Here is a 57671-nt window from a genome sequence, read left to right as displayed (position 1 = left end):
ATGGCCGAGGTGCCGTCCATCGCCCTGATGGCCGACAAGGTGGCTCAGGTGGCCGACTTCGTCTCCATCGGCACCAACGACCTGACCCAGTACACGCTTGCGGCCGACCGTACGCTCGGATCGGTCGCCAACTACCAGACCGCATGGCACCCGGCGGTGCTGCGGGCCATCAAGCTCATCGCCGACGCCGGCAACAAGTACGGCATGCCGGTCGGCGTATGCGGCGAGGCCGCCGCCGACCCCGATCTGGCCGTGGTGCTCGCCGGCCTCGGCGTCAACTCGCTGTCGATGACCCCCGTCGCCCTCGACGACGTCCGCGCCGAACTCGCCGAATGGACGCTCGAGGACGCGCGCGAGAAGGCCGACAAGGCCCTTGACGGCGATTTCTACCATCTCGACTGGGAGGACTGATCGGGTCACGGTGAGCAGTTGATCGAGCGGGCGATCGTCGGAAACGACCGATCGCCCGCTTTGGTTTGCTGCAATGACCGGATCATGGCGAATACGCGAAACGGTTCGTTCATCCGAATGCATGGTCGGGTGCTCTATGCTGGGTCTATGAAGATTTCAGCCGATTTCACCGTGATTCCCGATGTGTTCGCCAAGGCCGCCGATCCCGAGTACATCGCCGCCGGCGTTCCCGTCGTCTCCTTCCCCTTCTACGTCGACGACGTGAATCCCGAAGCCCGGTACCTGCACTGGACGTTCACCGACCCCGACTCCATCCCCGTCTGCGGATTCGAATGGATCCACTGGACGGTCGCCAATCTGCCGATCGACGCGCTGATGTACGACTTCAACGATTCCCACGCACTGCAGATTCCCCCGGACTTCTCCCGGCAGATGGTCGCCATGGTCCCCGAAGCATTGCAGGGCCGCACCTCGCAGGCCTCGCGGTTCGTCGGCGGCACCGATCCGGCCGCGACCATGCGATACAACGGACCGCAGCCGCCGGACAAGGACCACGACTACTACCTGCACGTCTACGCCACGAAGCACCCGCTGCCCGGACTGAACGGCGGATTCTGGATGAACGAACTCATCCACGCGCTGCGCAACGCCAACATGGCCGGAGACACGCCCGATCAGGACGCCATTTTCCTGACCGGCAAAGCCTGATCCCGGCACGGATATCCCAGCAATCATCTTCGAAGGAGAACATCAGCACATCATGTCCTGCACCACCATTCTGGTCGGCAAGAACGCCAGCTATGACGGATCCACCATCATCGCCCGCAACGAGGACTCCCAGCAGGGGGAATTCACCCCCAAGAGGTTCGTCGTCGTCAAACCGGAGGACCAGCCGCGCAAATACCGTTCGGTCATCAGTCACGTCGAGATCGACCTGCCCGACGATCCCATGCAGTACACCTCCGTACCCAACGCGAACCTCAGGGAAGGCATCTGGGGCGAGGCCGGCGTCAACGAAGCCAACGTGGCGATGAGCGCCACCGAAACCCTCACCACCAACGAGCGCGTGCTCGGCGCCGACCCGTTCGTCGAACTCGTCCCCGCCCGCGGCACCGAAGGCGAGCCCGGCTACGAGCCCGAAGTCCCCGGCGGCATCGGCGAAGAAGACCTCCTCACCATCGTGCTGCCCTACATCCACTCCGCCCGCGAAGGCGTGCAGCGCCTCGGCTCGCTGCTCGAACAGTACGGCACCTACGAGATGAACGGCATCGCCTTCAGCGACGTCAACGAGATCTGGTGGCTCGAAACCGTGGGAGGCCACCACTGGATCGCCAAGCGCGTGCCCGACGACGCCTACGTGACCATGCCGAATCAGCTCGGCATCGACGAATTCGATCTGGAAGACGCCCTCGGCGATCAGACGGACCATATGTGCTCCGCCGATCTCGACGAGTTCATCGAACGCAACCATCTCGACCTCGCCGTCGAAGACGTCAGCCCCTTCAACCCGCGTGACGCCTTCGGCTCCCACTCCGACCGAGACCACGTCTACAACACGCCGCGCGCATGGTTCATGCAGCGGTTCCTCAACCCGTACGACGAAGTGTGGGACGGCCTCGATGCCGCCCACCGTCCCGACAGCGACGACATTCCGTGGGCCCGTCAGCCCGAGCGCAAAATCACCATCGAAGACGTGAAATACGTCCTCAGCTCCCACTATCAGGGCACCCCGTACGATCCGTACGGCACGCTCGGCGACGAACACACGCGCGGCAGCCTGCGGCCCATCGGCATCAACCGCCAGAGCCAGCTCGCTGTCATGCAGATCCGCCCCTACCGTCCCGAATCCTGCCGGTCCATCCAGTGGATGGCCTACGGATCCAACCCGTTCAACACCCTCGTGCCGTTCTACGCGAACGTGAACGTCACCCCCGCATACCTCGCCGACACCACCGATCATGTGGACTCCGACAACTTCTACTGGGCCAACCGTCTCATCGCCGCGCTTGCCGACGCGAACTTCGCCGCCACCTCCTCGCTGATCGACCGGTATCAGGAGAAAACCGGCGGACTCGGCCATCGTATGATCGCCGCGGCCGACGAACAGGTGGTCCGCCTCGACGAGAATCCCGTCGATCTTGACGATTACGCCGATGCGGAGGAGGCCGCCGAGGAAGTGCGCGACGCCGACGCGATCATCGCGGCGACCCGCAACCCGGAGGTGAGGGACATCCTCGCCGCCGCCAACCAGACCATGGCCGATCAGCTCAAGAAGGAGACCGACGCGCTGCTGAACGACGTGCTGTACGTCGCCAGCATGAACATGCGCAACGATTTCCACCTTTCCGACAACTGATCGGTCCGGTGTTCCGGCCGGGGTGTTCCAGCGTTTCGGTCGGTTTGCTTGGGGCCAGTTCGTTCGGGGCGCGAGACGGATATGCCGTCCGACACACTCAAGGCCGTTCGGCCACGCGTCCGGCACGCCGGACACTGTCTTACGGTCGGACGGCATATCCGTCTCGCGTGGGTTGATCCCGGGTGGTCTTGGTTTTCGGTCGGGTGGTATATCCGTCTCTTCCGCGCGATCCCGGTCGGATTCCGGGTGATTTGGTCTGACTCGATCTGCCGTACCTGTTCCGGAACACCGGGCGGTAGGCTGGTGATGTCGGAGGGCTGCGGCTTTGCTTCGGTGGCGTGATTGATTCGGCCGACGTCGCCGACGCTTTGACCGCGAAAAACGACGGCGAAAGAATCGACAGCGAAAGAATAGGAGAATTATGGCTACTGTGGAGGATTTCACCAGCCAGTACGGTCTGGTGAGGAAAATCGACGCCTTCGGATATCTGGACTACCTGAAGAACAATCCGGATGCGCCTCGCAAGCACGGCAAAGTGGTGCTCGTCACCGCCGACACCCCGCTGAAGGCAAGCCGCGGCGAAGGCAAGACCACCACCACCATCGCGCTGATCGATGCGCTGCGCAAGCGCGGCATCGACGCCACCGCCGTGCTGCGCCAGCCGAGCATGGGCATCACCGCGGCCGGATCCAAGGGCGGCGCCTCCGGCGGCGGCAAGGCCTCCCTCACCCATCCCGAGCTGATCGACTGGGGCCTGTGCGGTGAAATGGGCGCGATCGAAGCCGCCCAGAACCTGCTGGTCTCCTTCGCCGAGAAGGCCATCGACGACGGCAAACTCGACACCGTGCTCGTGCCGCGCGTCTCCGAAGTGCCGTCGCGCTCGCTGCGCTCCGTCGCCGTGGACTACGGCAAGGGCGACGTGCCCGAGAAGATGGTGCTCACCCCCACCTGCGAGCTCATGCAGATCGTGGTGCTCTCCCGCTCCATGGACGAGATCGGCGAGCGGGTGTCCGCGATGATCGCCGGTACCCTCGATGGCAAGCCGGTGACCTTCGGCGAGTTCATCGATCTGTGGCGCATCACCAACATTCTGGCCGACGCCGTCAAGCCTGCCCTCACCGAGACCTCCAAGGGCACGCCCGTGTACGTGCACGGCGGCCCGTTCGCCAACGTGTCCATCGGCATTCCGACGCTGGTCAGCGTGGAGCTGGCCTGCGCACTGCATGACGTGGTGGTGGTCGAGGCCGGTTACGGCGCCGACGCCGGTGCCCAGAAGTGGCTTGACATCGCCTCGCGCGAATACGGCGCCCAGTGGCCCTCCGCCGCGCTGGTCGTGACCCGCGCCACCACCTGGCGCGACGATCCGGCCCGCCAGTGGCGCTACCCGTTCCATGTGAACCGTCTGGAGAAGCTGGGCATCCCCACCTTCCCGTTGGTCAACCTGTGGGACGGCGAGGACGATCAGATTCCGGCGCTGCGTGAGACCGCCGCCGAGCTGGGCTTCCGCGAGCCGATCATCGGCAACCTGTTCCGCGACGGCGGCGACGGTCTGACCGGTCAGATCGACGATTTCGTCACCGCGCTTGAAGCCGTTGGCGTGCCGTCCAATCCGGAGAGCCGCAAGGGAGAGGACATCGTCGACACCGTGCGTTGGATCGCGGCCAACGCCTATGGCGTGCCGGCCGAACGCGTGGTGTTCAAGCCGGGATTCGAGGAGTCGCTGAACGCCGCTCGTGAGCTGGTCGCCGGCGTGGGGCGTGATCTTAATGATTTCGCCGTGTGCGCGGTGAAGTCTCCCGCCACCATGACCGACGACGACGCCGCTGCCGCCGAGGAGCGCACCGTGACCCTGAAGAAGGTGGAGGTGCGCGCCGGTTCCGGCATCGCTCAGGTGAATCTGACCAAGTCGCTCACCACACCGATGCCGAAGATCGTCTGAGACGTCGGTTTGCTCCGGTTCGTTCGTTGGCTGGATGCTGTGACGGGCGAACCGGAACCCTTGAAAATCTTTGCGACACGCCGTGGCTTGCGCAAAAGATTGATATGAGTATAGTTATCTCTCGTTGCGGAGAACACCGCAGCGAGAAATTGCCCCTTTAGCTCAGTTGGTTAGAGCAGCGGACTCTTAATCCGCGTGTCCAGGGTTCGAGTCCCTGAGGGGGCACAGGGTAGGCCTCATCTTCGGATGAGGCCTTTTTCGTATTCCGGATCATGGACCAAATCGCGTGTCCGGCTTCCCCTTGAGGGGAAGCTGTCAGCGGAGCTGACTGATGAGGTGATGGAATCGGGGTTATGGACCCAATCGCGTGTCCGCGGGTTGCGGAATGCGGAATGTGCGGAATGCATCTTGCGACAATCCCGCAACGGCGGCGGGGTCGCACGGTAGACTAGTGCCCCAGTGCGGCGGCGGAATGCGGTCGCGGCGTGCGAACAGTCGAATAGTCATCGATTATCAACCGACGTCAATCGAGGAGTGATCGAACATGGTCAATGTAACGGTGCTGGGTTCCGGCGCTTGGGGCACCACATTCGGACAGGTCTGCGCCGATGCGGGCAATAGCGTGATGATGTGGGCCATCGAACCCGAAATCGTTGCCGACATTCGGGACAACCATCACAATTCCTACCGTCTTCCCAGCGTGGACAGGCTGCCCGAGAGCATCACCGCCACCGGCGATCGCGCCGAGGCCGTGAAGCATGCGGACATCGTGGTCGTGGCCATCGCCGCGCAGTTCGCCCGCGTGGCTTTGGAGGAGTTCCGTGGCCTGATTCCGGATCAGGCGCTGGTCGTGTCGCTGATGAAGGGCATCGAACGCGGTACGGGCAAGCGTATGGACGAAGTGGTGCGCGAGGCCCTGAATCTTCCCGAGAATCGTTTCGTCGCCATTTCCGGCCCGAACCTGAGCAAGGAGATCGCGGCCCGTGAGCCCAGCGCCACCGTGGTCGCCTCCGTGAACCCGTATGCGGCCGCGAAGGTGGCCAACGCCTGTTCGACCCACTACTTCCATCCCTTCACCTCCACCGACGTGATCGGCCTCGAACTATGCGGATCGCTGAAGAACGTGGTGGCGCTGGCCGTGGGCATGGCCCGTGGCGCCGGCTATGGAGAGAACACCGCCGCCATGATCGAAACCCGTGGTCTGGCCGAGCTCACCACGCTGGGCAAGGCATGCGGCGCCGACCCGAAGACCTTCTCCGGTCTCGCCGGCGTGGGCGATCTCATCGCCACCTGCGGCTCCCCGCTGTCCCGCAACTACACCTTCGGCTCGAACCTCGGCAAGGGCATGAGCGTGGAGGAGGCCACCAAGGCCAGCGACGGCGTGGCCGAAGGCGTGCCCACCACCGCCACCGTGGTGGCCTTGGGCGACAGGCTCGGCGTGCCCACGCCGCTCGCCGCCGCGATGAGCCATGTGCTCAGTGACGGCATCTCCTGCGAGCAGATGCTTTCCGAACTGTTCGGCACCGAAATCACCAACGAGTAGCGAAACCGCCTACGGCAAACACCGACGAGCAGGACGCGAGAATCGCGTTCCGGCGAACGGATACGCCGACTGCCGCTTGACTACCGCTTGACGCCTTGGCGGGGTACTCTTGCTAACGAAATCGTGAACGGACCGGAGGATTGTTGATTATGACCAAGAAGCGCATTGTGGTGTTGTACGGCGGCAGGGCGGACGAGCATCCGATCTCCTGCATCTCCGCCGCGAGCGTGCTCAACGCCATCGACACCGAACGGTTCGAGCCGATTCCCGTGGGCATCACCAAGGATGGCCAGTGGATCGTCAACGGCGAGGACCCGCGCGGCTGGAGCCTCGACAACGGCGATATGCCCGAAGTGAAGGTCACCAAGGACTCCCTGCCGGTGATGCTCGACGTGGCGTTGGGCAAGGACGGCTTCTTCATTGGCGAGCACAGCGAACTGCGCGCGACGAACAACGGCAGCGCCGGCTTCGGCACGGGCTTCGTGAGCATGAACGACAGTGGTCACCATAGTGTGATCACCCCGCTCGGCCATGTGGATGCCGTGTTCCCCGTGCTGCATGGTCCCTATGGCGAGGACGGCACCGTGCAGGGTCTGCTTGAGATGATGGACGTGCCCTACGTCGGTTGCGGTGTGTTCGCTTCGGCCGCATGCATGGACAAGCACTACACCAAGGTGCTGCTCGCCGCCGCCGGCATTCCCGTGGCCCCCGGTATCACGCTGGACGCCCGCGAATTCAACGCGGCCGACGAATTCGCCTCCAACGGCGCCGACATCTTGGCCCGGGTGCAGGACGCCGGACTGCGGTACCCGCTGTTCGTCAAGCCCTCCCGTGCCGGCTCCAGCTTCGGCGTGACCAAAGTGGAGCATGAGAGCGACGCAGCCGAACTGGCCGCCGCCGTGTTCGAGGCATCCAAGCATGATTGGCGAGTGCTGGTGGAACAGGGCATCGACGGTCGTGAAGTCGAGTGCGCGGTGCTCGCCGCCAAGCCCGGCGACAAGCCGCGCGTGAGCTGGCCGGGTGAAATCGTGCTCGATCGCCGCAGTGAGGGCGACGACCAGTTCTACGATTTCAACAGCAAGTACACCGACGCCCAGGCCTCGCACGTCGAAGTGCCCGCCAACCTGCCCAAGGAGACGCTGGAGCGGGTGCGCGAGATCGCCGCGAAGGGATTCACCGCCGTGGATGGCGCCGGACTGAGCCGCGTCGACACGTTCGTCACGCCGACCGGCGAGATCATGATCAACGAGATCAACACCATGCCCGGCTTCACGTCGATCTCCATGTATCCGAAGGCCTGGGACGCCACCGGACTGCCCTACACCGATCTGATCACCGAACTGATCGAGGGCATCCTGCGATAGTTCCCGGCATATACCCCGCTTTTACGGCGAAAAACCGAGTTGTGAGGCTTTGTTGTCCGATCGGCATGGGTGCCGCACTGGAAACAAGCCGATTTGGAGGCCTTCGAAGGTCTGAAATCGGCGCTTTCCCGGATCGAAGCCTCACAACTCGGCATTTTGTGAATTCACGGCGTCTGCTGACTACGATAAGGCAGTGAGGCGGTGATTCCGATGACGTTCACTGATCGTATTCGTCCGGCCGCAGTGGCCGGCGGCTTCTATCCCGACGACGAGCCGACGCTGCGGCGCATGATCGCCGAACAACTCGACTACGCCCGTACGCTGCTCACCGACGACGTATTGGCCCGGCTGCCGCAGGGTGCGCCCAAGGCCGTGATCGTGCCGCACGCCGGATACATATATTCCGGCACCACGGCCGCGCTCGCCTATGCGTTGCTGGAGCGAGGCCGCGGTACGATCCGACGGGCGGTGATCGTGGGGCCCACCCACCGGGTGCCCGTGCACGGCGTGGCGATGAGCCAGGCCACGGCGTTCCGCACCCCGCTCGGCACGGTGCCGATCGACGTGGCTGCGGAGACCCGTGCGCTGGAACAGGTGCCGGCGCTGATGGTGAACGATCCGACCCACGCCCGCGAACATGCCGTGGAAGTGCAGATCCCGTTCCTGCAGACCGTGCTCGGCGACGATCTTGAGATCATTCCGCTCAACGCCGGCGACGCCACGCCGCGCGAGGTGGGCGATGTGCTGCGAGCCCTGTGGGGCGGGCCGGAAACGGTGATCGTGATCAGCTCCGATCTTTCGCATTACCATCCCAACGCCTACGCGCGCATGCTGGACGACGAAACCATCGTGCGCATCGCCGCGCATGATCTGCCGATTCACCCGAACCGTGCATGCGGGGCGTACCCGGTCAATGGACTGCTCGACGTATGCCGTACCGGAGGGTCGGCGGGGGAGACCTATGATCTGCGGTTCCTCGGATGCAGTACGTCCGGCGACGACGGGGTGGTGGCGCTCGCCGATCGTCTGACCGACGCCGGCTGCGGAATCGATGGTGAAGCGGACGGCAACGGCGAAAGCGGCGACGGGGCTGCGCACGCGACACGGCCTGCGATGGCCGCGCCCGATGAGCCGGTGGTCGGATACGCATCCTTTGCCATGTGGCAGAACGGATCCAATGATCATGAGGGCACTGCCGATCATGATGCTGTCGGGCAGACCGGCTCCGCCGATATTGCGGATGCCGCCGTTTCCGCTGATCGCGGGCGTATCCTGATCGCCGTGGCGAGATCGGCGATCCGGAACCGGCTCGGATTGCAGGACGACGACAACGACGCCGGCAATCTCGAAACGCTGACAAAGGTTCACCCGTGGCTGTCGGATCCGGGTGCGAGCTTCGTCACGCTGACCGAGAACGGTCGGCTGCGCGGCTGCATCGGCACCCTGCAGGCCCATCAGCCGCTGGGGCGTGACGTGGCCGAGCATGCGGTGGACGCGGCGATGCGCGATCCGCGGTTCATGCCGGTCACACCGTTGGAGTATCCGCTGTTGGAGGTGGAGGTTTCGGTGCTTTCCGAGCCGAGGCCGATGGCCGTGCGCAGTCGGGACGAGCTGGAACGGGCTCTGCGTCCCGGCGAGGACGGGTTGATCATCAGCGATGGTCTGCGTCACCGGGCCACGTTCCTGCCGCAGGTGTGGGACGAACTGCCCGAGCCGGCCGATTTCGTCGGGCATCTGCTCGCCAAGGCCGGTCTGCCTGCCGGATATGAATGGCATGACGGCGAAATCGCGTGTAGCCGGTACACGGTGACCGCCTATCGGGAGGCGGAACAGTCATGATCGAATCGGAGGATCGAAGTCCGGCCGCCGGTCGGACCGGTGAACTGGTTGACGATCGGGCTGTAGGCCGGTGGCAGACCGCACTTCCGGATGGCCGCGCCCGTTGCGACCTGTGTCCGCGCCGATGCGTGCTACGGCCGGGGCAGCGCGGATTCTGCTTCGTGCGCAGCAACCATGACGGGCGCATCGTCTCCGACACGTACGGCCGCAGTTCCGGATTCGCCATCGATCCGGTGGAGAAGAAACCGCTCAACCATTTCCATCCCGGTTCCGCGGTACTGAGCTTCGGCACGGCCGGATGCAACTCCGGATGCCGGTTCTGCCAGAACTGGGACATCGCCAAGGCCCGCAGCTTCGACCGCCTCGGCGTGCAGGCGAGTCCCGAGCGGATCGCCGACGTCGCGTACCAGCGAGGCGTGCGGTCGGTGGCGTTCACCTACAACGATCCGATCGTCTTCGCCGAGTATGCCATCGACACCGCCGAGGCGTGCCGTGCGCTGGGCATCCATCCGATCGCCGTCACCGCCGGATACATGAGCGCCGAGGCGCGTCCGGATTTCTATGACGCGATGGACGCGGCGAACATCGATCTCAAGGGATTCACCGAGGAGTTCTATCGACGGGTGACGGGCACGCATCTGGCCGATGTGCTCGACACGATCGGATTCACGGTGAACGAGGCCCGCAATCCGGCCGGCGAGCATGTATGGGTGGAGCTCACCACGCTGCTGATTCCCGGATGCAACGACGACGATGCGCAGCTGCACGCCGAATGCGGGTGGATCCGCGAGCATTGCGGGCCGGACGTGCCCCTGCATTTCAGCGCATTCCATCCCAGCTATCGGATGATGGACGTACCGCCCACCCCGCATGAGACGCTGACCCGTGCCCGCGGCATCGCGCTTGAGGAGGGGCTGCACTACGTCTATACCGGCAATGTGCATGACCGGGCGGGGGATACGACGTACTGTCCGAATCCCGACTGCCATGCGAAGCTGGTGGAACGCGACTGGTATCGGATTCTGGCCGACCGGGTGGAGCGTGTGTCGGGCGATGGGAGGATTCCCGGCAATGGCATGGGAGCTGGATCCCCTCATCCGTCCGGCTCGCGCCGGACACCTTCCCCCGGTGGGGGAAGGCAGAAGTGTGCCGGGCAGGAGTGGCCGTCGGACATGGCGGTTTCGCCTGGTGGGGGAAGGCAAAAGCTTGCGGGGGAGAAGCGGCCGGCCGATACCGGCGGCATGTGTCCGAATTGTCATGCGCCTGTTGCGGGGCGATGGTGAGCGCTACGGCGAACGTAGCGTGAATTCATTGATCGTTCAACTGCCTGACCTTCGCCGGTCACCGTAGTTCATGTTGTTTCCACTCTCGATTCAATTCGCCCGCATATCTTCTCCCGTGGAGATCGGGAACGATGACAGACGGACCCGGTCCGAAGGATGTCACTGCGTCTGGCTCATATCAACCGAACGAACGACGGCGTTTCTAGTCTGCCCGAAAAGTATGGCCGGAACGCCCACCAGCGGCCGGACGCAGTGCTATGCGAAAGGAATCCCCCGTGAAGAAGATGCGAAAGATCGTGGCCGCCGCTTCCGCCGCGCTGATCGCCGTCACCGCCCTCGCCGCCTGCGGTTCAGGCTCCGATGGCAGCTCCGACAGCAGCTCCGCCTCCGCCGGCAAGGCCGTCACCGTCAACGAGAAGTCCGCCAAGGCCACCTCCCTCTCCGACTTCGGCACCATGGCCGATCTGGAGAAGGCCGCCAAGGAGGAGGGCGCGCTCAACGTCATCGCCCTGCCCCATGACTGGTCGAACTACGGTGAGGTGATCGAAGGCTTCAAGAAGAAGTACCCGGAGATCAAGGTCACCGAGCTCAACCCGAACGCCTCCTCCAAGGAGGAGATCGACGCCGCCAAGACCAACAAGGGCACCGACGCCGCCCCCGACGTGTTCGACATCGGCCAGGCCGTGGCCTCCACCTCCACCGACAACTTCGCCTCCTACAAGGTTCAGGCCTGGGACAAGATTCCGGACACCGTGAAGAACAAGGACGGCAAGTACTACGCCGACTACACCGGCATCATGTCGATCGGCTGGAACAAGGACAAGTACGGCGAGATCAACTCCATCGAAGATCTGCTCGATCCGAAGTTCGCCGGCACCGTGGCCCTCAACGGCAAGCCCGCCGAGGCCGGCGCCGCCTTCAACGGCTACCTGATGATCAACCAGCTCGCCGGTGGCGACATCAACAACCTGAAGCCCGGCCTCGACTTCTTCAAGAAGCTCAAGGACGCCGGCAACCTCACCACCGTCGACGTGACCGACGGCACCATCGACTCCGGCCAGACCGGCGTGGTGATGGACTGGACCTACAACCAGGCCTCCTACCAGAAGAAGCTCAAGGACAAGGGCGTGAACTGGGAGTACAAGACCTTCCCGAAGGCCCAGGTGGTGAGCTACTACAACCAGGCCATCAACGTGAACGCCCCGCACCCGGCCGCCGCCCGCCTGTGGGAGGAGTACCTCTACACCGCCGACACCCAGAACCTGTGGTTCAAGGGTGGCGCCAACCCCGTGCTGCTCGACTCCATGAAGAAGGAAGGCACCGTCGACAAGGACACCCTGAAGAATGCCATCACCATCGAAGGCACCCCGGTGACCTACACCAACGACGATTCCACCCGCATCACCGAGTGGCTCCAGAACAACTGGGATTCCACCATCGGCAACTGATCCCGCCGATCGCTGAACGGGCTCCCGGCATCGGCCGCGCAAGCGGCCCCGGGAGCCGTTCCATATGATCGGCAACTCATCGACCCAACTAGATGAAAGCGCATTATTCATGACTGCTGCAATCGCCACGAGGGGCACGGCCGCAGGCCGCGAATCCTCCTCCACGCTTGCGAAGCATCGCCAGGAGCTGGGCACGTTCGCGGTCACCATCCCGTTCTTCGCCTACACGGCATGCTTCCTTCTCGCTCCCACCGTCATCGTGATCATCGGCGCATTCCAGACCCGCTCCGGTGGCTTCACGCTGATGAACTTCAACAAGCTGTTCGAACCGAACACGCTGTCCGCATTCGGCACGTCGATTCTCGTCTCCATCGCATCGTCGGTGATCGGCGCAGTGGTGGGCGGTCTCGCCTCCTATGCGCTGGTGATCGGCGCCAAGCCCAACGGCCTGTTGCGTCGTCTGGTCTCCGCCATCTCCTCCGTGCTCGCCCAGTTCGGTGGCGTGATGCTTGCCTTCGCGTTCATCGCCACCATCGGCATCAACGGCGTCGGCACCCTGCTGATCAAACAGTTCACCGGTGCGATCGTGAACCCGAACTGGCTGAGCTCCCTGCCCGGTCTGACCACCGTGTACTGCTACTTCCAGATCCCGCTGATGATCATCATCTTCCTGCCTGCGGTCGACTCCATTCGCCCGCAGTGGCGAGAGGCCTGCGAATCCCTCGGCGGCAACACCTTCCAGTACTGGACCCGCGTGGCGCTGCCGATTCTCACCCCCCGATTCATCTCCGCGTTCCTGCTGCTGTTCGCCTCCGCGTTCTCCGCATACGCCACCGCGGCCGCCCTGTTCTCCCAGCGTTCGATCCTCGTGCCGCTGATGATCCAGGGCGCCATGCGCAACGAGATGGACCCGAACCAGCAGGGCTTCGCCCAGGTGCTGGCGTTTGCAATGATCGTCGTCGTGGCCATCGTGATGCTGCTCAGCCACGCCGTGGAAAAGAGGGCCGGACGATGGCAGTGAATCAGACGAATACCGAGACCGCGGCCGAGATCAAGGCGGAGATCAATCATCCGCCGCAGCTGCGCGCCGCCCGAACCCGCAAGCAGAGCATCATCAAGTTCGTGATCCTGTTCTTCACGCTCGGATTCCTGTTCGTGCCGCTGCTGTCCATGCTGCTGTTCACGCTCCGCCACCCGCTGTCCGGCCGCTGGTCGGCCGCCCCGTGGCAGGCCATCTTCACCGGCAACGGCGAAGCGCTGGGCGCCGATCTCACCGTGCTGTGGCAGGGTCTGGGCACCTCGCTCGCCCTGTGCCTCGTCACCGTGGTGATCATGCTGCTGCTCATGGTGCCGACCATGGTGATCGTCCACATCCGTTCCAAGGCGCTCGAACGCGCCATCGAATGGGTCGCCACCCTGCCGCTCACCATCCCGGCCATCGTGCTCGTGGTGGGTCTGGGCCCGATCTACCGTTGGCTTTCCGCCGACGTGCTGAGCACCAATCCGATCTGGCTGTGCTTCGCCTACGTGATCCTCGTGATGCCGTTCGCGTTCCGCGCCATCGCCGTGGGCCTCAACTCCATCGACGTGAAAACCCTCGTGGAGGCCGCCCGATCCCTCGGCGCTTCCTGGCCGCGCGTGTTCTTCCGGGTCATCATCCCGAACCTGTGGCAGGCCATCCTCTCCTCCGCGTTCATCTCCATCGCCGTGGTGTTGGGCGAATACACCGTCGCCTCGCTGCTCGGCCGCATGAACCTGCAGGTCGCCCTCTATCAGCTCGGCCAGTCCAACTCCCAGATCTCCACCGCCATGTCACTGCTCGCGCTGCTCTTCGGCGTGGTGCTGCTCGTGGCGCTTGACCTCATCTCCGATGCCATGCGTAAATCCAAGGAAGGTAAGTAATGTCTCTCGCCGATCAGAAAGCGACCGTCGCCAAGGCGGCGGAATCGTTCAAGAACGAAAACCATGCTGACGGCAATCTCGTCACCGAAGCCGCCAAGGCCGTGCTCAAGGAGTCGCAGGAGCGTGGCGGCGGCGTGCAGATGCAGGACGTCGTTAAGATCTACCCCGGTTCGTCCGTCCGCGCGCTCGACGACTTCAACCTCGACATCAAGCCCGGCGAGATGGTGGTGCTGCTGGGCGGCTCCGGCTGCGGCAAGTCCACTGCGCTGCGCTCCCTCGCCGGCCTTGAGGACATTCAGGGCGGCCGCATTCTCGTCGGCGGCCAGGACGTCACCGGCGTGCCCGTCAACAAGCGTGACATGGCCATGGTGTTCCAGGCCTACTCGCTGTTCCCGCACATGACCGCCTTGCAGAACGTGGAGTTCGGTCTGGAGATCCGCGGCATGGGTGCGGCAGAGCGCCGCAAGCTCGCCATGGAGAAGCTTGAGCTGGTCGGGCTTTCCGATCAGGCGAAGAAGTACACGCAGCAGATGTCCGGCGGCCAGCAGCAGCGTGTGGCTCTGGCCCGCGCGCTGGCCGTGAACCCGCGCGTGCTGCTCCTCGACGAGCCGCTTTCGGCCCTCGACGCCAAGGTGCGCGTGCAGCTGCGTGACGAGATCCGTCGCATTCAGCTCGAAGCCGGCACCACCACCGTGTTCGTCACGCACGATCAGGAGGAGGCGCTCGCCGTGGCCGACCGCATCGGTGTGATGAACCACGGCCGGATCGAGCAGATCGCCGCCCCGCAGGATCTCTACCAGCGTCCGGCCACCGAATATGTGGCCTCCTTCATCGGATTGGCCAACCGCCTGCCCGGCACGGTGGAGGCTGGTTCCAACGAGGCGATGGTGTTCGGTCAGCGTGTGCCGCTGGTCGATGGTTCCGCCACCGCCGGAGAGGTGGATGTGCTCGCCCGCCCGGAGAACATGACCATCCGGCTTAACGACCAGTCCGGCGTGCTGGCCGGTTCGGGCGCTCAGGCCCGGGTCGCCGCCATCCATTTCCTCGGATCGCTGGTTCGCATCGACTCCGTGATCTCGGCCGGTGAGCTGACCCGGCACAGCGGCACCCAGCTTGAGGTGACCGTGCAGCTTCCGGTGCAGGAGGTTCCGGCCGGGCTGACGATCGGCGCGTCCGTGATCGTCGCGCCGCGTCCGGTGCCCGCGTTCGCGGCCTCCGCGCGGTAGACGCATCCCCGCGGTTCGGTAGTATCCGCACCTCTCAGGCGGCCGGCTTTTTGCCGGCCGCCTTTTTCCCTAAGGGAAGTTGCACTTAGGGGCAGTCCCGGACCGCATTCCGATTGTTGGACCGGAGCAATTCGGTCTCGATGGTCGGAGACGCGGTCCAAGGTGCGATTCAGTTCGTACGATCACCTCATCCGACTGGCTGTCGCCGGTCACCTTCCCCTCCGAGGGGAAGGCCATGATCTGGTTTCTCGGCTGACCGATGAGGTGCCGTGGGGGAAATGGCTGCGTCTGATTCTGCCGGATCGATGGATTAGGTTGCGTTTTGCGTGTATGTCGGCCTAATCCATCGAATCCGAAACGGGTGGAATCGCAAAACCGCATGATTGCAGGGATTCCGTGATCGCGAGAATCATGTTGTGATGGATTGGGCTGCAAATCGGGATTATTGCAGGCTGATCCATTGATCTGGTTCCTTGGCTTCCCCTTAGAGGGGAAGCTGTCAGCGGAGCTGACTGATGAGGTGCCGTGGGCGAAGCGAACCACCGGCATTTCGCCTACGCCCTGATCGCATCCTCCGCTTCGTTCGGCGGTACGGTCTGGACGATGAAGTCCCGTCCGGCCAGTGCTCGGGTCACGCGATCCTGTACGGTGGAGAACAGCACGCCGGGCTTGGCGAACACCAGAATTCGGCCGTCCACACCGTATGGGGTGAATCCGACGAACTTCACCAGCGGAGCATAGTCGGGCAGCATCAAATCCGCCGCGGCTTCGGTCACGGTGCTGATGATCTCCTCCGACACGGCCTGAGGGTCCAGATCCTCGCCCTTCGCGGTGAACGACACGGTGGTCAGCGCTTCGGCATCCAGCGAAAGTTTCTCCAGTGCGGTGGTATTGAGCACCGAGTTCGGCACCCACATCTCCACGCCCGTACGATCGACGATGATCGTATGCCGCCAGGTCACATCCTTCACCGTGCCGGTGATGCCCTGCAATGTCACCAGGTCACCCGGCTGCAGCACCTTGCTGACCATCAGGCCGAATCCGCCGATCACATTCGCGATCGTGTCCTTCAGGCCGAACGACACTGCGATGCCGCTGACGCCGAGCGCCGTGGCCAGTGTGGTCGGTTCGATGCCGAACACCGGTTTGAGCACGATGCCCGCGGCCATCACCCAGATCAGCACGCGCACGATGTTCACGAAAATCGAGGCGCTGGGAATATGCGACTTGTCCAACGCCACCCGCAGCGCCTTCGACACCGCCTTGTCGATCAGCGCGGCGGCGGCCACCACCACGACCAGCAGAATGATTCGTCCGGAATTGTCCTGCAGCCACTCCCATGGCTGCTCGATCAGTTGTCGCACCACGCCTCCCGTTCGGTTCGCTTTCAAAACGCTCCCATCGTACGCGGCGGTGATGCGCCGACTCCGGAAGAACGGTGAAAACCGACCGAATGATTGCAAAACGTCGGCGGTGATCCCAAGATCCCGATCGATTTCGGCCGATGTCCGCTAAGCATGGTCGATCGCCGTCATGCATGGTTGCGGCGTGGCATGATGGCGATATGCATGATGGTGTTTATGGTGATGGCGGTAACGGTATTGCGGATGGCGGTAACGGTATCGCGGGCGATATGGGCGGATTCGATATGGGTGGATTCGGCAAACGGATGCGAATAACCAACGTCCGTATTCCGGGAACCGATCGCATTGAGGACGTAACTGTGGAGATCACCGGGGATGGCGGTCGGATCGCCGAAGTCGCTCCGGCCGACCGGTCTCCGATCCGGGGCGGCAATACGACCGTCGGCACGGCGACGTCGGCCGGTGATATTTCCCGGACCGCCGATACGGCTGCCGAGGTCATCGACGCCGAAGGCCGGTGGATCATCCCCGGATTGTGGGACGGACACACCCACTTCACCCAGTGGGCCTCGACGTTCGGCCGGCTTGACCTGCTGCGTGCCGGCAGCGCCGGCGAAGCGATGGCGATGCTGCGCGATCATCTGAAGACCCTTCGCCGCTCTCCGGCCGGACTCTCCCCGGACGCCATCGTCGTCGGCATGCGGTTTCGCCATTCACTGTGGTCCGACGCCGACCAGCCGACGCTGGCCATGATCGACGAGGCCTCCGGAGACCAGCCGGTCGCACTGTCCAGCGCCGACATGCACTGCGGATGGGTGAACTCCGCGGCGGCGCGCATGCTCGGCGTGCATGTGGGCGACAGCGGTCTGGTGGGGGAGCTCGAATGGTTCGACGCCTACGCGAAACTCGACGACGCCAGCGGCGCGGAACAACTCAGGCTGATCGAAACCGCCGAACGGGATGCCGCGTCGAAGGGCGTGGTCGGCATCTGCGACTACGAAATGGCAGACACCATCGGTCAGTGGACGGCGAGATTCGCCCACGGCATCGATTTGCTGCGCGTGCGCGTGGGCATGTACCCCGAATATCTCGAGCGGGCGGTCGAGGCGCACCGGCATGGCGGCGACGAGATCCCCCACAGCCACGGCCTCGCACGCATCACCACGCTGAAGCTCATCTCCGACGGTTCGCTCAACACCCGATCCGCCTACTGCTCCCACCCATATACCGGCATCGTGCCGCCCACCCGAGGCACGATGAGCTACAAACCCGAGGAGATCGAACGGTACATGAAACTGGCCAGTGACAACGGGTTCGACGTGGCCTGCCACGCCATAGGCGACGAGGCGAACAGCATCGTGCTCGACGCCTTCGAGCACACGGGAGCTGCCGGTGCCGTGGAACACGCCCAGCTGCTCAAACCCGAAGACGTCGAACGGTTCGCGAGGCTCGACCTCACCGCCAGCATCCAGCCGCAGCATGCCGTGGATGATCGCGATGTGATCCCTCGATACTGGGCCGACATGATCCGCGACGACGGACTCATGCCCTACGCCTTCCGCTCGCTGCACGACGCAGGCGTGCCGCTGCGGTTCGGCTCCGATGCGCCGGTGGCGGTGCTCGACCCATGGGTGGCGATTGCGGCTGCGGTGTATCGCACCGGAGACGAGCGCCCGGCCGACGATTCGGCTCAGACGCTCGACGTGCGCACGGCGATCGCCGCTTCCGCCTTCGGGCGTGGCACTCGGGTGGCGGCGGGGGATCCGGCTGACCTGGTGCTGCTCGACGCCGACCCGTTTGCGGCGGGCGGGCCGAACGGATCGGCGCAGGCGTTGCGCAACATGCCCGTGGCGGCCACGATGTGCGCCGGCCGATGGACGTATTCCACGCTGTGACTCCCCGCGTTGCCGTGGTGTGATTGCGCCACGGCACTGTGACCGCGACATCGTGGTGTGATGGTGCCGTGGTGTGATGGTGCCGTGGTGTGATGGTGCCGCGGTGCCTCCGCCGATCCGTCGAACCGGCTCCTAAGATGGATCGTAGGGTCGGCGGCGCTGCCGGCCGTAATGACCGCAAGGAGGTTGTCATGGATACGATGCAAGTGATCACCACGCGAAAGACCTGCCGTTCGTTCACCGACGAGCCGGTCACCAAGGAGCAGATCCAGACGATTCTGGAGGCGGCGAACGCTTCGCCGATCGCCATGCATGATTTCGAGGCCGTGCAGATTTCGGTGATCAGCGACCGTAAGGCCATTGACGCCATCGACGCGCTCGCCGGTGCGAATGGCGGCCGTATGGGCACCGGCCCGACGTATCGGGCGCCGGTGCTGATTCTGGTCTCCGGTTCCGAGGACGGCATGGAGCGGGGGACGAACTACTGCAATGCCGGATGCATCATCGAGAACATGCAGCTGGCCGCCACCGAGCTTGGTCTGGGCAGCGGATATGTTCTCGGCGTGATCAAGAGCCTGCAGCAGCATCCCGAGATGTTCGCCGCGCTGGGCGTGGACGAGGGGTTCGTGCCGGTTTCGGCCATGACGCTGGGGCATCCGGCCGATCCGGATCTGCTGGCCGAACCGCGCGAGGCCACCACCGCGAACATCATCACGCATTTCATCTGATCGCCGGGCCTCGTCGGGGTCCGAGCACCTGTGGGGTCTGCACATCCGTGGTTTTTCGGGAGTCGGCGCGGTTCGGGTGCCGATGGATTTAAAACTTGAGTCTGTATCACTCAAGTTTTTCACTGTGGGTAAACATTGATGACGGTTCCCGCCGAGCGACCTATAACAGGAATTGCAAGGCGAAGGTGGGAGCCCGAGATAAGGGCTCCGGAAGCGGCCACGAAAACAGATCGCCGGCCGACCGAAAGGCTCCGGCCGGCGATCTGAAGCCAACCCGCTTCTCCTCCGGATATGAAGGAGTACCGATTATGGCGATGTTTCCGGCTTTGATGAATGACATGATGTTCTCGGATCTGTTCGATGATCCGTTCTTCGGTGATTGGCGTGGCACCCGCAATGCCGGTCAGGATATGCAGAACGGTCAGGGTCTGATGTCGATGAACTCCATGATGAGCACCGACGTGCGCGATATGGGCGACAAGTACGACGTCGATATCGATATGCCGGGGTTCAAGAAGGACGATATCAAGATCGAGCTGAACAACGGTTATCTGACCGTCACGGGCTACAAGAACAGCGCCACGCAGACCGGTGCCGATACGGCCGATGCGAACGCCGCCGCCAATGGCGGTCAGGCTTCGGGTGCCGGTGCCGAGGATGGCAAGTGGCTGCGTCGCGAGCGCTACAGCGGTGCGTGCTCTCGTAGCTTCTACGTGGGTGACGGTCTGAAGGAGACCGATATCCACGCCAAGTACGAGAACGGTACATTGTGCCTGACCCTGCCGAAGATGGACGCTCAGCCTCAGGTAGAGCAGAAGCACACCATCGCCATTGAGGACTGAGTCCGTTAAGAAAACGATCCTTACTCGGCTTCCCCCCCCCTGTGGGGGAAGCTGTCTGCCTCCGGCAGACTGATGAGGGTGATGTAGGCGACGCTTCGTGTAATACAGACAATATCGACATGACTTGCGGGTCTGTGGGGAGTGATCCCCGCAGACCCTTTGTCGTTTCCGCCGCCCGCGGCCCCTCATCCGTCCGGCTGCCGCCGGTCACCTTCCCCTCCAGGGGAAGGCAAGGAACAGGCCCCTACGCCAGATGCTCGCGGCAGGTCTGGCCGAGCCCTCGGGCCAGACGGATCGGATCGAGGATTTCGTCCAGCTGTTCGGCGGGCAGGGCGGTTCGTTCTCCGGCCACCTCGCGTACGGTCCGACCGCTTTCCACGGCTTCCTTCGCGATGTCGGCCGCGTGCTCGTACCCGATGTACGGGTTCAGCGCCGCGGAGATCGACGGCGAGGATTCGGCGTATCGGCGTCCCGTGGCCACATGCACTTCGATGCCTTCCACGCAGTTCCTGCGGAACACGTTCATTGCGCGGGTGAGCAGCGTCATGCCGGTGAGCAGTTCATGCACCATCAGCGGGTCGAAGGCGTTGAGCTGCAGCTGGCCTTCGGCCACGGCCCAGTTCACGGTCACGTCCATGCCGAAGATCGTGAAGCAGCACTGGTTGACGCATTCGGGGATCACGGGGTTCACCTTCGCGGGCATGATGCTCGACCCGGCCTGTCTTGCCGGTACGGTCAGATCGTTGAATCCGGCGCGCGGGCCCGAGTTGAGCAGTCGCAGATCGTCCGCGGCCTTCTTCAGGTGCACGGCGAGGTTCTTGATCGCGGCCGAGGTGGCCACGTAGGCGCCCATGTCGGTCATGGCGGCCACCGGATCCGGTGCGGTGGTGACGGGCAGCCCGGTGATGCGGGCCAGATGGTCGATGGCCGATCGGCGGAATCGCAGATCGGCGCAGATGCCGGTGCCGATGGCGGTGGCGCCGAGATTGAGCACGGCGAGCTGCGGCACCACGCGGTCGAAGGCGTTGAGATCGGTTTTCAGCAGCGTGGCGAAGGCGTGGAACTCCTGGCCGTAGGTCATCGGCACGGCGTCCTGCAGTTGCGTGCGTCCGATGGTCACGTCCTCGATGTGCCGGTCGGCGAGATCGTGGAAGGCCTTGGCGAGCTTCTTGGCGCTTTCCGCCAGCGGGCCGATCGCATCGATCAGCGCGAGCTTGCAGGCGGCCGGATAGGTGTCGTTGGTGGACTGCGAGTGGTTCACGTCGTCGTTGGGGTGGATGTACTCGTAGTCGCCGCGCGGTCGGCCGGCGAGTTCCAGCGCTCGGTTGGCGATCACCTCGTTCATGTTCATGTTCGCGGACGTACCCGCACCGCCCTGCATCACGTCCACCGGGAACTGGTCGGCGAGTTTGCCGCCTTCGATCTCCTCGCACGCCTTGCGGATCAGCCGGGATTTCTCCGGGTCGAGCAGGCCGAGCTCCTCATTGGCCGCGGCGCAGGCGCGCTTCACCGTGGCGTAGGCGCGGATCAGTTCGGGATGTTGGGCGTCGGTGATGCCGGAGACCGGGAAGTTGCCGATTGCGCGCTGCGTATGGATGCCCCAATACACGTCGGCCGGCACTGCCATCGAGCCGATGCAGTCGTGTTCGAGCCGGGTGTTCGTCGTTTGCGTCTTCTGTGTCTGCTCCGCCATGATGTCCTCCATGTGTGCTGATGACCGCATGTGTTTGATGGTCGTCGTTCGTCCGCGCTTTCGCCGCAGGCGCTTCCCTATCGGTCTTCTGATGTTCATCATGACCGAATGCCGCATGAAACACCATAGTTCAGCTGCGAAAGAAATGCGACGCAGATCACGGATCGGTTGCATCGGCATCGCGGTGTCCTCATCATGACTGCAGTGGGTGATGAGATGGTTTCCGGTGATGAGATGCCTTCGAAGCACAATATGACAGGGATGGTCATAAGCGACGAGAGGAAGTTGAGAACGGTATGACTGCGATCAGCCAATCAGTGGAAAGATCGGTGGAGACGCCGATCGGTCGGATGGTTATGACCTCCGACGGCGAATCGCTGACCGGACTGTGTCTGGAGCATTGGTGGTGGCGTGCGTCGGACGCGCGGTGTGGATCGGGTTCCTGTGGAGAGGGTCGCGGATCGGCGGAAAACGTGTTCGACCTCACGCGACGCTGGCTTGACGAGTATTTCGCGGGGCATGATCCGGGATTCACGCCGCCGTTGAATCCGCAGGGCAGCGCGTTTCGGCGCGAGGTGTGGGCCGTGGTCGCCGAGATTCCCTACGGTCAGACGATGAGCTATGGCGAGATCGCCGCCGAGCTGGCCGAACGCCGGGGTGGACGGCGTATGGCCGCGCAGGCGGTGGGTGGTGCGGTGAAGCACAATCCGATCACGATCATCGTGCCGTGTCACCGCGTCGTCGGTGCCGGTCGGTCGTTCGGCGGATACGGCGGCAGGCTTGACGTCAAGGCCGCGCTGCTGGAGCATGAGGGGGTTGATCTCACCCGGTTCGATCTGCCGGAATCTTGAGGTCGGCGTTTGAAGGACGTTCGGTGAATCCGGTTGGAAGTTGATGAATCGCGGGTTGCTGATTGGTTGACAAAAGGTTGCAAACACTGGGTTTTCTAAGAGAGTCAATATTCTTTATTCTGCTACGAAAAGCCGATCGGGTATAGGGTTTTACCCTTTGGCGTAACCAGTTTCAAAAGCTGTTCTCTGGCGTCCAGAGCTCCTACCATAAGGGGTATGAGCATTCCAACTGAATATCCAATGAAGCAATATCTCGGTGGCATCGTTGAGGCTGTTAAGGCTGCTCCCGGCAATACCGCCAATCCCAATGACGTGGAGACCATTCGGTTCTACGGCGAGCTGGGGAACGACGCCCCTGATTCGCAGCTGCCGAACGTGCTGGTCGCCATCGCCCGTGTGACCCGCGCCGTTTCCGAAGATGCCGATGCCAAGGCCAAGTTCACCGCGGCCGATGGTTTCTCCTACGTGAAGAAGGCGCAGAGCGCCATCATGGCCACCTTGGACAAGGAGTCCGAGGATCTGGTCAAGAAGCGCGGCTGAATTTCTTCCTCCCCAACCGCGCTGAACCCGGTCGATGTGGTGCATGCCACGGCGACCGGGTTTTTTCATGCCAGAGTTTTGTTAGGTACCTCGCTTTAATCTGCAAGGCACCTAACAAAGAACCACGGTGCTCGCGTGCCATTATGCTGCGGGACCATGTGGATATGGGGAAATGATTGGGGATATCGATGGAATCTCATGAAATGAGCGACGTGCGGATTGCGGAGCTGTTCCATACGGTGGCGCGGATGAGCCACCGTCGAGACGTGGCAAGAAAAGGGTCGCCGATCTATGGCAGCGGACAGTATCGATGCCTGCTCACGATCGAAGGACTCGGCGAAGTCAGCCAGCGGAGGCTCGCGGCGGTGCTGGGAATCCGGGCCGCTTCGCTCAGCGAACTACTCGGCAAAATGATCGCCCGCGGCTGGGTGCGACGGACGCCACACCCGCAGGACGGCCGAACCTACCTGATTGCGCTCACCGAGGAAGGCCATGCCGAAGCGATCCGTGTGCGGTCAATGGATGGGGGCTCCGCCCACGAGCTGCTTGAAGCACTGAGCGACGACCAGCGCCGACAATTCGCCGAGATCCTGGAAGCCATTCGCGACCACTATATGCAGCTGCGCGGCGAGGAGGCGTGACATGGCCGACACGAACCACGAATCCCCGGCGCTGTCCGCGGCCACAACGGCCAACGAGACGCATCGGCTGCCGGAACGCCGTCGCACGATGATCTTCATCAACATCATGCTTTCCTGCATCGCCGCCACCACAATGGCCACTGCGCTCACCACCGCGTTCCTGATCACAAGGTTTCCCACCAAGCGCCTGTACCTCATCGGCGCGGCGTTGTTCATCCTCGGATCGGTCGTCTGCGTGCTGTCGTCGTCGTTCCCGATCATCATGATCGGCCGCGTACTTCAGGCCGGAGGAAACGCCCTGCTCACCGCGCTGCGTACCATCGCCGGCGCAATAGGGCAGGCGGTGTTCGTCGGGCTGATGGGCGTGCTCAGCGCACCCGAGGCGGCCACCATGCAAGGCCTTAATCTGACCTTCCTTGCTATGGGGGTCAGTGTCGTACCGTTGGTGCTGATACCACTGGTGTTCCTACGGGTGAAGCGGGGCTGACGGCTGATCTTCCTCAGTGAACGATCAGGTATTGCACGCAAAAACCGAGGTAAGTGCGGAGTGGTTCATAAGGGGCGTCCAAGTGGGTTTTGCGGCTCGTGGGGTCTAATGAAGACTCGAACGCAGAACCGAATGCTTCGGGCGGCGGCAGTTCCGTCGCCCGCATGACGAAAGGACCCATCATGACCAGCTCCCTGACCGATTCCCTGACCAGCTCGATGACCGACCGTCGGACCGATACGGACGCACGTCAGATCGAATTTCCGGCCGATCGCCGAACCGTCTTCGTCTCCACCCAGCCCGGCACCATCGCCGTGACCGGCCGAACCTTGTCGTTGCGGCATATCGCCGCTGCGATAGCCTATAGTCCCGGTTTGGCTCATAGTCCTAGTTCCTCCCACGGTCCGAACTTATCCCGTAGGGCCGGATTCCACCGTTCCGGGACGACCAAGCTTGCGCGGACATGATCCGCGAATCCGGTGCGCCGCGTGATCTTCAGGTGGGTGCCGTCGGTGTTTCCCCGCTGACATTCATCGGTGAGGACGCCGACGGCACCGCAGAAATCATCGGTGTTTCCGCTGTCGCCGCATGGTGATTTTGCCGGAGTGGTGATGACTGGAAACTGGCGTGACACGCCGATGTGTTGTCATTGGGTTGAAAGTCGTGTATATTACCTCTCCGTTGCCTGTTAAGGCGACAGACTGCGGACATAGCTTAGTTGGTAAAGCGCGACCTTGCCAAGGTCGAGACCGCGGGTTCGAGTCCCGTTGTCCGCTCGCAACCGGGCGGTTGGCGCAGAGGTAGCGCACTTCCCTGACACGGAAGGGGTCACAAGTTCGAATCTTGTATCGCCCACGAATGCGAGGGGAGCCTCGCGTTTCTTATATCCGAAGCAATTCGGGCGATTGGCGCAGCGGCTAGCGCACTTCGTTCACACCGAAGGGGTCGCAGGTTCGATTCCTGCATCGCCCACACAGATTCGTGCCGGTCAAGTGACCATAGTTCAATCGAACGACTCTTCTTCTCCTCGATGTTGCATCAAAGACAGTGCTTTATCTCGCCGTATCGGTTTGGCGGGAGAGTCGGCGAATCAATTGATATTGCATCGTGAACGAAGGTTTTGTCAATCGAATGACGTGGCGCTATAACAGGTGACGTGAAAAACCCGGATGAGCGACTGATCACGCGGGACGTGGCGCTGGTGATGCTGGCCACGTTCTGCTTCATGGCCAGCAATACATTGTCCTCGCTGCTGATGGCGGGGTTTTCGGAAAGCCTTGGCGCCTCCGGTGCGATGATGGGGCTGGTCGCGGGCATGATGAGTCTCGTCTCCCTGTTCTGTCGCCCGATCGCCGGCAATCTGTCCGACCGCGCCAGCAAAAGACTGCTGGTCGGCGTCGGCTCCGCCCTGTATCTGATATCGAGCATCTGGTATGCCACGGCTTCAAGCCCGGTATCGCTGCTGCTCGCCCGCATGGTCAACGGTGTCGGATTCGCCTGCTGCTCGGTATGCCTGGCGACGTGGATGTCGTTACTGCTGCCGATACGTCATATGGGAGCCGGCATGGGACTGTATGGCACCACGAATGCCCTGGCCATGGCGCTCGGCCCCGCCACCGGCATCACCATGCATCGGCTGATCGGGTACCGTCACACGTTCATCATTTCCATGGTCATGGCCATGCTGATGGTGATATCCGTGATGTTCATCAAGAATGGCGGTCATCCGGTCGCCAAACCCGCTCCTCGACGTCGTTTTTCCCTGCGCAGTATTGTGGAGCCGCGAGTTGTGCCGCTGTCATTGGTGTTCATGCTGTTCGCGATTCCGTATTTCGCCACGCAGTCGTTCATCGTCATCTATGCGAACACCAGGCATCTCGCCGTCGAGGTGAGTCTGTTCTACCCCTGCTATGCCGTGGCGCTGCTGATCATGCGCATCGGGTTCCGAGACTGGTTCGATCGTAAAAGCTTCCGGTTCTTCCTCGTCGGCTGCTCGGCTGCGATGCTCGGGTCGCTGCTGTGTCTTGATTTGATGACCGGTAATGTGCTGCTGCTGCTTGCCGCCGTGCTGATGGCCGCCGCCTACGGCGTGATGAGCTCGGTCACACAGGCGCAGGCCGTGATCATCGCAGGCAAGGCGCGCAGCGGCATCGCCAACGCCACCTACTATGCGGGCATCGATCTGGGGATGACGCTCGGTCCTGTGCTCGGCGGCATGCTGTACGGCGGTGTGCCGATCGCCTGGTTCTACCCACTGTTCATGCTTGTCATGCCTGCCGCCTGGCTGCTGTACGCTGCCAGCGCCGGATATGTGCATGGAGGTGGGGCGGGATCCGCCGTCTGACGTTGCGTCAGCGATTGCCGCTGCGCTACCGGCTGACGCTGTGGGCCAGATTGATCTCGATGGCCAAGCGATAGTAGTCGATCAGTCTGTCCACCATCGCCGGCCAGGTGCGAGCCTGTACGATTCGGTGACCGGCCGTCCCCATACGCTTACGCAGGGAATCATCCGTAACGAGTGTCTCCACGCAGCGGTGCAGATCCGCGTCGTCCTGCGGGTCGAACAGCAGACCGCTTTCACCTTGGCGGACCAGATCGATCGGGCCTCCGCTGTCCGGGGCGATCACCGGCAGACCGCTGGCCATGGCCTCCTGAATCGTCTGCCCGAACGTCTCCTCGGCTCCGGTATGCGTGAAGATATCCAGCGCGGCATAGGCGTCGGCCAGATCGTCGCCGTGCAGCATGCCGGTGAACACCGCGTTCGGCAGCTGCTCATGGAGTTCGGCCTCGCAGGGGCCGCCGCCGACCACAACCAGCTGCACGTCGAGATCGGCGAGCACGGCAAGCCGATCCACCTGCTTTTCCGGGGCGAGACGACCCACATAGCCGACGACGGGAACCGTGCCGTCATGGCTCCACTGGCGGTGCAGCTCCTGAACGTTGGGCGTGCTGCGCCGTTCGGGGGTGAACAGCGTCGAATCCACGCCGCGACCCCAGATGCGGATGAGTTTCGGATCAACGCCGAAGGATTCCAGACGCTGCCGGGCCTGATCGGTGGGGGCGAGCGTGAGTGTGGAGAGATTATGCATCTGCGCGATACGATCCGCCACGATCTGTTCGGCCTTGTCTCCGGCGGCCTCGCCGATTCGGCGCAGCCAGCCATTGTGGTGTGGAGTGGGACGGGGATCGACGCCATCGATGGTTTGCCGGGCGAATCGTCGGGCGTACTGGGCCACGTCGGTCTGGTAGATCGCCACCGTGGGCACGCCGAGCTCCTCGCCGGCGATCAGCGCGGCATGGCCGAGTTTCGAGATGGGAGCCGCGATATGGATGATGTCGGGTTTCGGGCCGTTCTTGATCTCCTGGATCACCGGGGTTTTCGTGCAGATGGCCACGTTGAAGTTCTGGATCGGCCACGAAGGCTCCTCGGTCACCGGGAAGCCGTCGTATGTGCCTCCCTCCGGTGCCGGCTGTGGTGCGATCACGCGGGCGTCGAATCCGCGCTCTGCGAAGCGGTCGAGAATGCGTTTGACGCTGCCGCTGACGCCGTTGGTCTGCTCCAGCGAGGATTCGCTGACGATCAGCACGGAAAGGCGGCGGCCCTCATACGAAGCATCCGCCTGCGCCGATGCCGTCTGATCCTCGCCGACGCGCGGCGCGTCTGTATGTGTGGACATGAATACTCCCGATGAAAGAATCTTCCTTCCATCGTAGATTTGCCGATAGGGGCTATCCGACGCTATGGATGAACGCCCCGTAAATTCTTCGGTGCATGATGTGCTGCACTGGGAGGTCCCCTCATCCGTCCGGCTTCGCCGGCCACCTTCCCCCAGGGGAAGGTAAGAAACGTTGCGCGTCGGCTTCGCCGGCCACCTTCCCCTCAAGGGGAAGGCAGGAAACGTTGCGCGTCGGCTGCGGCGGATGCCTTTTCCCGGTGGGAAGGCTGGAAGGATTATGCGCCGCCATGCCGCAAACCCTTGGAATCGCAGGGATGCAACCGATGGTTGCGTGGGGTTTTTGGGTTGCGATTCGCCGATGCAACCTCAAGATGGTGGTGGGCCTTCGGCCGGTCTGCGGCCGATGTCAGTAGCCGGAGTCGATGAACACCCAGCCGTGGGCGGCCTTCGGCGAGGAGGGGGCGTAGGCGTAGGTGTCCGTCCAGCCGGTCTGCTCGTCGGTGCCGAAGCTGCCATCGCCGCCGGTGGGACATTGGAAATCGGATTGGAAGATGACGACGCGGTCCATGCCATACGTATCGATGGCATCCGACATGGACGAGCTGGAACCGGGGGAGTCGATGGTCATCTGGTGTTCGAGTCTGAGCTGTTCGTTTGACCATGCCTCGTCGTAGCGGATGCGGTCCATTCGGCAACCGTGCCAGTCGTGGTGTTTGCGGTCCAGCATCACGCCGATCGCATCGTCGATCTGACGATGGGTGAATTTGTCGCCGGTTCTGATCGCGTACTGCGTATGGCTGACGTCCAACGGACGGCTTGGCAGCCAGAGCATGGCATAACCGACGTATCCGATGATGGCGGCCAGCACCAGGACCGCCGCGATGTCGACCGTTCGAGGTCTTGATCTGAACGAATGACGGTTTGATGCGTTCATGCGTACAGTATACGATCGCGCGGCCTGTGGTGAAGGTGATGGGGCAGTGATGGATTCCTGAATTCGAGCGAGTGCGGAACGGCGTGGAGCAGCGATACGGCGATATGCGGTTTCGGTGGCCCACCCTCAGTCCGCCTCAGGCGGACAGCTCCCGCCGACGGGAGCGGCATTGCCTGCAACGTGGGCACTCGCTCCCGCTGGCGGGAGCTGTCACGCGCAGCGTGACTGAGGGTGGGCACTCGCTCCCGCTGGCGGGAGCTGTCACGCGCAGCGTGACTGAGGGTGGTCAAGTGACTGGATGTGGCCGGATAAGTCAGCGTGACTGAGGGTGGTCAAGTGACTGGATGTGACTAGATGAGCCAGCGTGACTGAGGGTGGCCGGATGAGCCGCAGCTACGCCGTTTTCGTCGGATCCTTCTGCAGGGTGAGGAACACCAGCGCCACGACGAGCAGGATGGCGATGGAGAGCACGCCGAAGCTCGCGTTGCCGGTGAGGGTGGTGGTCGTGGCCACGAGGAAGGTGCCGAGGATCGACGCGGTCTTGCCGAAGATGTCGTACAGGCCGTAGTACTCGTTGGCGTGATCCTTGGGGATGATCTTGCCGTAGTACGAACGGCTCAGTGCTTGGATGCCGCCCTGGAACATGCCGACCAGAATGGCGAGGATCCAGAACTCCAGCGCCGCCTTGAGGAAGAACGTGGCGAAGAACACGATGCCCATGTAGGCCACCACAGCCACCGTGATCATCGGTTTGCAGCCGAAACGGCCGGCCAGACGGCCGTAGATGATCGCGCAGGGGAACGCCACGAACTGGGTGACCAGCAGCGCCACCACCAGCTGGGTGGAGTCGATGCCGAGCTGCGTGCCGTATGAGGTGCTCATCGAGATCACCGTGTTCACGGCGTCGATGTAGAAGAAGAACGCCACCATGAACATCCACAGCGGCTTGTTCTTCACGAGTTTGCGCAGCGTGCCGGCGAGCTCGGTGAACGTGCCGCGCACGGCCTCGCGCGTGTGCTCGCGGGTGGCGCGGTAATGCACCTGACGGTAGCTGGTGATCAGCGGGATCGTGAACGCCACCCACCAGACGGCCGTGATGACGAAGCTTGCGCGCGTGCATGCCGTGGTGGACCAGCCGAACAGCGCCGGGCCGCCGAAGATCAGCGCGATGCAGGCGATGAACGGAATCGTGGAGCCGACGTATCCCCAGCCGTAGCCATGCGAGGAGACCTTGTCCATGCGCTCGTTGGTGGTGGTGTCGATGAGCATCGAATCGTAGAACGTCAGCGAGCCGTTGAGACCTATGGTGGCCAGCACGTAGACGACGAGGAACGGCAGCCAGGTGAGCGGCAGGGCCATCGCGCAGCACATCACCGCGCCCGTGCCGAAGAAGCCGAGGAAGAACTTGATCTTCATGCCCTGCACGTCGGCGATCGAGCCGAGCAACGGCATCAGCAGGGCGATGACCAGCGAGGCGATGGTCTGCGCGTAACCCCACGCAGCGACGATGTTGCCGTCATCGGGCATCAGTGACTTCGCGTAGATCGGAATCACCGCGGTGGAGAGCAGTACGAACGCCGAATTGCCTACGTCGTAGATGATCCATTTCTTTTCGCGGGCGGAGAGCCGGTCGGTGGGTTTGAGTTGCGTGCGGCCGTCGGCAGGGAAATTCGTGTCGGACATATTGCCTCCTCATCGCAGATCGCCAAATTTCATCGTAAAGGTACGAGCGGTGTGCGATGAACGCCGATCATGAACGGACGGTGAATTGCCGGAGGATTGCGTGATTCGGCGATTGCGTTCAGAGAACGTTCGGTGCTCTTCAATGAAGTCACGTACACTCGAACAGTATGACGTCACCACAGCCTGAATCGAATCATTTCCCCGAACCCGATTCCTCCGCGGAACGGAATCGTTCCGGTGAATCGGGATCATCCGCCGATCCGCAATCCGGGGCACGGGAATCCGACTCCTGGCAGCCTGAATCCCCGCAGCCGGGCCTCGGTCCGCAATCCGGCCCACGGATGGGATCCGGGGCGCAGACGCAATCCGGCCCACAGGCGAATGGCCGCTTCCGCTCGCCGATCGATCCGTATCTGTCCGCCGATCAGCCGGCTGCACAGTCTTACCCGACGCAACCGTATGGCCAGCAGGTTCCGTATGGCCAGCAGGTTCCGTATGGTCAGTCGCCGTATGGTCAGGCACAGTATGATCAGCGGGTTCCGTACGGTCAGGTTCCGTACGGCCAGCCGCAATCCCGGTATGGGTATGGGCAGACTCCCCAATCGTATCCTGCGCAGCCACAGTCGTACGCCTCGGAGCCATACTCGACTTCATACGATCAGTATGGTCGGCCTCAGACCGCTCAGTCCCCGTACGGTCAGCCGTATGGTCAACCCCAATATGGTCAGTCCCCGTATGGCCAGCCGCAATACGGCCCATACGGCCCGGCGCCCATGCCATATCCCGCGCCGGCCGTCGCCCCGGGCGTGCCGAGGGAGATCAACGGCATCCAACCCGCGCAGACCGACGATCGCGGACGGTCGTTCCCTACGGTGAACCTGCAGTGGACCCGCAAGGCGTTCTCGCGCATCGGCTGGGCGGTGCTTGCCCTGCTGCTGATCACCAATGTGGCCGCGTCCATCTTCGCCGAAGGCCTCAATGCGGTGTTCCCCGGGCTTACCGGCAACGGTTCCGTGCAGCTGCTGCTGTCCGCCGTGCCGCAGTATCTGATCGCCTTGCCGATCACGCTGGCGATCCTCAATACGCTGCGTCCCATGCCGCCTCGGCCCGTCGCCGGCGATCCCGATGCCAGGCCGGGCGTCGGTCGCTATCTGTCGTTCTTCGTCATGGGCGTGCCGATCATGATGGTCGGCAGTCTGCTCGGGTCGGTGATCTCCGACATGCTCTCCGCCGGTCAGGCCTCGAACGCGCTCGACGAGGTAGCCTCCGACAACTCCATCGGTGGCATCATCCTGCAGTTCGTGGTGTTCGTGGTGCTTGCCCCGCTGGTCGAGGAGTATGTGTTCCGCAAGCAGATCATCGATCGCACCCGTGTGTACGGCGAGGGCCTGTCCATCATCTTCTCCGCCCTGATCTTCGGCCTCATGCACGCCAACTTCTACCAGTTCTTCTACGCCTTCGGCTGGGGACTGCTCTGGGGATACGTATATATGCGCACCGGTCGTGTGCGCTATACGATCGGCTTGCATGCGCTGGTGAACCTCCTCGGTGGCATCGTGTCCCCTATGGTGCTCGACGGGCTGAATTCCGTGGCGTGGACCGTGCTGGAAACGGGAACCGCCCATGAGCGTCAGGCCGTGCTGCGCGAAAGCTGGCCGGTCATGGTGGCGCTGGCGGTGTACATCCTGGCGATGATCGCGCTCTTCGTGGCCGGCGTGGTGCTGCTGATCATCCGGCGTCGCGGATTCGTGCTGCGGCCCGCCCCGCAGGAGCTGCTGCCGGGCAATCGGGCGCGGATCGCGTTCGGCAACGCCGGGGTGGTGGTGTTCGTGGTGCTTACGGTGATGGTCATGCTGATCGTTCCCGTGATCTCCGGGCTGGCCGCCTACGCCTCCTGACCGGCTGATGTGTGCCCTGACCGGTGGATGCACGCCGGGGGATTCCGGGCGAGTCATGGGTTCGGTAGAATGTGAAAGACTCGGCATGATACACGCATTATTTGCTTCTTTGCGGATTTCGCGGTAACATCGTGAAGTTGTGTGTTCAAGCCGGGGATTTCCCGACGGGGACACGGGAAGACTTGAACAAACAGTAAGTCAGAGGAGTCCATCATGGCAGCTCGTTGTGCAGTGTGCGGCAAGGGTCCGCAGGTCGGATACACCGTTTCTCACTCGCATATCCGCAACAAGCGCCGCTTCCTGCCGAACCTGCAGTCGGTTCGCACCTCCGTGGATGGCGAGAACGTTCGCCTGCGCGTGTGCACCTCCTGCCTGAAGGCCGGCAAGGTTCAGCGTGTCGCCTGATTGCGCATTGCGTAGCAACCGTAACCCTCGGAATTGCATGATTCCGGGGGTTTATTGTTAGTGCACCCGCCGATGACGTCAATCATCCGCTGATGATGTGCACCCGCTGGTGGCGGTCGCATCTCCGATCATCCGCAGTCAACGAAACGGGAGGTCCCATGGCTGTTTCACTGGATTCCGCGATCTCGTCGCTGATGACGAACAAACGACGGGTCGGTGCGCTCAAGTCGCTGGGCGTGACCACGCTCGGCGAAGCGTTGACGTACTACCCGTTCCGAGTGACCGATCCCGTGCCGGTGACGCCGATCGCCCGGATGCGCATCGGCATCAAGGCCGCGTTTCCGGCCACCGTGCGGCAATTGCGCGTGATGCCGATGAATGCCCGACGCGGATTCCGGGTGGAGGCGTTGGTGGACGATGCCGACGTGCAGGGCGAAGCGTCTGCGATGCCGGCTTCCGCGAGACTGGTGTTCTTTTCGCACAACAAGGGGTATGCGGATTGGATGGGCTCGCGGCTGAAGGCCGGTTCGGTGATCGTGGCGGCCGGCGAACCAAGCGAATTCAACGGGCAGCTGCAGTTCACCCATCCGGACGTGGTGGTGGTCAGCGATCCGGAAGGCCATGCGGCGGAAGTCGATTCGCTGGAATCCGCACTGGCCAAGGTCTCCCGGCCGCAGCCGGTGTATCACGCCAGTTCGCGGATTTCCAGCGATCATATTCACGAATCGATTCTGGGATTCCTGCGCCTGCTCGCCTCCCAGGAGGCCTCTCAGGGTGGTTCGCCGGAGGGTGTGTCTGACCCTGCGGCTGCCAGCGAGGTCGGGTCGGTGTCCGCAAACTCGGTGTCCGCAAACGGTGTGCAGCCGCAGCCGGCGATCGACTCGGTTTCGATTGACCCTGCCTGCCTGGAGCAGACCATCGTCGATGTGCTGCCGGAATCGGTGCGGGAACGGAACCATCTGCTTCACCGGGCCGAGGCGTTTGCGGCCATCCACAATCCCGATTCGGTGCAACGGTTCCACGAGGGCATTCGTACGCTGCGATTCGAGGAGGCGTTCGTCTCCCAGGTCTCGCTGCTCAAGGCCCGTGCGGCCAGCGGTGAGATCGAGGCGTTCGCATGCCCCTCGCCCAACGGGGACGTGGCTTCGGCGAAGCAGCGGTTCATCTATTCGCTGCCGTTCGACCTCACCGGCGGCCAGCGGAAGGTGATTGACGACATCACCACCGATATGTCGAAATCGTCGCCGATGCAGCGGCTGCTGCAGGGCGAGGTCGGTTCGGGCAAGACGGTGGTGGCCGTCGCCGCCATGCTGCAGGCCGTCGACGCCGGTCATCAGGCGGTGCTGGTCGCGCCGACCCAGGTATTGGCCGAACAGCATTACGAGGGCATCTCCCGCATGCTCGATGGCATGGAGGGGGACGTTGTTCCGGTGCTGCTGCTCACCGGAGGCATGAAGCTCGCCCGACGCCGGCGCGTGCTGGCCAAGGCGGCCAGCGGCGAGCCGTGCATCGTGGTGGCCACGCACGCCGCGTTCTCCAAGACGTTCCAGGCGCCGAACCTCGCGCTGGCGGTGATCGACGAGCAGCATCGGTTCGGTGTGGAGCAGCGTGAGACGTTGCGGCGTAAGTCGGAGAAGGCTCCTCATCTGCTGGTGATGACGGCCACGCCGATTCCGCGCACCGCGGCGATGACATGGTTCGGTGATCTCGATATCTCCTGGCTCACCGAGCTGCCCGGCGGTCGCAAGCCGATCCGCACGGTGGTGGTTCCCGAGGCGGATGGTCCGATGATGGCCCGTATGTTCGTTCATATCCGCCGCCGAGTGGATGCGGGGGAGCGGGCGTATATCGTCTGCCCGCGCATCGAGGAGAATCCGGACGACGATGACGTTCCCGCCGTGGTGGCAGGTGGCGCTGTGGCCGGTGGCGCTGCGCCGGGCCGTGGTGAGGCGTCGAAAACCGGCTCCGGCAGGACGGCTAACCGGAGCCGCGGAGAGGAGACCGGTCTGTTCATCGAAGATCCGTTCGATGACGCTGGGGAGGACGGCGAAGCCAAGCCTCCGCTCCACTCCGTGGAGGAGATCTCCCGGCGTCTGGCAGGACTGCCGCAGTTCAAGGGCATCGCAATCGCCACGCTGACCGGTCGGGACGACGACGAAACCAAGAAACAGGTGATGGACTGGTTCTCCAACGGTGAAACGCCGGTGCTGGTGGCCACCACCGTGATCGAGGTGGGTGTGGATGTGCCGCAGGCCAGCTGCATCGTGGTGTTCGACGCCGACCGGTTCGGTCTCTCGCAGTTGCATCAGCTGCGAGGTCGCGTCGGCCGTGGCGGTACGAACAGCTGGGCGTTCCTGATCTCGCGTGCCGAGCCGGATTCCATTGCGGCTCAGCGGCTTGAGGTGATTCGCACGTCCACCGACGGGGCGGACATCGCGCAGGCCGATCTGGAGTTGCGCGGGGCCGGCGACGTGTTGGGCGACGCGCAGTCCGGCGGACGATCATCGTTGAAGCTGCTGCGCGTGGTGAAGGACGCCGATATGATCGCGCAGGCGCGTGAGCAGGCCCGCGAACTGCTTGATGCCGATCCGGATCTGGCCGGTGCCACGCAGCTGGCCGGCGCCGTGATTGATTTCACGCGCGGCAACGAGCGGTTCATCACCAGTACGTGACCGGGCGGAGTATGAGCCTTGCTTCCTGCCCTGCTTCCGGCCGTGCATAATGGGATCCATGCGTATTATTGCGGGACGATTCAAGGGTTTTGAGCTTACGGCGCCGAAGACCGGCACCAGACCGACCACCGACCGGGCCAAGGAGGCCATATTCTCACATTTGATATCCATCGGTGCGGTGGGTGACGCCCGAGTGCTTGATCTGTTCGCCGGCAGCGGCGCGCTTGGCGTGGAGGCGCTGTCTCGTGGCGCGAAATCCCTGGTCGCCGTTGAATCGGCGGGGCAGGCGGCGGGCCTGCTGAGCCGGTCGTTCAGCAAACTGAGGCAGTCTCGTGCCTGGACGGCCGATCTTAGCGTCCGTGCGGTGAAGGCCCGCGCGGAAAAGTTCGTCGCCACGCCCAATGGTCCGTTCGATCTGGTGTTCATCGATCCGCCGTATGCGTTCGAAACCGAGTCATGCAACGAGCTGCTGCGTGATCTGACGGCCAACGGCATTATCGACCCGCGTGGGGTGATCATGCTGGAACGGTCGGTTCGATCGGACGATCCGATGGCACCTGAAGGCTGGGAGATCACGCAGACCCGTACCTACGGCGAAACCGCCGTCTTCTATGTCGAACACTGTCTGGAGGAGTAGCTCCCGCTGGCGGGAGCTGTCAGGCTCTGCCTGACTGAGGGTGGTCGGGCTCTGCCTGACTGTGGATTCCTGACTGCTGTGTCGTTCGCCACCCCCAGTACGCCTTCGGCGTCCAGCCCCCCGCCGGCGGGGGCGAAGCTGGTGGGACGCCCGGCTCGTCATGCTCCTGCCGGTCCAGCCCCCGCCGGCGGGAGCGGTTCATACTTGCCTTCCCCCTTGGGGGAAGGTGGCCGGCGAAGCCGGACGGATGAGGGGCCTCGGAACGGATGAGAGAGGAACCGGCTCGACGGGACGGTCCGCTCCTAGAAATACCGCAGAGGAAGCCGGTCCGGGGGAATCTGACGTGGATGATGGCCGGAGACCTCCCAGCCGAGCAACATCAGCGTCTTGCGATCGGCCTTGCTCAACGCCTTGCAGTCGAGGCTTTCGATCAGATCGGGGCGGATGCGGGCCGTGCGCTCCAGAGCCTCGTCGCGGCGATAGCGGTCGACCTTGCCGTGGTCCCCGCTGGTGAGCACGTCCGGCACGGCGATGCCCCTCCACGAGGTCGGTTTGGTGAACTGCCGGTGTTCCAGCAGCGGATCGCCGGTATACGATTCCTCCACGATCGATTCAGGATTGCCCATGAATCCGGGCAGCAGACGCACGATCGCCTCGATCATCGCGCTCACCGCCACTTCGCCGCCGTTGAGCACGTAGTCGCCGATCGAATACTCGCGGACCTCAACGCCCTGCCGCGCGTAGTATTCCGGCACACGCGCATCGATGCCCTCGTACCGACCGCAACCGAATACCAGACGGCCGACCCGGGAAAGCTCGGTGGCGTCCCGCTGCGTGAACAGGGGAGCCGAGGGATTCGGAAAGATCAGAATCGGCTTGACCTTGACCTTGTCCGTGCCGGAGTCGGAGCCGGTGCCGGGTTCGTTTGCGGAGTCCATGCGGTCGCTGCCGGCCGGGTGCTTCGGCACCGGGAAGTCGTATTCCGGTACGTTGTAGCCGGCGTCCTCGCCGTACAGCGAATCCAATGCGGCGATCAGCTCCTCGGGGGTCTTTTTGGCGTCGAGCAGCTGACGGCGATTGGCGTCTTCCGTCTCTTCGGTGCTGCTGCCGTCGGGGTAGGAGCCGGTGCGCACGTTTTCGGTCTTATCGTCGGTGTCGTTACCATCGGCTCCAAGGTCGGCGCCGGATTCCGGCCGGTGGGCCGCCGATCCGTTTCGCTGATCGGCGGCCAGCGTGGCCGGATCCTGGGTCAGCGTGGGTTCGCCATCCGACTCCGTGAAGTCCACGGCGTTCATCCCCAGCAGATCATCCAGACACTGCGCCCACACCTCGGGCTTCATCACCATTCCCGCGCCGCCGCCAACGGGCGTGTCGTCCACGGAGTGATGCACGTCGTGCGTCCAGTCGCGCAGATTATGAGTCCGCACGTCGATGAGGCCACGTTCCTGCGCCTTGCCCAGCAGACTGAGCTTCAGCACGTCAAAATACTCCGGAAACACGGAAACGATGTCAATATGCATACGCTCCAGACTACCGGCCCCGCAAGTCAACGCGGATTGCGCGGCGCCCGCAGCTCGTACCGCCATGCGAAGGCGGCGAGCAGCAATGCGGCGATGCAGGTGAACGGGATGCCGGCGCCGGAGGAGAGCCGGTAGTTCATGGCGGTGGCGTTCAGCGTCATGCCGCCGATCGCGGCACCGATGGAATTGCCGAGATTGAAGCCGATCTGCACCAGCGCCGATCCGATCATCTCGCCGCCGCCTTCGCCCACATCCACCATGAGCAGCTGCTGCGGCGCGTTGACGAAGAACATGCTGAACGAGCACAGGAACGTCAGTGCCGCGGCGAGCGGCATCGAGCCGGGCGCGAGCATGACCAGCACCAGACCGAGGCAGCTGATGGACTGGCCCACGGCCGACGATCCGCCGTTGCGCCAGCGGTCGCCCAGCCGGCCGCCGCAGATACCGCCGACCACCATGCCGAAGCCGGCCAGTGCCATCAGCAACGGCGTGGCGCCCGAAGGGAATCCTCCGACCGTCGTGAGCCACGGCGACACGTAGCTCCACCAGCAGAAGATGCCCGTATTGCCGAGCAGCACCGCGCCGACGATCATCCAAGGGCCGGGCTTGGTCAGGAACCGGAACTGGCCGAGCAGACCGGCATCGTGAATGGCGGGTAGTCTCGGCACCCACAATCGCATGACCACGAGCGCGCCGATGGCCCAGACGCCGAGGAACGCGAAGGCGATGCGCCACGAGAGGAATTCGCCGACCATGGTGCCCAACGGCACGCCGAGCATGTTGGCGATGGTCTGCCCGGTGAGCGGAATCGAGACGGCGCTCGCTTCGCGACCGGGCTGTGCCAGCGCCTTGGCTACGATGGCCGCCACGCCGAAGAACGCACCGTGCGGCAGTCCGGAGATGAATCGGGCGGCGAGCAGCATGACGTAGCTCGCCGAGCATGCGGCCATCAGATTGCCGATGGCGATAAGGGCGGCGAAAGCGAGCAGCAGCGTGCGTGGCGGGATGCGCCGCCCGAACACCAGAAACAGCGTGCCGACGCAGACGCCGATCGCATAGGCGGAGATGAAATGGCCTGCGGTGGGGATGCTCACGCCCATGCTCGCCGCCGACTGCGGTAGCACGCCCATCATCACGAATTCCGCAGCGCCCAGTGCAAACGTGCCGAACGCCAGCGCCGTCAGTCCCCGGCTCGCGTGTTTCGTCATATGATCTCCTGATCTCCGTCTCTGTTGCGGTTGCATTCATCGTCATCGGATCGTCATCGGATATTCGGCCGAATCGATCATGGGTAGCCCGTTCCGCGATGTTGATGGCGATCTGACCGCGTAGAGGCCAAGTCGTCGTTCGATGGTGTTGCGGGATGGCTCTCATGGGTGTATATTACCAAATTAGTACAAGGTTGTACTTGTCAAACGGTACTGATCGATCAAGGTTAACCATGTAAATGCTGTGCGAAAGCCTTGATTTTTGTGTGCCATAAAGAACAACGTTGTATTAACGTCGGGCAATACCCGGCGAACAATCCACAATGATGTGAAAGGAACCTCAATGACCGCAACCACCGCCAGCCACGGCAACGACTCCAACCCGACCTCCACCGCCCACGCCAGACTCACCGTCGATTCGGCGTTCGAGGTGGCCCCCGTCAACGACCGACTCTTCGGCTCCTTCGTCGAGCATCTGGGACGCTGCGTCTACGAAGGCGTCTATGAGCCGAACCACCCCACCGCCGACGAGAATGGCTTCCGTCAGGACGTGATCGATCTGGTCAAGGAACTCGGCGTGACCACCGTGCGCTATCCCGGAGGCAATTTCGTCTCCGGCTATCGCTGGGAGGACGGCGTCGGCCCGAAGGAGAACCGCCCCCGTCGTCTCGATCTGGCCTGGCACTCCACCGAAACCAACGAGTTCGGCCTGCACGAGATGGCGAAGTGGCTGGAGAAGACCGGCGGCAACGAGCTGATGGAGGCCGTGAACCTCGGCATGCGTGGCACCCAGGAGGCCCTTGACCTGCTGGAATACGCCAACATCCCCGGAGGCACCGAACTCTCCGAGCGACGTCGTGCCAATGGCGCCGACGAGCCCTTCAACATCCGCATGTGGTGCCTCGGCAACGAAATGGACGGCGACTGGCAGCTCGGCCACCTCAACGCCGAGGACTACGCTAAGAAGGCGCGCATGACCGCCCTCGGCATGCGGCAGATCGACCCCGATCTGGAACTGGTGGCCTGCGGCTCGTCCAGCCACGAGATGCCGGCGTTCGGCGAGTGGGAGGAGACCGTGCTCACCCACACCTTCGATCTGATCGACTTCATCTCCTGCCACGCCTACTACTGGCCGAAGAACGGCGACGTCACCAGCTTCCTCGCATCCGGAGCCGATATGGACTCCTTCATCAAGGATGTGGCCGCCGCCATCGACGCCACCAAGGCCCGCCTGAAGTCCGACCACGAGGTGTACATCTCCTTCGACGAGTGGAACGTGTGGTATCAGGATTCCGAGCCGTCGAAGAACCCGGAGGGCATCGGCAACTGGCCCGAGCATCCGCACCTGCTGGAGGACATCTACTCCGCCGCCGATGCGATGGTGTTCGGCGATCTGCTCATCACCCTGCTGAAGAACGCGGACCGTGTGCATGCCGCATCCCTCGCCCAGCTCGTCAACGTCATCGCCCCGATCATGACCGTGACCGGCGGCGACGCATGGCGCCAGACCACCTTCTACCCGTTCTCGCTCACCGCCAAGCACGCCAAGGGCGGCACGGTGCTGGAGCCGAAGCTCGCCTCCGACCGGCACCACACCGACAAGTACGGCGACGTGGACACGCTGAACGCCGTCGCGGTCCGTGAGGCGGACGGTTCCCTCGCCGTGTTCGTGGCGAACCGCTCGGCCGATCAGTCCGGCGAGTTCGAGATCGATCTGCCCGACGACGCCTCCTACACCGTCGTGGAGGCGCAGACCCTGCACGACGACGATCCGGACGCGCGCAACACCGCCGACGATCAGAACCACGTCGTTCCCGCCGTCAACGACACCGCCGTCCTCGACGCCGCAGCCGGCACCGTGAAGGTGAGCGTGCCGCCGATCTCCTGGACCGTCCTGCACTGCCGCTGAGCGGTATCCTGCCATCGGATCCTCAAGGGAATGGACCAATCATGAACGCCATGGCTTCCTCATCCTCCGTCACGTCCCAATCCGCGTCCCGGCCCGCGGCCAAGCCCGCCCCTCACTCCTTCCGTCAGCCGCTGACCATCAAGGATTACATCGGCTACGGCATCGGCGACACCGCCATCAACTTCACTTTCGCCTCGCTCAACCTCTACGTGGTGTACTTCTACACCGACGTGATCGGTGTGGCCGCCGGCATCATCGGCACGGTCATGCTGTTCTCCCGGTCGTTCGACGGCGTGATCGACATGGTGGTGGGTTCTCTGGTCGACAAGACCCACTCCAAGTGGGGCAAGGCGCGACCGTGGCTGCTGTTCGGCTGCGTGCCGTTCGCATTGTTCACGATCCTGCTGTTCACCGTGCCGGCGAGCTGGTCCGAAACATGGAAGGTGGGCTACATCTTCGTTTCGTACAACCTGCTGATGATCGCCTTCTCCTCGATGGCCATCCCGTACGGCACGCTGAATTCCATGGTCACGCAGGACCGCGCCCAGCGTGAGGGACTCAACCTGTGGCGCATGCTGCTGGCCCAGGTGGGCGTGCTGATCGTCACCAACTGCACCTACCCGATGGTGCAGCTGTTCGGCGGCACCCAGATGGCCTGGGCCATCACCTACGCCATCCTCTCCTGCATCTCCGTGCTGCTGTTCCTCGTGGTGTTTAAGACCCAGAAGGAGCGCGTGCACACCTCCGAAATGGAGGAGCAGGTGCCGCTGAAGGAGAGCTTCGGCGCGCTGCTGCAGAACAAGTACTGGTTCCTCGCGTTCTTCTACTTCATTCTGCTCACCATCGCGCAGACCCTGTATCAGGGCGGTCTGGTGTACTACGCCAAGTACGTGCTGAGCAACGAAGGCATCGTCGGCGTGCTCACCTTCGCCTACCTGATCCCGACCATGGCGGTGCTGCCGCTGTGTCCGAAGCTGTTCGGCAGGTTCGGCAAGACGGCCTGCCTGCTGGTGGGCACGGTGGTGTATGCGATCGGCTTCATCATGCCGGTGCTCAACCCCACCAATCTGGAGCTGTTCGTCGTCGCGCAGGTGCTGCGAGGTCTGGGACAGGGGCCGATCACCGGTGCCGTGTGGTCGCTGTTCCCCGACACCATCGAATACGGCTACTACAAGACCGGCGTGCGCAACGAAGGTCTGCTCTACTCCGGCGGTTCGCTCGGCCAGAAGATCGGTTCCGGTCTCGGCACCGCATTGGTGGGGTGGATCCTCGCCTTCGGCGGGTACAACGGTCTTGCGGCCGTGCAGACCCCGAGCGCGATCAACGCGATCTACCAGATCTCCCTGTGGGGTCCGGCGATTCTGCTGGCCGTGTGCGTGGTGATCATGTGCTTCTACGACATCGACAAGCGATACGACGAGATCATGGCTGGCGTGGCGAAGCGGCAGGCCGAGGCCGAGCGGCGGAATGCGAATGCGCACTGATCGCAGTTGGGTACGGTGATCGCGATCCTGCGCCGTGAATAGCGGGCGCGGCTGAACGAGGAGATGTCGTTCGGCCGCGCTTTTCGTATGTCATCCCCTATGATGGGATGAGGACGAAGATTTGTACGATCGTACATAACGGATGGGCGGTCGGACGCCTCGGAAAGGTGAAGCCGATATGCGCAAGCGCGTGACCATCAAGGACGTTGCACGCGAGGCGGGAGTGTCCATCAAGACCGTGTCGAACGTGATCAACGATTCGGGCAGCATGCGACCAGAGACCCGCAAGCGGGTGAAGGCCGTGATGGATGCAATGGGCTATCAGCTCAACGTGTCCGCGCGATCGCTGAAAACCGGCCACACCAAGGTGATCGGCATCGCCGTCGAGGAGTTCAAGCCGTTCTTTCTGCATCTCATCAACGCGATTTCCGATGCGGCTCACGCCCATGGGTACGGGGTGATCGTCAACACCCACGGCGGGCGACTCCGGCAGTTCCAGCAGGAGGCGAACATTCTGGCCGCGGACGGGTGGATCCTGCATCTTTCGCCGCATGCCCGCGATGGTTTCATCCATTCATCGTGGAACAGGCCGACGGTGCAGGTGGGTGAATACTCGACTGCCGTGCATTTCGACACCGTGGCGATGTCGAACCGGGCCGCCATGGATCAGATGACCGGACGGTTCCTTGATTCGGGATGTCGCAGGGTCGGGGCGTTCGGTGCTCCTGAATCCCTGATCCCGGCGATTCACGCGGCCCGGAACGGTGAGATGACCGCGAAGGCCCTGCTGGACATGGTATTCGCCGCGGTCGATGGTGCTGCCGACTTGCGATTGCAGGGATTCTGCGACGCATTCGTCAAACGCGGAATGATGCCCGATTGGGATCTGATCTGCTGCGACGATGCGTGGTCCACCAGCCGGGCGTTCGACATGACCGGAGCGATGCTGGATCGGACGGCCTCTCCGGACGCGATGGTGTGCTTCACCGACGAGATCGCCATCGGCGTGCTGCACGCCTGCATGAGCCGCGGACTGCGCGTGCCCGGGGACGTACAGATCAGCGGGCACGACGACATCGACGAAAGCCGGTTCGTCAATCCTGCGCTCACGACGATCGACCCCACGCTGCGCGAATACGCCAATGTGGCGTTCGACATGCTGCTTGAGCGGATTCAGGGATACGATGGTCCGCCGCGGTTCCATATGACCGGATACACGCTGGTGGAGCGGGACTCCACGCGGCTTACCGGTCCTGCAGCAGTCCGTTCGGGGGAGTGAGCACGAGGTAGCCTTCGTCGACGTTCACCTCGGGCACGATCTCCTCGACGAACGGCACCAGCGATTCGGCGCCGCTCGGCTCGGTGACGGTGAGCAGCCACTGGGCCGGATTCTCCAGCACGTCGGTCACCTTGCCGGCGATCTCGTAGCTGCCGGTTGGTTCGGTCTCGTAATCGGCGTAGATCCGCGCCTCCAAGCCGATCAGCTCCTCGGCGTAGAAGCCGTCGTCCTCATCCGACTCATCGGAACCGGCGCCGAACTCGTGGCTCGGCTCCACATACAGATCGGTGCCGTTCAACGCTTCGGAGGCGTTGCGGTCGGTCACGCCGGCGAACAGGACGATCCAACGGTCCCTGAACTTGCGGGAGCGTACGACGCGAAACTCGCGACCGTCGCGGGAAAGCAGCACGGAGTCGGGAGAGAACCGCTCCTCCGGCTCGTCGGTGAAGACGCGCACGTTGACCTCGCCCTTGAGCCCCTGCGCACGCCCGATACGACAAACCCTCAGCAGTTCACGCTGCTGAGGGTTGTCTGAGGAATGTTCAACCGTCGTCACGTTGGACGTCGTCGTAATCGCCATCGTCGTAATCCTTGAGTCCTCGGAAACTAACCCTTGCGGGCTACCATCCTAGCAATCAGGAACCGACAGGCGGACGATCAACGGGTGATCAACGAACATCCATGATGTCGACGCGCACCTTGTGGTCGGCCAGAGCCTGCACCACGGTGCGGATCGCGTTCGCGGTGCGACCGCTGCGACCGATGACGCGGCCGATGTCCTCCGGGTTCACCCGCACGCGAAGCAGTTCGCCGCGGTTGTTCTCGTGGGAGCGGACGGATACGTCATCCGGGAAATCGACGATGTTCTTGATCAGGTGTTCGACGGCTTCTGCGAGCATGATTACTCAGCCTTCTCCTCGGCGGCCTCTTCGGCCGGAGCTTCTTCGGACTCGGCGGCGGCAGCGGCCTCGGCCTCGGCCTTGGCCTTCGCCTCGGCTTCGGACTTGGCGGCCTTCAGCTTCTGAGCCTCATCGGCGGCAGCGGCCACGCGAGCTTCGGCGTCGGGACCTTCCTCGGCGACCTTCAGCGTGCCTTCGGCACCCGGCAGGCCCTTGAACTTCTGCCAATCGCCGGTGATGTTCAGCAGCTTGAAGACGGCTTCGGTCGGCTGTGCGCCAACGCCCAGCCAGTACTGAGCGCGGTCAGACTTGATCTGGATCAGCGAGGGCTGCTTGTTGGGATCGTAGATGCCGATCTCTTCAATGGTCTTGCCGTTACGGGCCTTGCGGGAATCCATGACGACGACACGGTAGAAGGCGTAGTGCTTCTTGCCCAGGCGCTTCAGACGAATCTTGGTTGCCAAAATGGCTCTCCTTATCGGATAGGGTTGCGGGTTTTCGGTTTCTGCGTGGGGCACGGAATCCGAGAGCCCACGTGTCCTCGCTCCCCGGGGTGTAGAGGGCGCCACGGTTCGCGAATAACAACTAATTAGTATAACCACACTTTTCCGATAGGAAAACCCAAAGCGAGTGTTGATTCGCCTTGGGTTTTCGATGCCGTAACCGAGTCGGTGTCGGATTGCGTTCGGTCATACGATCGTCAGATCCACGATCAGGGCCTTGTGATCGGCCCGGGGGATCTTCACCGTCTTGATGGCGGAAGGCTTCAGGCCGGGCGTATGCAGCACATGGTCGATTTCGATCAGCGCGGGGAATCCGGGCCAGGTGGCGGGGAAGGTGTTGTGCCAGCCGTGATGCAGTTCGAAGGAGCTGTCGGCCAGACCGGTGCCGCCGTATCGTTCCCCCAGCGCCAGCGCGTAGCGGAAACTGGGGTGGTAGACGCTGGCGTTCATGTCGCCGATCACCGCGGTGCGTGGCGGCTGCGCCACCGTGCCGGTGCCTTTGCCTGTTCCGGTGGTCTGCTCCACCTGCGTGGTGGGCGTGATCCCGGTGGCCTCGGCCTGCGAGACCAGCGCATGGCGGGTGGTGGGTTCGATGGCGAACAGGCCGAGGTTGCGGATGCCCTGACTCCAATCGGCACCGGAGCGGGCGGGGGACTTCGTGTGGACCGCGGCCACGGTGACGGCGGTGCCGTCCACGTCGATGGTGGCGCTCGGCACGGCCGCCGCATGGATGTTCAGCGTATCGGTGGAAAAATCGGTAATCCGGTATCGGCTCCAGATCGCGTTGGAGCCGCCGTTGTCGGTTTTCGCCTTGTCGCCGAGCACCAGATACGGCAGCTGATCGGCGATATGCGAATCCTGCATGCGTTTGACGAAGTCGTCGTTGATCTCCTCGACGGCGAGCACGTCGATATGATCCATCTCCACTTCGTGGACGATGGAGCCGGTGTCCGCACGACCGTACCGGGTGTTGAGATTCATGACGCGCAGGGTTGAACCGGTTTTCGCGGGCCCGGATTGCGGCGTCTGCGACGTCGTCCGCTGCGCGATGGTCTGTTTCGGCACGCCGAGTGCGGCGGTCCAGGAATCCGGGATCGGCATGACGTATCCGATCTGCCAGATCAGCTGCACGACGATCAGCATGACGGCGATGATCAGCTGCGGACGATGATGGGTGATCAGGGCGACGACCGCGATCAGCAGCAGCGGCACGACGAACAGCGGGATCAGCGCGATGGCCTCGGGCAGTGGTCGGAACCGTTCCGTGCCGGCGGGAAGATACTTCAACGCCATCCACAGAGCGATGACGATGACGCTGATCCAGAGCAGGATATTCATACGATGGGTCCTTGATCGATGGTTGCTTGATCGATGGTTCCTTGATGCGGCCGCCGAACGCGATGCCGATCGTGACGAGGATCGTGACGTCGATCGTGACGATGGGCGGCGGGAATGATTACGGGGTGAACGGCTGCCGGATTTTCGCGCATCGGCGCGGTCGAGCAGTTCCCGGCGCTGCGCGGCCCTTTGCTGACGTGTGGTCCGCGTATTCGGTGAAGTTGATTTTCTGGCCATGATTCGGTTGCTGAAACGAGGAGCTCCCTCCGTCTTGGAGACGAAGGGAGCTGAACGTGGTGGCGCGGTCGATCAGCGGCCGCCGAACAGACCGCCGAGACCACCACCGAGATTCGGCGGTAGATCAGGCGTGCCGTTGCCGCCCAGAGCCTGCTGAAGGCCCGCGGGCAGAGCCGGGTTCTGCGGCTGCTTCTGGAATGCGGACCCCGAGGACTTCTTGGCGCCGCCCTTGCCGGAAAGACGGTCGCGCAATGCCCTCTCTTCGGCCTCGCGCTTCATCGGGTTGCCGGACTTGCCGCCCTTCTTCTTTTTGCCCTTGCCCTTGCGGTTCGACTTCGCGCCTCCGGGGCCGCCCATGCCGGGGAAGCCGCGCTGGCCGCTGCTCATCCGCTTCATCATCTTGGCGGCCTGTTCGAAACGCTGCAGCAGACCGTTCACCGCGGAAACGGTGTTGCCGGAACCATAGGCGATGCGGGCGCGACGGGAGCCGTCGATGATCTTCGGATTGCGGCGCTCCTGGGGCGTCATCGAACGGATGATGGCTTCGGTGCGATCCACCTCCTTCTCGTCGAAGGCCTCAAGCTCCTTGCGATGCTGAGCCATGCCGGGGATCATGCCCAGCAGGTTCTTCATCGGGCCGAGCTGGCGAACCTGCTGCAGCTGCTCAAGGAAGTCGTCCAGTCCGAACTCGCCTTCGGAAAGCTTCGCAGCGGCGGCACGGGCCTGCTCCTCGTCGAACTGCTTCTGCGCCTGTTCGATCAGCGTGAGGATATCACCCATGTCGAGGATGCGGGAGGCCATGCGATCGGGGTGGAACACCTCGAAATCCTTCAGACCCTCGCCGGTGGATGCGAACAGGATCGGCTTGCCGGTCACGCTGGCCACGGACAGCGCGGCGCCGCCACGGGCGTCGCCATCGAGCTTGGAAAGCACCACGCCGGTGAAATCCACGCCCTCGTCGAAGGCCTTGGCCGTCTTGACGGCGTCCTGACCGATCATCGCGTCGATCACGAACAGGATCTCGTTGGGCTGCACGGCGTCGCGGATATCGCGGGCCTGCTTCATCAGCACGTCGTCGACGCCCAGTCGGCCGGCGGTATCGATGATCACCGTGTCGTAGAGCTTCTCCTTGGCCAGGCGCACCGAATCTCGGGCCACCTTCACCGGATCGCCGGTGGTTTCGCCCGGAGCGCTGACCTCATCGCCGCCGTCGGACTGCACGCCCTTCTCCGGGGCATACACCGGCACGCCGGCGCGCTCGCCGACCACCTGAAGCTGGGTCACGGCGTTCGGTCGCTGAAGATCGGCGGCCACGAGCAGCGGCGTGTGCCCGGCATCCTTGAGCCAGTATCCGAGCTTGCCGGCGAGCGTGGTCTTGCCGGCGCCCTGCAGGCCGGCGAGCATGATGATCGTCGGCGGGTTCTTGGCGAAGTTGAGGGGGCGGTCCACGCCGGCGCCCAGGATCTCGGTCAACTCGTCGTTGACGATCTTGACCACCTGCTGGGCCGGGTTCAGTGCGTCTGAGACCTCGGCGCCCAGCGCTCGTTCGCGCACGCGGCCGGTGAAGGAGCGGACCACGTCGAGCGCCACATCGGCGTCGAGCAGGGCGCGACGGATCTCGCGGATCGTGCCGTCGATGTCCGCATCGGTGAGTTTGCCTTTCGAACGCAGATTCTTGAAGGCGTTCGAAAGCCTGTCAGTCAAAGAGTTAAAAGCCATAATGTCCCTTAGTCTACCGATCCGGCGGGAAATTCGGGTCGGGTCGGGCGTGCGCGGTGGTCGACGGTCGCCCGATGGGCCATTGGATGAGGTTGACGATATGCATGCATTTTGCTAGCATGATTATGACAGCAGAATGCATGCAAGGTGTTGCGACGCTTGGACGATATTGATTGACATTGATTGACATTGATTGACATCGAATGATGGGAGGGTGCCCGATGACGACGATTGACAGCGACCCCACTGCCGTTCGTACGCTGACGATCCGCAAGGTTCCGGTCGAATGCGTGGACGTGCTCAAGCAGGCGGCCAGAGAGAACAACCGTTCCATGGAATCGCAGGTGAAGTCGGTTCTGGAGGAATGGACGGCCGGATATGTGGCGCATGAGGAGGCCAAATCCACCAATTTTGCACAGGAAATGAGGAATTTCATGTCGGAAATGGGTATCGCCGGATTCGATGATGAGGAGTTTTCCGTTCCCGACCGTCGGACGGAAATGTCGCGGGATGTCTCTTTTGACGATTGGCGGGATACCGGGGATGCCGGTTCCCGGTCGATCGAGAGGGGAACGTCCGTATGACCATTGTGTTGGATACGAACGTTATCAGTGAGCTTGTGCGTCCGCTTCCGGATCGGTCGGTAATGAGGTGGTTTGTCGGGCGATCCGTTGAGGATTTTGCCATAACGTCGATCACCGTGGCGGAGTTGTTCTACGGATGTTGGCGCATGCCGTCAGGTAGGAGGCAGCATGAGCTGAGCGTTGTGCTGAATCATATGCTGTCCCCGTTCGTCGAACGAGTGCTGCCTTTTGATGCCACGGCCGCATTGCGATATGCGCGAATCAAGATGGAACGAGAGCGGGCGGGGCGCCCGATCATGATTGCCGATGCCCAGATTGCCGCCACGGCTCTGGCTAACGATTGCAAGTTGGCCACACGCAACGTCAAGGACTTCGAAGGTACCGGGGTTACGGTGGTGAATCCGTGGAATCATCCAGGCCATCTCTCGTGAGTCTTCCCCCACTGGGGGGAGGTGGCCGATGGTGCTTGATGATGGTCCTTGAGCCTTCCCCCGGTGGGGGAAGGTGGCCGGCGAAGCCGGACGGATGAGGGGATGGAGCCGTCGAATGTGGTGGGTGATGACACCAGTGAGCAGGGCCTGAGCCTTCCCCCACCGGGGGAAGGTGGCCGGCGAAGCCGGACGGATGAGGGGCTTCGTCGGCCGGTTGTATTGGTCTGGCTGTGTGATTCGAGATCGTAAAGACTTGGCCAGAGCGGCCTGGAGCGTATCTCGAATCACACAGCCAGACCAGCTGCTCAGGCATAGCCGATAGCGACCTACTCCACCTGCTCGCTCAGCTCCATCCACTCCGTCTCGAGATCCTCGGATTCGGCGGCGATGGCCTGCATCTGCTCGTTGAGCTTGTTCAATCCTTCGAAATCGGTGGGGTCATGCGACGCCATCTGCGCTTCCAGATCGCCCTTCTGCTCCTCCAGCTTCGCCAGCTTGCGCTCGATGGCCGAGATTCGGCGGGTGATCTGATGGTATTCCTTGCCGGAAAGCTTCGCCTTGGCATCGTCGTTTCCGCCCTGCACTCCGGTCGAATCCGCGCCCGGCGCTCCCGAACCCTGCGGTGCGGCGTCGACATCGCTTGAACCGCCACCCCGCTGCAGATGCTCGACCATGTCGAGATAATCCTGCACGCCTCCGGGCAGATGCCGCACCTTGCCGTCGAACAATGCGAACTGCTGGTCGGTCACTCGTTCGAGCAGATACCGGTCGTGCGAAACCACGATCAGCGTGCCCGGCCAGGTGTCGAGCAGATCCTCCATCACGGCGAGCATATCGGTGTCGAGATCGTTGCCCGGCTCGTCCATGATCAGCACATTCGGCTCGTCAAGCAGAATCAGCAGCAGCTGCATACGGCGCTTCTGCCCGCCGGAAAGATCACGGATCGGCGTCATCAGCTGTGCGGACTCGAACCCCAGCCGTTCCATCATCTGACCCGGCGTGGTCTCCTTGCCGTCCACGATGTAGCTGGGCTTGTATCGGCTGAGCACTTCCTTGATCTTGTACTTGCCCAGCTTCTCCAGTTCGTCCAAACGCTGGGAGAGCACCGCGAACTTCACGGTCTTGCCGATGTTCACATGGCCGACGGTCGGAGTGATCGACCCGTCGATAAGCTTCAGCAGCGTGGACTTGCCGGCGCCGTTCGCGCCGACGATGCCGATACGGTCGCCCGGGCCGATCAGCCACGTCACGTCGTCGAGGATCTTACGGCCGGAAACGGTCACCCGCTGCGCAGCGGACGTGACCTGAGGCTTCACCTCGACCTCGACCACACCCTGCTCGAGGGCCAACCTCTCCGCTTCGGCACGGGCCTGCCGGTCTGCCTCGATGGCCTCCGGCACGCCGGCATCCACCAGACGGGGATCGGCGAGCGTGTCCACCGCCACTTCGACCGAACCGTGCGGCTGAGGCTCCGCGTACATCGCGTTGACGAAATCCTCACCGGCCGGGGATTGCGAACCTTCAGCCGAAGCCGGATCGCCGTTCGTCGAAGGCTTGGCGAAAATCTGCGTTACGTCGATCAGATCAACCACCTGCTTGCCGAGCCGGGACGTGGCCATCTGCTTGAGCTCGAGCGTATTGCGCACCGGCGGCACGTCGGCGATCAGCTCTCGTGCGGCCTTCACATGGAACTTCTGCTTGGTGGAACGGGCCCTTGCCCCGCGCGTGAGCCATGCCAGCTCCTTGCGGGCGAGATTGCGACGCTTCGTCTCCCGCACATCGGCCTGCCGATCGCGCTCCACGCGCTGCAGCATATATGCGGAGTATCCGCCTTCGAACGGATCGATCACCCCGTCGTGCACCTCCCACATCGAGGAGCACACCTCGTCAAGGAACCAACGGTCATGCGTCACCAGCAGCAGCGCGCCCGAACTGGCCGACCAGCGGTTCTTCAGATGCTCGGCCAGCCAGTGGATCGTCACCACGTCAAGATGGTTGGTCGGCTCGTCAAGCGCCAGAATATCCCAATCCTTAAGCAGCAGCCGGGCCAGATCCGCACGCCTGCGCTGGCCGCCGGACAGCGAGCCGATGCGGGCGTTCAGATCGATGCCGCCCAGCAGCGCCTCCACGATCTCGCGAGACTTGGTTTCCGCGGCCCATTCGTAATCCTCGCGTCCCTCCAGCGCCGCCTGACGCACGGTGTCGTTGTCGTCAAGCGGATCACGCTGGTCGAGCATGCCGAAGGTCAGGCCGCCGCGCTTGGTCACGCGTCCGGAATCCGGCTGCTGCGTGCCGTTGAACAGGTGAAGCAGCGTCGACTTGCCGTCGCCGTTCTTGCCGACGATGCCGATGCGGTCGCCCTCGAACACACCCTGGGTCACATCGGTGAAGATGGTCTTCGTGGCGAAGGCGAGCGAAACGTGTTCCAATCCAAGATCATAAGTAGGCACAAGGCACTAATCTACCGCCCGCCCGGGTCAAGCCCCAACCGCGGGCGGATCGGAGCAGGGCAGGCGGAACGGGCTGGCGGAACGGGATAGGATTGGCGGACCGGAACGCGGTGACGCCGGCTACTTGCGCAGCATCAGCTTGAGCTCGAACAGCAGATCCTTCGGATGTTGCCGCAAACCGCGCGACAGCCGATACAGCGGCAGCAGCGCTCGCTTCCAGCGGGCGTCGGCCCAACGTGGGAAAGGCTGCTCCACCCATGACCTCGGCGGATAGATGCGCCGCAATCCATACAGCACTCCGGTGCGCATGAATCCAGTGCGCGCGAACCCCGTCCGCATATGCCGCAGCCGGGGCGATTCCGCGCCGGTCGTCGAACGTTCGTGCGCTGATTGCGGTTGATTCTCTCTCGTGCTTTCCAACGCCTCCTGCTGCCGGCGGAAGCGCTTGGTCAGCCCATTGCGTCGGGTGCCGTAGACGCCGCTCGTCACGATCTCCTCGAACAGGCGTCGCTCGGATTCGTCCACATGCCGACGCCAGTCTCGCGGATGGTCGAACAGTGCCAGGGAGAGCCGTCGCACCGTTCGCTCGAACCGGGCGAGTTCCAATTCGTCGAGTTGTGCGTGAATATAGTCCCAGTCGAACGGTTGCGAGGTGTGTTCGCCGAATCGGCGGCAGAATACCGCCTCGTCGGCGAGAAACCGCAGTCCGAAGCCGGACGAACGGTAGTGCTTCATCATGTGCGCGACGTGGAACACGTATTCGTCCTCCGGTCGCCAGTGGAAGCCTCCCGCATGTGGGGCATGTGGGGCATGCGGGTCGCCGTCGATATTGTGATCGTCACCATCCGGGTTGCCGTGAGGGTCACCGTGCGGGTCGCCGTCCGGCACTGCCAGCCGCCATGGATTGCGGTAGTACCGGATCATCGAATCGTCGTAATACCCTTCGGTTTTTTCGGAATCAACCACGATGCAGCGGTGCAGTTCGAACGAGATCCCGCCTTTGGCGAAGGCGAGCTCCCGTTCCCAGACGTTGGTTGCCGTGTAGCCGTGCGCGGTCATGATCGCGGTGGCGGTTTCGGCGGCCTTGGCCTCCATCGCCGCGCGTTCGACTTCGGTGCTTCCGCGGAACCGCCATTCGCCGGGGTTGCCGGACGTCTCGGAATCCTCGGACGTCTCGGATGACGGATCATACTCCACGAAGCCGAACACCAGATCCTGATCCCCCATGGAACGTAATCCGGGCTGCGGGTAGTAGGTGGCGGTGACGATGCCCTTCAGCGGCAGCCATGAGAGTCCGGCGCGCCGGAAGTCCGACAGGATGGAGGAGCGTTCCGCATCGTAGGTGAACTGTCGGAACAGGGCCAGATCGGCGGCGTTTTGCCATTTCGCGGCGATTTCTTCGGGTAGGTGGCTTCGGGTGGATTCGCTCATACCGGCCCAGGTGAGGGGCTCGACGCTATGGAAGACGGCCAGTGAGTACAGGTGTGCCCAATCATCGAAATCGGTGTTTGGCTCGGTATCGGAACCCCCTACTTGATCGCCGTGCAGTGCCGCGGCGATCATCTCGACCAGTAAATCGCCCATATGTCGGAATTGGGCGGGCGATGGCGTTGCCGTTTCGTGATGTGCCATCGTTTCATGATGTGCCATGGCGACCTCTGCTGTTTGACGTTACCCGTCCGACGATATTCGTGTGACCGGATTTTGCGCGCCGTATGATGACGGCATGACTGATTTTCTCATGCGTGTGGCCGGCCTCGATGTGGCGGTGCGGTCGCTTTACGATCGTATCGCCGAGCAAAGCGCCGATTATCTGTTGCCGTCGCAAGGCTTCGATAGGGATGCGGCGAAGGCGGATATCGCCGTCGAGATCTCTCCGGCCGATATCGGTCATGAACGTGAGATCGGGGAGCCGGGCGATTGGAGCGATCCGTATTTGGAGACGCTGGCCGTGTTCCGTAAGATCGCCGAGGTGGCGCCGGCCCATCGTCGTCTGGTGTTCCACGGCGCCACGATCGAATATCAGGGGAAGGCGTATATCTTCACCGCGCCAAGCGGAACCGGAAAGACCACGCACATCCGCCTGTGGAAGCGTGTGTTCGGCGATCGTGTCGGCATCATCAACGGCGACAAGCCCATGCTGGAGGTGCGCTGCGATGCCGATGACCGGCGTGTGGCCGATGGGCGGCAGCGTGTGGGCGGCGAGCGTCACGCATCCGTGATCGCCTATGGTACGCCGTGGGCGGGCAAGGAGCGGTGGCAGCGCAACGTGAGCGCCCCCGTGGCCGGCATCTGCGTGGTGAACCGGGCGACGGATGCCGTGCATGACGATGGCTTGCAGGCCGCCGACGCCTTGGGATCCGGCACTGCGTTCGTGGACGGCGACGGCGTGGCGAATACGTGCGAACGGATGAATGCGGCCGAGGCCATGCCGCTGATCCTGCGACAGACCTATATGCCGTCCGATCCGTCGATGGTCGCCGAAACGCTGGAACTGCTGGACGAAGTACTGGCGGACGTGCCGGTGTATCGGCTGTCGTGCACGATCAGCGAAGCCGCGGTGAAGGCCAGTTCGACGGCGATGACCGCGTCTCGCCCCCTGTGAAGTGGGGCCAAGTGAGTGGAATCACGTTTGCCGTCGGGGGGTGTTGGCACTAAAGTGAAGGGTGGTTGCGTGTAGGGCGCGAGAGGATTGCGCTGCAACTACGTAGTTTTAAAGTATTTGCTCCGATATGGAAGAAGGGCACTGATGGTATCAGGTAATATTCTGAAGGCTGGAACGGGGGTGTTTGCCGGCATCGCGATGATCGCGGCTCTTGCCTCCGTTGCTCCTGCTTCGTATGCAGCGGGAGAAACCAACGGGGGGGGGGGTTGCTGATACCACGGTAACCCTGCCGGCGGCCTCGAAGAACGTAGCCGCCGTGGATGGTAAGACCTACCCGACGCTTGCGGAGGCGATCACCGCCGCGCAGGCCGGGCAGACCGTAACGCTGACCGCCAATTCCGATGAGCGTGTCAGCATTGATAAGAAGCTCAACATCACAGCCGAGAAAGGTGTGTCCTTCGCGGGTACCGTGAAGTTCACGAGGGGTGCCGACGGTTCCTCGGTCAAAGGCGTGACTTTCGACCGTCCCGCGGCTGGCGCAGAAGGCAACTTCAACGCCGTCGAACTGGAAAACGTCAAGGACGTGACGGTCAGCGGCAACGTCTTCAATTCCCCGAGCGCCCTGTTCCGGGGCAAGGAATGGCAGTACAACGGTGTGTACGTGCGCGGTTCCGTCAACCTCACCATCGAAGACAACGAGTTCAATCTGGGCCGTCTGAACGACACCAACGGCTCCGGCGACGTGTCCGCCGATGTCAACTCGAACCAGGCCGTCAATCTGGTCGGATGGGGCAACAACAACATCCATGACGTCACGATCAAGAACAACCGCGTGACCGTCACGGCTCCCGCCGCCGAAGCCACCAGAGTGGGTTCCGTCCAACTGCTGATCGCCATGGGCAACAGCAGCACCGCGGACAAGTACGGCATCCAGAACGTGACCGTGGAGGGCAACACCTACGATGCCGCCGCTGATCCCGAGAACTACAACACCCGTTTCGCCGGACTGGCCAACATCAAGGGCATCAAGTTCGTCAACAACAAGGTGAGCAACGCGGCCAAGGGCATCGCCCAGAGCGTCTGGCAGGGTTCGACCTCCTCCAGTGCCGACGTCTCCGTCTCCGGTGACGAGTACACGAACGTGGAAAGCGAGTTCGAGGCGGATACGAACCAGACCACGGGCGCGCTGCTGACCGACGCCAACAACAAGACCACCTCCTACGGATGGATCGTTGATGCCGTCGCGGCCGCCAACAAGCTGGATGGCGCCACGCTGACCATGTTGAAGAGCGTGGACAACCACTCCCAGTACACCTTCGACACGAAGGTGACGGTCGCCGCCAGGTCCGGCGTGAAATTCAACGGCTCGATCCGTCTGAAGGCCAGCGGTTCGAAGGTTTCCGGCGTCAACTTCGTGATCGATAACAACGACCTGACGTTCAAGGACGGCAAGCTTCAGCCCGGCGCCGTGCAGCAGAGCGTGATCGTGTCCAACAAGGCGAAGAACGTCGAGATCGCCGACAACACGTTCTCCATTCCGAGCGTGTACAAGGGCGACTACGACTTCCAGCCCAGCTCCGTGTGGCTGGAGCAGGGTGTGGACGGCACGAACATCCACGACAACGACTTCGAGCTCGGTCGTGCCCACTACAACTCCGCGGTCGGTATCAACTTCGTCGGCGGCGCGACCCCCATCACGAACACCACCGTGAACGACAACACGGTGACCTTCACCAAGGATGCTCCAAACGTCAAGAACGGTGACGCCATGTTCGTCGTCGCCAACGGCAACACCGACGGCAAGTACGGTGTGCAGAACGTCACGGCCTCCGGCAACCGCATCGACGGCACCGGGCTTGCTACCAGAGACTACGCCGTGGCAATCTCCGACGTCAAGGGACTGCACCTGACCGATAACAAGGTCACCGGCACCTACATGGCGCTCAGCTACAGCTCTTGGGCGGGCAAGACCTCTGCCAGTACCGACATCGTGCTGAAGAGCAACACGCTGAAGGACAACGTCGCCGACGTGTATCTTGACGCACTGTTCAACACCGGCGAAATGACCGCGAAGGACATCGTCTACGGCGGCGGCAAGGAATCCAACGTGATTGTCCGTTCCAAGTACGAGGCCAAAGCCCCATACGTCAACGGTCTGGCGTTTGCGGGATGGTACACCGACGCGACGTTTACCACGCCCGCCAAGGCAGGTTCTGAGAACGTCGTTCCCAAGCTGATGCCGGTCGATCAGGCGTACAAGATCCAGTTCCTCGGCGGCTCTCTGCGCGTCGATAACCCGCAGGTCAAGGACACCGCCAACCTGCGCTTCAGCTACCGCACCAAACTGGACAAGGGCCTGACCTACGAGTCCGCAGGCTGGTCGTTCGACATCAAGCCCGGCAGCAGCAGCTTCTACCCCTACGCAGCGGACGCCATGAATCCGTACGTGGATGCCGATGGCTACACCGTCAACAATCTGGTGCTCACCAACGTGCCGAAGGATCAGTACGACACCGCCGTCCGCGTGCGTATGAACCTCAAGTACAAGACGCCGGACGGCACGTTCGTCAACGTGCTTGACCCCGTCGAGCAGTCCCGCTCGGTGAACCAGGTGGCGAACGCCATCGTCAACGACAAGACCGTCTCCAGCGAAGTCAAGAACTTCGCCCAGGGTCTTCTCGATGCTTCTCTGGCGCTCCAGTGAGCCGGCCAGCAGGTAGCAAGATAACAGACCAAACAATCATCAATCACATAACAGTCAAAGGAGCATATCATGCAGAACACTGAATACACCAAGCCGTCAATGACCGTCATCACGCTGGCCGGTGCCGACATCGTCCGCACCAGCGCCGGAGACACTGACGTGCCGTGGCCGGGAACCGGCGTTTCCGCCAAGTGAGCCTAGACCGTTAACGGTCTGGTAAGGCGATGGGAAGGGGCTTCGGGACTAATTCCGTGGCCTCTTCCCTTTCAACGGTTGTGAAAGGATTCCATGATGCAGCATTCATGGCATGCGCTCAATGGCGCGGAATCATACGAGAAGCCGAACATGCATATCGTGCGGTTCGCCGCGGACGATATCGTGCGGACCAGCGGCGCGCCGGGACCGGGCTGGCACTGGTGTGCAAACACCGGCACCTGGGCCGAGCCCGAATACTCCTGTTCGTACTGATCGGCGTTTGCGTCCTATCGTGTGATACGTCGTGTCGATAAGGCCCGGACCCTGTATCCGGGCCTTAGTTATGCG

General features: G+C 63.0%; 49 protein-coding genes and 4 tRNA genes (1 of these 53 only partly in view). 39 read left to right on the top strand and 14 right to left on the bottom strand.

The window, feature by feature from the left end:
• The 13 genes from ptsP to Uis1B_RS04015 all read left to right on the top strand — a co-directional run.
• On the top strand, window positions 1–411 hold the final stretch of the coding sequence (gene ptsP, locus Uis1B_RS04075) for a phosphoenolpyruvate--protein phosphotransferase (protein ID WP_101615818.1). 1245 nt of this gene lie to the left of the window's left edge; 411 of the gene's 1656 nt are visible here — the last part of the coding sequence; the start codon falls outside the window, past its left edge; the stop codon is at window positions 409–411.
• Between the two features lie 147 nt (window positions 412–558).
• Window positions 559–1119 carry a YbhB/YbcL family Raf kinase inhibitor-like protein gene (locus tag Uis1B_RS04070; RefSeq protein WP_101615816.1) on the top strand — a complete coding sequence of 187 codons (561 nt, stop codon included), beginning with the start codon at window positions 559–561 and terminating at the stop codon, window positions 1117–1119.
• Window positions 1120–1171: 52 nt separating this feature from the next.
• Entirely contained in the window at window positions 1172–2767 is a 1596-nt protein-coding gene (locus Uis1B_RS04065) for a C69 family dipeptidase (RefSeq protein WP_101615813.1), read from the top strand.
• Window positions 2768–3188: 421 nt separating this feature from the next.
• Window positions 3189–4706, top strand: coding sequence for a formate--tetrahydrofolate ligase (locus Uis1B_RS04060; RefSeq protein ID WP_101615811.1), 1518 nt, complete (start codon window positions 3189–3191; stop codon window positions 4704–4706).
• Window positions 4707–4857: 151 nt separating this feature from the next.
• Window positions 4858–4931: transfer RNA gene (locus tag Uis1B_RS04055), tRNA-Lys, on the top strand.
• Window positions 4932–5250: 319 nt separating this feature from the next.
• Window positions 5251–6249, top strand: coding sequence for an NAD(P)H-dependent glycerol-3-phosphate dehydrogenase (locus Uis1B_RS04050; RefSeq protein WP_101615809.1), 999 nt, complete (start codon window positions 5251–5253; stop codon window positions 6247–6249).
• Window positions 6250–6398: 149 nt separating this feature from the next.
• Window positions 6399–7613: a D-alanine--D-alanine ligase family protein gene (locus Uis1B_RS04045; protein WP_101615807.1), complete on the top strand. Its 1215-nt coding sequence runs from the start codon at window positions 6399–6401 to the stop codon at window positions 7611–7613.
• Between the two features lie 210 nt (window positions 7614–7823).
• The gene (amrB, locus tag Uis1B_RS04040) at window positions 7824–9452 is read left to right on the top strand and encodes an AmmeMemoRadiSam system protein B (RefSeq protein WP_101615852.1); all 1629 of its coding nucleotides are present in this window, start codon (window positions 7824–7826) and stop codon (window positions 9450–9452) included.
• Entirely contained in the window at window positions 9449–10735 is a 1287-nt protein-coding gene (gene amrS / locus Uis1B_RS04035; protein WP_101615806.1) for an AmmeMemoRadiSam system radical SAM enzyme, read from the top strand. Before amrB ends, amrS begins: the two co-directional genes overlap by 4 nt.
• 284 nt (window positions 10736–11019) lie before the next feature.
• Entirely contained in the window at window positions 11020–12183 is a 1164-nt protein-coding gene (locus tag Uis1B_RS04030; RefSeq protein WP_423734859.1) for an ABC transporter substrate-binding protein, read from the top strand.
• A 109-nt stretch (window positions 12184–12292) separates the two neighbouring features.
• Window positions 12293–13204 (top strand): ABC transporter permease, encoded by a 912-nt coding sequence (locus Uis1B_RS04025; protein ID WP_101615803.1) that lies wholly within the window; start codon window positions 12293–12295, stop codon window positions 13202–13204.
• On the top strand, window positions 13195–14085 hold the full coding sequence (locus Uis1B_RS04020) for an ABC transporter permease (protein WP_101615801.1): 891 nt from the start codon (window positions 13195–13197) through the stop codon (window positions 14083–14085). Before Uis1B_RS04025 ends, Uis1B_RS04020 begins: the two co-directional genes overlap by 10 nt.
• Window positions 14085–15311, top strand: coding sequence for an ABC transporter ATP-binding protein (locus Uis1B_RS04015; protein WP_101615798.1), 1227 nt, complete (start codon window positions 14085–14087; stop codon window positions 15309–15311). Before Uis1B_RS04020 ends, Uis1B_RS04015 begins: the two co-directional genes overlap by 1 nt.
• Window positions 15312–15865: 554 nt before the next feature.
• Here Uis1B_RS04015 and Uis1B_RS04010 read toward each other — a convergent pair.
• Window positions 15866–16675, bottom strand: coding sequence for a mechanosensitive ion channel family protein (locus tag Uis1B_RS04010; RefSeq protein ID WP_243390250.1), 810 nt, complete (start codon window positions 16673–16675; stop codon window positions 15866–15868).
• 284 nt (window positions 16676–16959) lie between these two features.
• Between Uis1B_RS04010 and Uis1B_RS04005 the strand changes: the two genes are divergently transcribed.
• The 3 genes from Uis1B_RS04005 (at window position 16960) to Uis1B_RS03995 (ending at window position 20140) form a co-directional block, all read left to right on the top strand.
• Window positions 16960–18570 carry an amidohydrolase gene (locus Uis1B_RS04005; RefSeq protein ID WP_423734858.1) on the top strand — a complete coding sequence of 537 codons (1611 nt, stop codon included), beginning with the start codon at window positions 16960–16962 and terminating at the stop codon, window positions 18568–18570.
• A 191-nt stretch (window positions 18571–18761) separates the two neighbouring features.
• The gene (locus tag Uis1B_RS04000) at window positions 18762–19298 is read left to right on the top strand and encodes a nitroreductase family protein (protein WP_165782720.1); all 537 of its coding nucleotides are present in this window, start codon (window positions 18762–18764) and stop codon (window positions 19296–19298) included.
• A gap of 308 nt (window positions 19299–19606) precedes the next feature.
• Window positions 19607–20140: an Hsp20/alpha crystallin family protein gene (locus Uis1B_RS03995; RefSeq protein WP_101615794.1), complete on the top strand. Its 534-nt coding sequence runs from the start codon at window positions 19607–19609 to the stop codon at window positions 20138–20140.
• A gap of 244 nt (window positions 20141–20384) precedes the next feature.
• Here Uis1B_RS03995 and Uis1B_RS03990 read toward each other — a convergent pair whose 3' ends face one another.
• Entirely contained in the window at window positions 20385–21833 is a 1449-nt protein-coding gene (locus Uis1B_RS03990) for an aspartate ammonia-lyase (protein WP_165782719.1), read from the bottom strand.
• Window positions 21834–22183: 350 nt separating this feature from the next.
• On the opposite strand from Uis1B_RS03990, the gene Uis1B_RS03985 reads away from it, so the two are divergent.
• The 10 genes from Uis1B_RS03985 (at window position 22184) to Uis1B_RS03945 (ending at window position 26696) form a co-directional block, all read left to right on the top strand.
• Window positions 22184–22684, top strand: coding sequence for a methylated-DNA--[protein]-cysteine S-methyltransferase (locus Uis1B_RS03985; protein ID WP_165782723.1), 501 nt, complete (start codon window positions 22184–22186; stop codon window positions 22682–22684).
• Window positions 22685–22924: 240 nt separating this feature from the next.
• Window positions 22925–23224: a hypothetical protein gene (locus Uis1B_RS03980; protein WP_101615790.1), complete on the top strand. Its 300-nt coding sequence runs from the start codon at window positions 22925–22927 to the stop codon at window positions 23222–23224.
• 203 nt (window positions 23225–23427) lie between these two features.
• Window positions 23428–23865, top strand: a complete 438-nt coding sequence (locus Uis1B_RS03975; protein WP_101615788.1) for a MarR family winged helix-turn-helix transcriptional regulator — start codon at window positions 23428–23430, stop codon at window positions 23863–23865.
• 1 nt (window position 23866) lies between these two features.
• Window positions 23867–24352: an MFS transporter gene (locus Uis1B_RS12310; protein WP_101615786.1), complete on the top strand. Its 486-nt coding sequence runs from the start codon at window positions 23867–23869 to the stop codon at window positions 24350–24352.
• A 182-nt stretch (window positions 24353–24534) separates the two neighbouring features.
• Window positions 24535–24819: a hypothetical protein gene (locus tag Uis1B_RS03965; protein ID WP_101615784.1), complete on the top strand. Its 285-nt coding sequence runs from the start codon at window positions 24535–24537 to the stop codon at window positions 24817–24819.
• On the top strand, window positions 24816–24947 hold the full coding sequence (locus tag Uis1B_RS12430; protein ID WP_279324931.1) for a hypothetical protein: 132 nt from the start codon (window positions 24816–24818) through the stop codon (window positions 24945–24947). The genes Uis1B_RS03965 and Uis1B_RS12430 overlap by 4 nt, the downstream gene beginning before the upstream one ends.
• Before the next feature lie 108 nt (window positions 24948–25055).
• Window positions 25056–25128: transfer RNA gene (locus Uis1B_RS03960), tRNA-Gly, on the top strand.
• A gap of 7 nt (window positions 25129–25135) precedes the next feature.
• Window positions 25136–25207: transfer RNA gene (locus tag Uis1B_RS03955), tRNA-Val, on the top strand.
• Window positions 25208–25251: 44 nt separating this feature from the next.
• Window positions 25252–25324 (top strand) — tRNA-Val (locus tag Uis1B_RS03950).
• 184 nt (window positions 25325–25508) lie between these two features.
• Complete coding sequence (locus Uis1B_RS03945; RefSeq protein ID WP_243390246.1) at window positions 25509–26696, top strand: MFS transporter; 1188 nt, start codon at window positions 25509–25511, stop codon at window positions 26694–26696.
• Between the two features lie 25 nt (window positions 26697–26721).
• Here the strand turns inward: Uis1B_RS03945 and Uis1B_RS03940 are convergent, their stop codons facing one another.
• The 3 genes from Uis1B_RS03940 to Uis1B_RS03930 all read right to left on the bottom strand — a co-directional run bounded on the left by Uis1B_RS03940 (window position 26722) and on the right by Uis1B_RS03930 (window position 30646).
• Complete coding sequence (locus Uis1B_RS03940; protein WP_101615782.1) at window positions 26722–28029, bottom strand: glycosyltransferase family 4 protein; 1308 nt, start codon at window positions 28027–28029, stop codon at window positions 26722–26724.
• Between the two features lie 406 nt (window positions 28030–28435).
• Entirely contained in the window at window positions 28436–28963 is a 528-nt protein-coding gene (locus Uis1B_RS03935) for a hypothetical protein (RefSeq protein WP_101615780.1), read from the bottom strand.
• Between the two features lie 393 nt (window positions 28964–29356).
• On the bottom strand, window positions 29357–30646 hold the full coding sequence (locus tag Uis1B_RS03930; RefSeq protein WP_101615779.1) for an MFS transporter: 1290 nt from the start codon (window positions 30644–30646) through the stop codon (window positions 29357–29359).
• A 773-nt stretch (window positions 30647–31419) separates the two neighbouring features.
• Between Uis1B_RS03930 and Uis1B_RS11980 the strand changes: the two genes are divergently transcribed.
• From Uis1B_RS11980 to rsmD, 4 genes are all read left to right on the top strand, one after another.
• The gene (locus Uis1B_RS11980; protein ID WP_101615775.1) at window positions 31420–32544 is read left to right on the top strand and encodes a CPBP family intramembrane glutamic endopeptidase; all 1125 of its coding nucleotides are present in this window, start codon (window positions 31420–31422) and stop codon (window positions 32542–32544) included.
• Window positions 32545–32757: 213 nt separating this feature from the next.
• Entirely contained in the window at window positions 32758–32949 is a 192-nt protein-coding gene (rpmB, locus tag Uis1B_RS03915) for a 50S ribosomal protein L28 (RefSeq protein ID WP_100512281.1), read from the top strand.
• 158 nt (window positions 32950–33107) lie between these two features.
• Window positions 33108–35621, top strand: a complete 2514-nt coding sequence (locus Uis1B_RS03910; RefSeq protein ID WP_101615773.1) for an ATP-dependent DNA helicase RecG — start codon at window positions 33108–33110, stop codon at window positions 35619–35621.
• Window positions 35622–35679: 58 nt separating this feature from the next.
• Window positions 35680–36258, top strand: coding sequence for a 16S rRNA (guanine(966)-N(2))-methyltransferase RsmD (rsmD, locus tag Uis1B_RS03905; protein WP_101615842.1), 579 nt, complete (start codon window positions 35680–35682; stop codon window positions 36256–36258).
• Window positions 36259–36560: 302 nt separating this feature from the next.
• Here the strand turns inward: rsmD and trmD are convergent, their stop codons facing one another.
• Window positions 36561–37778: a tRNA (guanine(37)-N(1))-methyltransferase gene (gene trmD / locus Uis1B_RS03900; protein ID WP_101615772.1), complete on the bottom strand. Its 1218-nt coding sequence runs from the start codon at window positions 37776–37778 to the stop codon at window positions 36561–36563.
• A gap of 26 nt (window positions 37779–37804) precedes the next feature.
• Window positions 37805–38986 (bottom strand): MFS transporter, encoded by a 1182-nt coding sequence (locus tag Uis1B_RS03895; RefSeq protein WP_101615770.1) that lies wholly within the window; start codon window positions 38984–38986, stop codon window positions 37805–37807.
• Between the two features lie 343 nt (window positions 38987–39329).
• On the opposite strand from Uis1B_RS03895, the gene arfA reads away from it, so the two are divergent.
• The 3 genes from arfA to Uis1B_RS03880 all read left to right on the top strand — a co-directional run bounded on the left by arfA (window position 39330) and on the right by Uis1B_RS03880 (window position 43658).
• Entirely contained in the window at window positions 39330–40895 is a 1566-nt protein-coding gene (gene arfA / locus Uis1B_RS03890) for an arabinosylfuranosidase ArfA (protein ID WP_101615768.1), read from the top strand.
• A 41-nt stretch (window positions 40896–40936) separates the two neighbouring features.
• Window positions 40937–42379: an MFS transporter gene (locus Uis1B_RS03885; RefSeq protein ID WP_101615766.1), complete on the top strand. Its 1443-nt coding sequence runs from the start codon at window positions 40937–40939 to the stop codon at window positions 42377–42379.
• A gap of 178 nt (window positions 42380–42557) precedes the next feature.
• Window positions 42558–43658 carry a LacI family DNA-binding transcriptional regulator gene (locus tag Uis1B_RS03880; protein WP_165782718.1) on the top strand — a complete coding sequence of 367 codons (1101 nt, stop codon included), beginning with the start codon at window positions 42558–42560 and terminating at the stop codon, window positions 43656–43658.
• Here Uis1B_RS03880 and rimM read toward each other — a convergent pair.
• From rimM to ffh, 5 genes are all read right to left on the bottom strand, one after another.
• Window positions 43624–44238, bottom strand: a complete 615-nt coding sequence (rimM, locus tag Uis1B_RS03875; RefSeq protein WP_101615762.1) for a ribosome maturation factor RimM — start codon at window positions 44236–44238, stop codon at window positions 43624–43626. The two genes, Uis1B_RS03880 and rimM, sit on opposite strands and share 35 nt — an antisense overlap.
• Window positions 44239–44326: 88 nt before the next feature.
• A complete protein-coding gene (locus tag Uis1B_RS03870; RefSeq protein ID WP_101615760.1) occupies window positions 44327–44557 on the bottom strand; it encodes an RNA-binding protein in 231 nt (76 codons plus the stop codon).
• A gap of 2 nt (window positions 44558–44559) precedes the next feature.
• Window positions 44560–45021, bottom strand: a complete 462-nt coding sequence (gene rpsP / locus Uis1B_RS03865; protein ID WP_101615757.1) for a 30S ribosomal protein S16 — start codon at window positions 45019–45021, stop codon at window positions 44560–44562.
• Between the two features lie 225 nt (window positions 45022–45246).
• Window positions 45247–46398 carry an endonuclease/exonuclease/phosphatase family protein gene (locus tag Uis1B_RS03860; RefSeq protein WP_101615756.1) on the bottom strand — a complete coding sequence of 384 codons (1152 nt, stop codon included), beginning with the start codon at window positions 46396–46398 and terminating at the stop codon, window positions 45247–45249.
• Window positions 46399–46707: 309 nt separating this feature from the next.
• Window positions 46708–48354 (bottom strand): signal recognition particle protein, encoded by a 1647-nt coding sequence (ffh, locus tag Uis1B_RS03855; RefSeq protein ID WP_423734857.1) that lies wholly within the window; start codon window positions 48352–48354, stop codon window positions 46708–46710.
• A gap of 221 nt (window positions 48355–48575) precedes the next feature.
• Between ffh and Uis1B_RS03850 the strand changes: the two genes are divergently transcribed.
• Window positions 48576–48938, top strand: coding sequence for a FitA-like ribbon-helix-helix domain-containing protein (locus Uis1B_RS03850; protein WP_101615752.1), 363 nt, complete (start codon window positions 48576–48578; stop codon window positions 48936–48938).
• Complete coding sequence (locus tag Uis1B_RS03845) at window positions 48935–49369, top strand: type II toxin-antitoxin system VapC family toxin (RefSeq protein ID WP_101615750.1); 435 nt, start codon at window positions 48935–48937, stop codon at window positions 49367–49369. Before Uis1B_RS03850 ends, Uis1B_RS03845 begins: the two co-directional genes overlap by 4 nt.
• Window positions 49370–49695: 326 nt before the next feature.
• Here the strand turns inward: Uis1B_RS03845 and Uis1B_RS03840 are convergent, their stop codons facing one another.
• Window positions 49696–51819: an ABC-F family ATP-binding cassette domain-containing protein gene (locus Uis1B_RS03840; protein ID WP_101615749.1), complete on the bottom strand. Its 2124-nt coding sequence runs from the start codon at window positions 51817–51819 to the stop codon at window positions 49696–49698.
• 120 nt (window positions 51820–51939) lie between these two features.
• Window positions 51940–53403 (bottom strand): nucleotidyltransferase family protein, encoded by a 1464-nt coding sequence (locus tag Uis1B_RS03835; protein WP_165782717.1) that lies wholly within the window; start codon window positions 53401–53403, stop codon window positions 51940–51942.
• A 142-nt stretch (window positions 53404–53545) separates the two neighbouring features.
• Between Uis1B_RS03835 and Uis1B_RS03830 the strand changes: the two genes are divergently transcribed.
• The 4 genes from Uis1B_RS03830 (at window position 53546) to Uis1B_RS11830 (ending at window position 57596) form a co-directional block, all read left to right on the top strand.
• Window positions 53546–54424 carry a hypothetical protein gene (locus Uis1B_RS03830; protein ID WP_133124827.1) on the top strand — a complete coding sequence of 293 codons (879 nt, stop codon included), beginning with the start codon at window positions 53546–53548 and terminating at the stop codon, window positions 54422–54424.
• Between the two features lie 316 nt (window positions 54425–54740).
• Entirely contained in the window at window positions 54741–57128 is a 2388-nt protein-coding gene (locus tag Uis1B_RS03825) for a right-handed parallel beta-helix repeat-containing protein (RefSeq protein WP_101615743.1), read from the top strand.
• Window positions 57129–57197: 69 nt separating this feature from the next.
• Window positions 57198–57323 (top strand): hypothetical protein, encoded by a 126-nt coding sequence (locus tag Uis1B_RS12425; RefSeq protein WP_279324930.1) that lies wholly within the window; start codon window positions 57198–57200, stop codon window positions 57321–57323.
• Window positions 57324–57416: 93 nt separating this feature from the next.
• Entirely contained in the window at window positions 57417–57596 is a 180-nt protein-coding gene (locus Uis1B_RS11830; RefSeq protein ID WP_133124826.1) for a hypothetical protein, read from the top strand.
• The last annotated feature ends 75 nt before the right edge of the window (window positions 57597–57671 follow it).

This window comes from Bifidobacterium margollesii, assembly GCF_002860355.1.
Classification (GTDB): Bacteria; Actinomycetota; Actinomycetes; order Actinomycetales; family Bifidobacteriaceae; genus Galliscardovia; species Galliscardovia margollesii.
Note: the sequence above shows the minus strand (reverse complement) of the source record. Positions and strands in the feature narration are given on the sequence as shown.

Excerpts from the sequence above, each read along its gene's own strand:
- Uis1B_RS04070 (WP_101615816.1), top strand. The coding sequence starts at position 559 with ATGAAGATTTCAGCCGATTTCACCGTGATTCCCGATGTGTTCGCCAAG.
- Uis1B_RS04065 (WP_101615813.1), top strand. The coding sequence starts at position 1,172 with ATGTCCTGCACCACCATTCTGGTCGGCAAGAACGCCAGCTATGACGGA.
- Uis1B_RS04060 (WP_101615811.1), top strand. The coding sequence starts at position 3,189 with ATGGCTACTGTGGAGGATTTCACCAGCCAGTACGGTCTGGTGAGGAAA.
- Uis1B_RS04050 (WP_101615809.1), top strand. The coding sequence starts at position 5,251 with ATGGTCAATGTAACGGTGCTGGGTTCCGGCGCTTGGGGCACCACATTC.
- Uis1B_RS04045 (WP_101615807.1), top strand. The coding sequence starts at position 6,399 with ATGACCAAGAAGCGCATTGTGGTGTTGTACGGCGGCAGGGCGGACGAG.
- amrB (WP_101615852.1), top strand. The coding sequence starts at position 7,824 with ATGACGTTCACTGATCGTATTCGTCCGGCCGCAGTGGCCGGCGGCTTC.
- amrS (WP_101615806.1), top strand. The coding sequence starts at position 9,449 with ATGATCGAATCGGAGGATCGAAGTCCGGCCGCCGGTCGGACCGGTGAA.
- Uis1B_RS04030 (WP_423734859.1), top strand. The coding sequence starts at position 11,020 with ATGCGAAAGATCGTGGCCGCCGCTTCCGCCGCGCTGATCGCCGTCACC.
- Uis1B_RS04025 (WP_101615803.1), top strand. The coding sequence starts at position 12,293 with ATGACTGCTGCAATCGCCACGAGGGGCACGGCCGCAGGCCGCGAATCC.
- Uis1B_RS04020 (WP_101615801.1), top strand. The coding sequence starts at position 13,195 with ATGGCAGTGAATCAGACGAATACCGAGACCGCGGCCGAGATCAAGGCG.
- Uis1B_RS04015 (WP_101615798.1), top strand. The coding sequence starts at position 14,085 with ATGTCTCTCGCCGATCAGAAAGCGACCGTCGCCAAGGCGGCGGAATCG.
- Uis1B_RS04005 (WP_423734858.1), top strand. The coding sequence starts at position 16,960 with ATGGGTGGATTCGGCAAACGGATGCGAATAACCAACGTCCGTATTCCG.
- Uis1B_RS04000 (WP_165782720.1), top strand. The coding sequence starts at position 18,762 with ATGGATACGATGCAAGTGATCACCACGCGAAAGACCTGCCGTTCGTTC.
- Uis1B_RS03995 (WP_101615794.1), top strand. The coding sequence starts at position 19,607 with ATGGCGATGTTTCCGGCTTTGATGAATGACATGATGTTCTCGGATCTG.
- Uis1B_RS03990 (WP_165782719.1), bottom strand. The coding sequence starts at position 21,833 with ATGGCGGAGCAGACACAGAAGACGCAAACGACGAACACCCGGCTCGAA.
- Uis1B_RS03985 (WP_165782723.1), top strand. The coding sequence starts at position 22,184 with ATGGTTATGACCTCCGACGGCGAATCGCTGACCGGACTGTGTCTGGAG.
- Uis1B_RS03980 (WP_101615790.1), top strand. The coding sequence starts at position 22,925 with ATGAAGCAATATCTCGGTGGCATCGTTGAGGCTGTTAAGGCTGCTCCC.
- Uis1B_RS03975 (WP_101615788.1), top strand. The coding sequence starts at position 23,428 with ATGAGCGACGTGCGGATTGCGGAGCTGTTCCATACGGTGGCGCGGATG.
- Uis1B_RS12310 (WP_101615786.1), top strand. The coding sequence starts at position 23,867 with ATGGCCGACACGAACCACGAATCCCCGGCGCTGTCCGCGGCCACAACG.
- Uis1B_RS03965 (WP_101615784.1), top strand. The coding sequence starts at position 24,535 with ATGACCAGCTCCCTGACCGATTCCCTGACCAGCTCGATGACCGACCGT.
- Uis1B_RS12430 (WP_279324931.1), top strand. The coding sequence starts at position 24,816 with ATGATCCGCGAATCCGGTGCGCCGCGTGATCTTCAGGTGGGTGCCGTC.
- Uis1B_RS03940 (WP_101615782.1), bottom strand. The coding sequence starts at position 28,029 with ATGTCCACACATACAGACGCGCCGCGCGTCGGCGAGGATCAGACGGCA.
- Uis1B_RS03935 (WP_101615780.1), bottom strand. The coding sequence starts at position 28,963 with ATGAACGCATCAAACCGTCATTCGTTCAGATCAAGACCTCGAACGGTC.
- Uis1B_RS03930 (WP_101615779.1), bottom strand. The coding sequence starts at position 30,646 with ATGTCCGACACGAATTTCCCTGCCGACGGCCGCACGCAACTCAAACCC.
- Uis1B_RS11980 (WP_101615775.1), top strand. The coding sequence starts at position 31,420 with ATGCCATATCCCGCGCCGGCCGTCGCCCCGGGCGTGCCGAGGGAGATC.
- rpmB (WP_100512281.1), top strand. The coding sequence starts at position 32,758 with ATGGCAGCTCGTTGTGCAGTGTGCGGCAAGGGTCCGCAGGTCGGATAC.
- Uis1B_RS03910 (WP_101615773.1), top strand. The coding sequence starts at position 33,108 with ATGGCTGTTTCACTGGATTCCGCGATCTCGTCGCTGATGACGAACAAA.
- rsmD (WP_101615842.1), top strand. The coding sequence starts at position 35,680 with ATGCGTATTATTGCGGGACGATTCAAGGGTTTTGAGCTTACGGCGCCG.
- trmD (WP_101615772.1), bottom strand. The coding sequence starts at position 37,778 with ATGCATATTGACATCGTTTCCGTGTTTCCGGAGTATTTTGACGTGCTG.
- Uis1B_RS03895 (WP_101615770.1), bottom strand. The coding sequence starts at position 38,986 with ATGACGAAACACGCGAGCCGGGGACTGACGGCGCTGGCGTTCGGCACG.
- arfA (WP_101615768.1), top strand. The coding sequence starts at position 39,330 with ATGACCGCAACCACCGCCAGCCACGGCAACGACTCCAACCCGACCTCC.
- Uis1B_RS03885 (WP_101615766.1), top strand. The coding sequence starts at position 40,937 with ATGAACGCCATGGCTTCCTCATCCTCCGTCACGTCCCAATCCGCGTCC.
- Uis1B_RS03880 (WP_165782718.1), top strand. The coding sequence starts at position 42,558 with ATGCGCAAGCGCGTGACCATCAAGGACGTTGCACGCGAGGCGGGAGTG.
- rimM (WP_101615762.1), bottom strand. The coding sequence starts at position 44,238 with ATGGCGATTACGACGACGTCCAACGTGACGACGGTTGAACATTCCTCA.
- Uis1B_RS03870 (WP_101615760.1), bottom strand. The coding sequence starts at position 44,557 with ATGCTCGCAGAAGCCGTCGAACACCTGATCAAGAACATCGTCGATTTC.
- Uis1B_RS03860 (WP_101615756.1), bottom strand. The coding sequence starts at position 46,398 with ATGAATATCCTGCTCTGGATCAGCGTCATCGTCATCGCTCTGTGGATG.
- ffh (WP_423734857.1), bottom strand. The coding sequence starts at position 48,354 with ATGGCTTTTAACTCTTTGACTGACAGGCTTTCGAACGCCTTCAAGAAT.
- Uis1B_RS03850 (WP_101615752.1), top strand. The coding sequence starts at position 48,576 with ATGACGACGATTGACAGCGACCCCACTGCCGTTCGTACGCTGACGATC.
- Uis1B_RS03845 (WP_101615750.1), top strand. The coding sequence starts at position 48,935 with ATGACCATTGTGTTGGATACGAACGTTATCAGTGAGCTTGTGCGTCCG.
- Uis1B_RS03835 (WP_165782717.1), bottom strand. The coding sequence starts at position 53,403 with ATGGGCGATTTACTGGTCGAGATGATCGCCGCGGCACTGCACGGCGAT.
- Uis1B_RS03830 (WP_133124827.1), top strand. The coding sequence starts at position 53,546 with ATGACTGATTTTCTCATGCGTGTGGCCGGCCTCGATGTGGCGGTGCGG.
- Uis1B_RS12425 (WP_279324930.1), top strand. The coding sequence starts at position 57,198 with ATGCAGAACACTGAATACACCAAGCCGTCAATGACCGTCATCACGCTG.
- Uis1B_RS11830 (WP_133124826.1), top strand. The coding sequence starts at position 57,417 with ATGATGCAGCATTCATGGCATGCGCTCAATGGCGCGGAATCATACGAG.